General features: G+C 49.3%; 41 protein-coding genes, 1 tRNA gene, 2 CRISPR repeat arrays and 1 riboswitch (2 of these 45 cut by a window edge). Of the genes, 22 read left to right on the top strand and 20 right to left on the bottom strand.

The genetic code is table 11. The features are described 5' to 3' along the window. Positions 1–5122 carry the 5' portion of a beta strand repeat-containing protein gene (locus ACN4EK_RS06475; RefSeq protein ID WP_431656797.1) on the bottom strand. 5096 nt of this gene lie to the left of the window's left edge, so the window shows 5122 of its 10218 coding nt (coding positions 1–5122); its start codon is at positions 5120–5122; the stop codon falls past the left edge of the window. A 161-nt stretch (positions 5123–5283) separates the two neighbouring features. Between ACN4EK_RS06475 and ACN4EK_RS06470 the strand changes: the two genes are divergently transcribed. Further along, entirely contained in the window at positions 5284–5433 is a 150-nt protein-coding gene (locus tag ACN4EK_RS06470; RefSeq protein ID WP_431656795.1) for a hypothetical protein, read from the top strand. Here ACN4EK_RS06470 and sipA read toward each other — a convergent pair. From sipA to ACN4EK_RS06435, 7 genes are all read right to left on the bottom strand, one after another. Further along, positions 5410–5634, bottom strand: a complete 225-nt coding sequence (gene sipA, locus ACN4EK_RS06465) for a regulatory protein SipA (RefSeq protein ID WP_431656793.1) — start codon at positions 5632–5634, stop codon at positions 5410–5412. The genes ACN4EK_RS06470 and sipA overlap by 24 nt on opposite strands. 130 nt (positions 5635–5764) lie before the next feature. Beyond that, positions 5765–6832: a sirohydrochlorin chelatase gene (locus tag ACN4EK_RS06460; protein ID WP_431656791.1), complete on the bottom strand. Its 1068-nt coding sequence runs from the start codon at positions 6830–6832 to the stop codon at positions 5765–5767. A 97-nt stretch (positions 6833–6929) separates the two neighbouring features. Further along, the gene (locus ACN4EK_RS06455) at positions 6930–7763 is read right to left on the bottom strand and encodes an SDR family oxidoreductase (RefSeq protein ID WP_431656789.1); all 834 of its coding nucleotides are present in this window, start codon (positions 7761–7763) and stop codon (positions 6930–6932) included. 5 nt (positions 7764–7768) lie between these two features. After that, a complete protein-coding gene (locus ACN4EK_RS06450) occupies positions 7769–8374 on the bottom strand; it encodes a rhomboid family intramembrane serine protease (protein WP_431656787.1) in 606 nt (201 codons plus the stop codon). 205 nt (positions 8375–8579) lie between these two features. After that, complete coding sequence (locus tag ACN4EK_RS06445; protein WP_431656785.1) at positions 8580–10541, bottom strand: S9 family peptidase; 1962 nt, start codon at positions 10539–10541, stop codon at positions 8580–8582. A 174-nt stretch (positions 10542–10715) separates the two neighbouring features. After that, complete coding sequence (locus ACN4EK_RS06440; protein WP_431656783.1) at positions 10716–10949, bottom strand: Nif11-like leader peptide family natural product precursor; 234 nt, start codon at positions 10947–10949, stop codon at positions 10716–10718. A 290-nt stretch (positions 10950–11239) separates the two neighbouring features. Beyond that, entirely contained in the window at positions 11240–11926 is a 687-nt protein-coding gene (locus tag ACN4EK_RS06435; RefSeq protein WP_431656781.1) for a universal stress protein, read from the bottom strand. Between the two features lie 156 nt (positions 11927–12082). Next, positions 12083–12204, bottom strand: a riboswitch (cyclic di-AMP (ydaO/yuaA leader). A gap of 472 nt (positions 12205–12676) precedes the next feature. Here ACN4EK_RS06435 and ACN4EK_RS06430 point away from each other — a divergent pair. Then, positions 12677–15394 (top strand): DEAD/DEAH box helicase, encoded by a 2718-nt coding sequence (locus ACN4EK_RS06430; protein ID WP_431656779.1) that lies wholly within the window; start codon positions 12677–12679, stop codon positions 15392–15394. Positions 15395–15405: 11 nt separating this feature from the next. Here the strand turns inward: ACN4EK_RS06430 and ACN4EK_RS06425 are convergent, their stop codons facing one another. Next, the gene (locus ACN4EK_RS06425) at positions 15406–15873 is read right to left on the bottom strand and encodes a hypothetical protein (protein ID WP_431656777.1); all 468 of its coding nucleotides are present in this window, start codon (positions 15871–15873) and stop codon (positions 15406–15408) included. A 174-nt stretch (positions 15874–16047) separates the two neighbouring features. Here ACN4EK_RS06425 and ACN4EK_RS06420 point away from each other — a divergent pair, with 174 nt between their 5' ends. After that, entirely contained in the window at positions 16048–16260 is a 213-nt protein-coding gene (locus ACN4EK_RS06420; protein WP_431656775.1) for a hypothetical protein, read from the top strand. Positions 16261–16321: 61 nt separating this feature from the next. On the opposite strand, the gene ACN4EK_RS06415 is transcribed toward ACN4EK_RS06420, so the two are convergent. Then, a complete protein-coding gene (locus ACN4EK_RS06415; RefSeq protein WP_431656773.1) occupies positions 16322–17086 on the bottom strand; it encodes an ABC transporter permease in 765 nt (254 codons plus the stop codon). A 117-nt stretch (positions 17087–17203) separates the two neighbouring features. Here ACN4EK_RS06415 and ACN4EK_RS06410 point away from each other — a divergent pair, with 117 nt between their 5' ends. Beyond that, complete coding sequence (locus ACN4EK_RS06410; protein ID WP_431656771.1) at positions 17204–18340, top strand: DegT/DnrJ/EryC1/StrS family aminotransferase; 1137 nt, start codon at positions 17204–17206, stop codon at positions 18338–18340. 80 nt (positions 18341–18420) lie between these two features. Here the strand turns inward: ACN4EK_RS06410 and ACN4EK_RS06405 are convergent, their stop codons facing one another. Beyond that, positions 18421–18573, bottom strand: coding sequence for a DUF6915 family protein (locus ACN4EK_RS06405; RefSeq protein WP_431656901.1), 153 nt, complete (start codon positions 18571–18573; stop codon positions 18421–18423). Positions 18574–18984: 411 nt separating this feature from the next. Here ACN4EK_RS06405 and ACN4EK_RS06400 point away from each other — a divergent pair, with 411 nt between their 5' ends. Together ACN4EK_RS06400 and ACN4EK_RS06395 are read left to right on the top strand one after the other, a co-directional pair. Next, complete coding sequence (locus ACN4EK_RS06400; protein ID WP_431656769.1) at positions 18985–19509, top strand: PRC-barrel domain-containing protein; 525 nt, start codon at positions 18985–18987, stop codon at positions 19507–19509. A gap of 152 nt (positions 19510–19661) precedes the next feature. Beyond that, on the top strand, positions 19662–20135 hold the full coding sequence (locus ACN4EK_RS06395) for a site-2 protease family protein (RefSeq protein ID WP_431656767.1): 474 nt from the start codon (positions 19662–19664) through the stop codon (positions 20133–20135). Positions 20136–20200: 65 nt separating this feature from the next. Here ACN4EK_RS06395 and ACN4EK_RS06390 read toward each other — a convergent pair whose 3' ends face one another. The 6 genes from ACN4EK_RS06390 to ACN4EK_RS06365 form a co-directional block, all read right to left on the bottom strand. Next, positions 20201–21853: a lipase family protein gene (locus tag ACN4EK_RS06390; protein ID WP_431656765.1), complete on the bottom strand. Its 1653-nt coding sequence runs from the start codon at positions 21851–21853 to the stop codon at positions 20201–20203. A 145-nt stretch (positions 21854–21998) separates the two neighbouring features. Next, on the bottom strand, positions 21999–25076 hold the full coding sequence (locus tag ACN4EK_RS06385) for a CHAT domain-containing protein (protein WP_431656763.1): 3078 nt from the start codon (positions 25074–25076) through the stop codon (positions 21999–22001). Between the two features lie 115 nt (positions 25077–25191). After that, positions 25192–25713, bottom strand: coding sequence for a hypothetical protein (locus ACN4EK_RS06380; protein ID WP_431656761.1), 522 nt, complete (start codon positions 25711–25713; stop codon positions 25192–25194). Between the two features lie 315 nt (positions 25714–26028). Then, positions 26029–28287: a pre-peptidase C-terminal domain-containing protein gene (locus tag ACN4EK_RS06375; protein ID WP_431656759.1), complete on the bottom strand. Its 2259-nt coding sequence runs from the start codon at positions 28285–28287 to the stop codon at positions 26029–26031. A 1168-nt stretch (positions 28288–29455) separates the two neighbouring features. Beyond that, the gene (locus tag ACN4EK_RS06370; RefSeq protein WP_431656757.1) at positions 29456–29950 is read right to left on the bottom strand and encodes a hypothetical protein; all 495 of its coding nucleotides are present in this window, start codon (positions 29948–29950) and stop codon (positions 29456–29458) included. Between the two features lie 12 nt (positions 29951–29962). Further along, the gene (locus ACN4EK_RS06365) at positions 29963–30631 is read right to left on the bottom strand and encodes a hypothetical protein (protein WP_431656755.1); all 669 of its coding nucleotides are present in this window, start codon (positions 30629–30631) and stop codon (positions 29963–29965) included. 232 nt (positions 30632–30863) lie between these two features. On the opposite strand from ACN4EK_RS06365, the gene cas6 reads away from it, so the two are divergent. The 14 genes from cas6 to ACN4EK_RS06295 all read left to right on the top strand — a co-directional run bounded on the left by cas6 (position 30864) and on the right by ACN4EK_RS06295 (position 49749). Further along, positions 30864–32012 (top strand): CRISPR-associated endoribonuclease Cas6, encoded by a 1149-nt coding sequence (gene cas6 / locus ACN4EK_RS06360; RefSeq protein WP_431656751.1) that lies wholly within the window; start codon positions 30864–30866, stop codon positions 32010–32012. A 59-nt stretch (positions 32013–32071) separates the two neighbouring features. Next, positions 32072–36112: direct repeats of the CRISPR family, unit length 37 nt; unit sequence GTTTCAGTCCCCTTGCGGGGATTTAGGAGTTTGCGAC. Between the two features lie 365 nt (positions 36113–36477). Further along, positions 36478–37410, top strand: coding sequence for a CRISPR-associated ring nuclease Crn3/Csx3 (crn3, locus tag ACN4EK_RS06355; RefSeq protein ID WP_431656749.1), 933 nt, complete (start codon positions 36478–36480; stop codon positions 37408–37410). Then, positions 37407–38636 carry a Card1-like endonuclease domain-containing protein gene (locus ACN4EK_RS06350; RefSeq protein ID WP_431656747.1) on the top strand — a complete coding sequence of 410 codons (1230 nt, stop codon included), beginning with the start codon at positions 37407–37409 and terminating at the stop codon, positions 38634–38636. Before crn3 ends, ACN4EK_RS06350 begins: the two co-directional genes overlap by 4 nt. Beyond that, positions 38629–40980 carry a type III-B CRISPR-associated protein Cas10/Cmr2 gene (gene cas10 / locus ACN4EK_RS06345; RefSeq protein WP_431656745.1) on the top strand — a complete coding sequence of 784 codons (2352 nt, stop codon included), beginning with the start codon at positions 38629–38631 and terminating at the stop codon, positions 40978–40980. Before ACN4EK_RS06350 ends, cas10 begins: the two co-directional genes overlap by 8 nt. After that, the gene (locus ACN4EK_RS06340; protein ID WP_431656743.1) at positions 40977–41705 is read left to right on the top strand and encodes an RAMP superfamily CRISPR-associated protein; all 729 of its coding nucleotides are present in this window, start codon (positions 40977–40979) and stop codon (positions 41703–41705) included. The genes cas10 and ACN4EK_RS06340 overlap by 4 nt, the downstream gene beginning before the upstream one ends. Continuing rightward, positions 41702–42934 carry a type III-D CRISPR-associated RAMP protein Csx10 gene (gene csx10 / locus ACN4EK_RS06335; RefSeq protein WP_431656741.1) on the top strand — a complete coding sequence of 411 codons (1233 nt, stop codon included), beginning with the start codon at positions 41702–41704 and terminating at the stop codon, positions 42932–42934. The genes ACN4EK_RS06340 and csx10 overlap by 4 nt, the downstream gene beginning before the upstream one ends. Next, the gene (locus tag ACN4EK_RS06330) at positions 42931–43374 is read left to right on the top strand and encodes a hypothetical protein (RefSeq protein ID WP_431656739.1); all 444 of its coding nucleotides are present in this window, start codon (positions 42931–42933) and stop codon (positions 43372–43374) included. Before csx10 ends, ACN4EK_RS06330 begins: the two co-directional genes overlap by 4 nt. Positions 43375–43392: 18 nt before the next feature. Beyond that, a complete protein-coding gene (locus tag ACN4EK_RS06325; protein ID WP_431656737.1) occupies positions 43393–44514 on the top strand; it encodes a hypothetical protein in 1122 nt (373 codons plus the stop codon). Between the two features lie 14 nt (positions 44515–44528). Further along, positions 44529–45386: a type III CRISPR-associated RAMP protein Csx7 gene (gene csx7 / locus ACN4EK_RS06320; protein WP_431656735.1), complete on the top strand. Its 858-nt coding sequence runs from the start codon at positions 44529–44531 to the stop codon at positions 45384–45386. A 10-nt stretch (positions 45387–45396) separates the two neighbouring features. Then, complete coding sequence (locus tag ACN4EK_RS06315; RefSeq protein ID WP_431656733.1) at positions 45397–46350, top strand: RAMP superfamily CRISPR-associated protein; 954 nt, start codon at positions 45397–45399, stop codon at positions 46348–46350. Next, positions 46347–46781 (top strand): hypothetical protein, encoded by a 435-nt coding sequence (locus ACN4EK_RS06310; protein WP_431656731.1) that lies wholly within the window; start codon positions 46347–46349, stop codon positions 46779–46781. The genes ACN4EK_RS06315 and ACN4EK_RS06310 overlap by 4 nt, the downstream gene beginning before the upstream one ends. Beyond that, entirely contained in the window at positions 46778–47803 is a 1026-nt protein-coding gene (locus tag ACN4EK_RS06305; RefSeq protein ID WP_431656729.1) for an RAMP superfamily CRISPR-associated protein, read from the top strand. Before ACN4EK_RS06310 ends, ACN4EK_RS06305 begins: the two co-directional genes overlap by 4 nt. Then, on the top strand, positions 47803–48426 hold the full coding sequence (locus ACN4EK_RS06300; protein WP_431656727.1) for a hypothetical protein: 624 nt from the start codon (positions 47803–47805) through the stop codon (positions 48424–48426). The genes ACN4EK_RS06305 and ACN4EK_RS06300 overlap by 1 nt, the downstream gene beginning before the upstream one ends. 12 nt (positions 48427–48438) lie before the next feature. Beyond that, positions 48439–49749, top strand: a complete 1311-nt coding sequence (locus ACN4EK_RS06295; protein WP_431656725.1) for a TIGR02710 family CRISPR-associated CARF protein — start codon at positions 48439–48441, stop codon at positions 49747–49749. 92 nt (positions 49750–49841) lie between these two features. Here the strand turns inward: ACN4EK_RS06295 and csx18 are convergent, their stop codons facing one another. Continuing rightward, positions 49842–50159, bottom strand: a complete 318-nt coding sequence (gene csx18 / locus ACN4EK_RS06290) for a CRISPR-associated protein Csx18 (protein ID WP_431656723.1) — start codon at positions 50157–50159, stop codon at positions 49842–49844. 128 nt (positions 50160–50287) lie between these two features. Between csx18 and cas1 the strand changes: the two genes are divergently transcribed. Both cas1 and cas2 read left to right on the top strand, forming a co-directional pair. After that, positions 50288–51295, top strand: coding sequence for a CRISPR-associated endonuclease Cas1 (gene cas1 / locus ACN4EK_RS06285; protein ID WP_431656721.1), 1008 nt, complete (start codon positions 50288–50290; stop codon positions 51293–51295). Continuing rightward, positions 51292–51576, top strand: coding sequence for a CRISPR-associated endonuclease Cas2 (gene cas2 / locus ACN4EK_RS06280; protein ID WP_431656719.1), 285 nt, complete (start codon positions 51292–51294; stop codon positions 51574–51576). The genes cas1 and cas2 overlap by 4 nt, the downstream gene beginning before the upstream one ends. A 331-nt stretch (positions 51577–51907) precedes the next feature. After that, a CRISPR array of direct repeats spans positions 51908–56670; the repeat unit is 37 nt; unit sequence GTGACAGACACCCATTTCCCCGCAAGGGGACGGAAAC. A gap of 319 nt (positions 56671–56989) precedes the next feature. Here the strand turns inward: cas2 and ACN4EK_RS06275 are convergent. Further along, a tRNA-Thr gene (locus ACN4EK_RS06275) sits at positions 56990–57062 on the bottom strand. A 43-nt stretch (positions 57063–57105) separates the two neighbouring features. Next, positions 57106–57671, bottom strand: partial view of a glycerophosphodiester phosphodiesterase family protein gene (locus tag ACN4EK_RS06270; protein WP_431656717.1) — the 3' portion only. Its footprint extends 352 nt past the window's final position; 566 of the gene's 918 nt are visible here — the last part of the coding sequence; the start codon falls outside the window, past its right edge; the stop codon is at positions 57106–57108.

Below are 57671 nucleotides of genomic sequence, written 5' to 3'. Positions count from 1 at the left end.
GACCATCATTGTTGGCAACGGGTGGATCATTCACCGGCGTAATGGTCAGGTTGACCGTCACTGTGTCGGATCTGCCACCACGTCCATCAATGGCGACATAGGTGAAGCGATCAGTGCCATTAAAATTGAGTGTGGGGATGTAAGTGAACGTGCCATTCGGGTTGAGAGTAAAGGTGGTGGCGTTGGCAGGTCCGGCAACTAATTGCGCCGTTAATGGCAGATTGCCATCTGGATCGGAATCGTTATCCAACACATTGCCCGTATCCAATGTGCTATCTTCTGCCAGGGTGAAGTCATCCGGACTGGCGATCGGTAACACGTTATCCGCTTGCGTCACACTAATCGTCACCGTGGCAACATTGGTTGAACTGACTGTGCCATCAAAGGCTCGATAGGTAAAGATATCAATGCCAGAGAACCCCGCATCCGGTGTGTAGGTAAACGAGCCATTAGCATTCAGGATCAAGGAGCCATTGGTGGTTGGATCGAGCAGGATCGCCGATAGCGTATCCCCATCCACATCCGTGTCATTGTTTAAAACCCCAGTGTCCACAAGAACATTGAGTGGGGTATTAGCCGGGGTGGTATAAGGCCCATCGTTGACCGCTACCGGTGGGTCGTTGACGGAGGTAACTGTGATGCTAACAGTGGCAGTATTTGAAGTGGCTCCTAAACTATCACGCGCCACATAGGTGAAGCGATCGACCCCACTGAAATTACTAATCGGCACATAGGTAAATGTGCCATCTACCGGATTAAAGGTAAAACTAATTGCATTCGTCGGTTGGGTAATTATTTGGGCGGTCAACGGCAGGTTATTGTCCGCATCCGTATCGTTCGCCAGTACACTGGTGCCGTTTAATGTGCCGTCTTCTGCCACACTAAAACTGTTGGGATTGGCAACGGGCGGAATATTGGCAACGGCGTTGACATTAATCGTGACAGTAGTGGGGGTAAGGGCATTGATGATGCCGTCGTTAACCAGATAGGTAAAGGTATCAACCCCAGAGAAGCCAGCATTGGGAGTATAGACAAACGACCCATTGGGATTCAGGGTCAGAGTGCCATTAGTCGGGTTGGTGCCCAGTACGGCGGTCAGTGGATTGTTCTCTGGATCAGAGTCATTCGTTAAAACGCCTGCTGTGCTCAGAACCGTCAACACCGTATTGGCATTCACACTATAGGTATCCGGACTACCCACCGGCGGATCATTGACCGGAGTTACCGTAATCGTGACGATCGCCGTATTAGAGACGACTCCCTGGCTATCTCGAACGGTGTAGGCAAAACTATCGGTGCCATTGAAGTTCGCAATGGGGATGTAGGTGAATGTGCCATCGGGGTTGAGCGTAAAACTTGCGGCGTGGGAGGGACTACTGGCTAACTGTGCTGTTAACGGTAGATCGTTATCCGGATCAAAATCATTGTCGAGTACCGATGTGCCATTCAGAGTACCATCCTCTGCCAGGGTGTAACTATCGTTAACCGCGATCGGAGCATCATTCACCGCCGTAACGTTAATCGTCACCGTGGCTGGATTCGACACCCCACCCAGGGCATCTCTCACCGTGTAGACAAACCGATCGCTGCCACTAAAGTTGGCGGTTGGTGTGTAGGTAAACGTGCCATTAAAGTTAAGAACGAAGTTAGCTGCATTCGTCGGACCACTGACTAACTGAGCCGTTAAAGGACCGGTGTTATCAGGATCATTATCATTGGCAAATACAGTTGTTCCATTCAGAATGGCATCTTCAGCCGTATTGTAAACATCATCTACGGCAACAGGCGCAACGTTCACGGCTCCGCCCACATTCACCAACAGCACCCCAGAGGCGGATAGCGGTGAACCAATGCCCGTATTGCCGCGATCGTTGACACTGATGGTAATGCGTTCAAACCCGGTATAGCCAGGAAAACTGCGGTAGACCAAACTACTGAGGGCAGTATTAATCGCGGCGATCGTGCCATTAAAGGTGATGCGGCTATCTTGTGTACCATCCCCTTGCGTCAGGGTAATGCCACTGGACGTTGCAATCGATAGCACTCCATTTGCCGCACTAATCGAAACATCCAGAATGCCACCGCCAGCATCGGGGTCAGCGATCGTAATCCCAGAGATTGCCAGGTTAGTGTTAGGCGTAATTTCAGGTGACGCTGGCAGGGTAATGCTGGGAGGACTGTTAATGCCCAAGACATTAATCGCGATCGTTTCGGTATCCCCTAAGGCAATTCCCGATCCCGTATTACCGTTGTCACTGACAGAAATGGTGAGAGAATCTGCCCCGTTAAAGTCAAGATTGCCACGATAGATCAGGTTGTTTAAGGCATTATTGATGGCAGCCAGAGTGCCGCTAAAGACCATGCTGCTGCTTTGGTTACTGCCCTGTGAAATGGTAATCCCAGTGGTGGAACCCAGGGTTAATCGACCACTCACAACGGATAGACTCACAGTAATGTTGCCAGTGCCCGCATCCACGTCACTCACCTGAATGCCAGTGATCCGTAGATCCGTGTTTTCATTCGCTGATTGGGCACCAGGAACAGTCAATACCGGGGCATCGTTGACTGGATTAATGGTGATTGCCAATACCTTCGTGTCGGATAGGGCGACTCCGTTCCCGGTATTCCCCAAATCACTGACATTAACCGTCAGGGCATCTGTGCCATTAAAGTCCTGATTGCCTCGATAAATTAAACTTTGCAGGGCATTGTTGATCGCTGCCAGCGTACCGGTAAACACCAGATTATTACTGGGAGTTCCAGCCGTACCCGTAGAGAAGATGAGTCCAGCCGTGTTACCTAAGGTCAGCACCCCATTCACAACCGATAAACTAACGGTCATATCGCCAGTTGCCACATCCGGATCGCTAATACTAATTCCCGCAATAGGCAGGTTCAGATCTTCGTTGGCAACCTGAGCCGTGGGTAAACTGATCACAGGTGGATCATTGACCGCCTCGACCCTGAGCGTAATGGTCTTAGTATCCGTTAAGGCTCCACCGCCTGTATTGCCATTGTCATTTACGGTCACTGTAATGACATTTTGCCCCGTGAAGTTAGCCGGGCTGCGATAGACCAGGAATCCTAAAGCCGCATTAATTGCTGCTAAGGTGCCTCGGAAGGTCATCGTATTATCCTCAATCCCGTCACCCTGGTTGAAGGTGAGGTTATTCAGGTTGCCGAGAGACACGACCCCATTACCTACGGTGATTGTCACGGTGATTTCACCATTCCCGGCATCTGGATCGGTGACACTAACTCCGACGATCGCCGAGTTGGCATTCTCTTCAGCACTTTGAACGCCATTGGGTACTGTCAGCACCGGGGCATCATTGACGGGGATAACGGCAATGCTGAAGGTATTTGCGGCGATCGTGCCACCAGAACCATCGGAAATGGTAAAGGTGAAACTATCCGTTGAACTTTCGCTACCGTCGTGGTTGTAGCGCAGGCGAGTCCCATCATTTAAATCTGCCTGGGTGAAAACTGACCCCGTGGATAGCGATACACCATCGAGTAACAAGCTACCGTGACTCGGCAAACTACCCAGGGTGTAGAGAATCTCCTCTACGGGATTGTCATTGTCTGTCGCATTCAGCAGAGTAGTGCTGAGGGTGGCAGTTGTGCCTTCGCTTAAGGTCAGAGTGGCATTCGTGACTAGAACGGGCAGATTATTTACTGCCACTGCCAGTGTATACGTGCCTTGCAGTCCACTATTTGCCGGAAATACCCGAATGTAATAGGTGCCAGCCGTGAGGGTACTGACGATCGACTCGGCGTTCAGGCTCCCTAACGTGGAACTGTTGAGCACAACTCCAGCACTATTCAACAGTTGCAGATCCAGGTTTTCTCCTAGATCGGTAAGCGCTAAATTAACCTGGCTGGTCGCTCCTACATTAAACCGATAGAGATCATTAGCATCTGTACCTCCCACCCGATCGCGATAGGTTCCATTCCCACTGAGATTACTGCCCAGATTAAAGGCATCAGTGACAGTATTGCCAGCAACATCGATCGGGGTAGGGGTTCCGGTCAGGATAAAAGGAGCGAGAGGTCGCCATGCTCCTCCAAGGGAGGGCAAGCTCACCGTGGAACTCAGGCTCATTCCATTCATGAGCCAAATGCCATTGGTTCCGTTCGACGTATTGTGCCACAGGATATCAGTTTTGCCATCACTGTTAAAATCACCTGTGCCGCCAATCACCCAACTGCTACCAAGATTGGGCGTGAGTAGTTGAGCTGTGCTATAGCTTGTGCCATTCATGAACCAAACGGCGGCTAACCCATTCGGCGCATTCCGCCACAAAATATCAGTTTGCCCATCATCATTGAAGTCACCAGTTCCGCTCACAACCCAATTTCCACCCAGTGCTGGCAGGGAAATGGTAGAAACCGAAGTTGTCCCATTCATTAACCAGATTTCGGTTATCCCCTGCGATGCATTGCGCCAAACCAGGTCGGGGTTCCCATCCCGATTGAAGTCTCCTACGCTGCCAATACTCCAGCTACTATCTCGCGGCGTGTTAGATGATAGCAGCAGGGCGGTACTATAGGTCAGACCGTTCATTAGCCAAACGGCTGTAACCCCTTGAGTGGAATTACGCCAGAGCAGGTCGGTATTGCCATCCCCATTAAAATCGCCGAGCCCTTGAACGACCCATGCCGAACCGAGTGTAGGCGTATTCAGGAGCAGAGCTGTACTATATGCAGTGCCGTTTAGTAACCAGACAGCGTTACTAAAATTACTGTAGTTACGCCAGAAAATGTTAGTCGTTAAATTATTACTAATTGCCGCATTGAGGGTATAGTCGGCGCTGGTGACAGATCCACCTGGGCTGACCCGAATGTAGTAGGTGCCAACCTCCAGAATGGTGTTGATCGATTCGGCGAATATCCCGGTATTGGTTGAACTTTGCAGTACAGTGCCCGCACTATTCAGCAGAAATATATCGCTATCTGCACTCAAATCGGTGAGGGAGAGATTCAGACTACTGCGAGCGGTCAGGTTAAATCGGTAGTAGTCATTCGCATTGGAGGCTGTGGTATCTGGGAAGCTCTGAACAGTGGAGGTCAGGTTCAGAAGAGTAGCAGACTCCAAAGAGTTCCCTGCAATGTTCGGCATAGCTAATAACCCTGTACTGGCATTGCTATTCTGCCCTACTTATATTTTGTTGATAACAACGTTACAGTAGATTTACATAAGTTATTGGTAGAGAATTTATAAATGCTTCAGGAGTTGTGTAGAGTTGGCATATATCGAGTAGAATGAGTGGTTTGAAATAAATGGCTGGCAGAAATTTTGGCAGCTTAATCGATCGTAAAACCGCTTCCGTAACCTCTCGGATTACCACGATCGCAGATGATCGCTGGTCTGAGGTAATGGCTGGAGTCGGTCAGCTTGTCACTGGCTTAATCGGCTGTTACAGCGGCTAAATATTGCGGCTCTACCAAATAAGCTCCTTTGGTAAACCGAACACTCCAATAATTCCCTGGTCGGCGATCGAGAATCGTGCCCTCCTCGCCCAACGCTATCAGACTGGATGACCGTAACATGGGCATTGGATCAGCCGTTTTAATGTAGGGTGGTAACGCGACTAATCGCACTCGATCGCCGATCGCAAAATTGTCAGACATGGATTTACCACATTAATAGATAGAGGCTCTGATGGTAGGAGATGGGACAGGAATCAGTTAATAGTATCCCCTGATCTTCTCCATCCCCTCAGGTTTCGTACTGGTAGAGTCAATCCGCGATCGCCGATCGTTAAGGCACTTGCCAGATCTTTTGATGATAACGCTCTGGCTCAGCATAGGGGTCTTCTGCTGGATGGGCATGGCTATGGGAATGACCGTGAGCATGACCATGACTGTGATCAGGATGGTGGTGATCGTGGCTATGACCGTGATCATGATTATGATCATGACTATGATCGTGACCGTTTGCCAGGGCAGCTAACCGGAACTTACACATTTCACAGTTCATCTGCACCTGCCCCAACTGGGTTTCAATTTCCCGCTCTCGCAGCACAGCAAACAGTTGTGGATGTAACCCCATCTCGGGTAAACAGGTCATGGCAATATCGGGATATTGGGTTTGTTGTTGGGCAGTGATATCAAAGATTTTCTTCACCAACAACCCTGTAAATAAAAAGTAAGGCAGAACAATGATCCGCTTGGGTTGATAGAACCGGGCTCGCCGGAAGCCCTCTTCTAGCCGGGGGTGGGTAATGCCAATAAAGCAGGTTTCTACGGTTTGATAGCCGCTCCCTTCCCACAACATCCGTGCCAGCTTATAAACATCTCCATTGGCATCGGGATCACTGGAACCCCGTCCGACGAACAGGAGTACCGTATCTTCTCGCCCGATCGCCTGCGGGTTATGTTCCGGCAGATCGAGTTCCGCCAAGCGAGATCGCCATAGGTCGAGGATGCCGGGAGTGATGCCAAAGTGTCTCCCATAGTGAAACCGTACCTGGGGATGGCGTTGGCGGGCGCGATCGAGTTCGTTAGTAACATCGAACTTATTATGACGGGCAGCAAACAGCAGGATGGGTAGAACCGATAATTCCGTGTAGCCTTGCTCGACACAGTGATCCACGCCTTCCTGAATTGTGGGTGCGGTTAACTCCAGAAAACAGGGCAGGACGGGACGGGAGGGATCGATCGCCTGATACGCTGCCGCAAAGTCTAATAAACTTTGGCGACCGTCATCATCCCGGGTGCCGTGACCGATCAACAACAGCGGTCGCCGCAAGGGCAATGGCGGTAACTGGAGCGATGGCTGACTGGAAGAGGTTGAAGAAACTGATTGAGTTGAGTCTGAGAGCAGCATTCAGCAAAACATCCGCAAGTGCCTCGTTATCTTAGCTCATTGCCGCCGCCAGCAAAATCCGGTGGGAGGGGTTCCAAAGCCGCAGCGCGGTAGATTACTAAGCCTCCAACTCAAAAATTTCTGGATGAAGAAATTGATACCCTGCGCTTCTGAGCTTGTGATTAGAAACTCTGGCGTTATAGGAACGCGGATTGGGGAGGCTGGCATCCCAGGTGACTGGCGGCAGATTGTGAGTCATACAAACCCGATCGATCACCTCTCCGACCGTCAGGGGAACTGTACAAACCAGGTTATAAACGCCCTGTAGGTGCTGCTCATAGGCAAAGGCGATCGCGCCCACAATATCGTCTAAATGTACCCAATTGGCGGCTTCCTGCCCTGTGCCTGGACGGATAGTGCCAGCGACCCGGTGGTAAATCTTAGCTAACTCCCGACCCTCGCCATAAATGCCCCCTAAGCGAAAGATGCAGATGTTGAGCGCGGAATGGGCGGCACTCAGTAAGACCTGTTCCGTCGCTGCCAGAATTTCGCCATTGCGAGTCACAGGCGCAACCGGAGTTGTTTCATCCACCCAGGCTCCCTGGTGATCGCCATAGACGGCATAGCTGCCGGTATAAATCACCTGCTGGACTGTAGGCATCTCTGGCAGCACTTTAGCCAGAGTCGTAGCTGTCCCTAAATACGTTGATTCATAACTATCAGCATTCCGCGCTCCCATACAGACCAACACTGCCGTTTGGTTGGGCAACAGCGATCGCCAACCTGCCTCATCCTCGCCATGTAGTACGATCGCCCGATCGGCAATGGTTTCTAGTTCCGGAATGCGGCTTTCGGTGGTGGTTGTGACGGTGACGGTATGCCCCTGTTGTTGCCAAACCTGAGCTACTGCTCGTCCCACATAGCCACAGCCAATAATTGCTAAATTTGCCAAGCGGTTTAGCCTCCCCGTTTTCGTTCATTGGCAAGCATCCAGGCGGCAACAATTCCCCCAATGAAGCCAAATAAATGCCCCTCCCAGGAAATGCCATACTGGAAGGGTAAAACGCCAAAAACCAAACTACCGTATAGTACGGCGGTGACGATCGCTAGGGAGATCGCCAGCACACTCCGCTCAAAAAATCCTCGCAGTAATAAATAGCCTAAATAACCAAAAATCACGCCACTAGCACCAATATGGATGGTGCCGGGTCTACCAATTAGCCAGGTACCTAAACCGCTCGATAACCCAGCAATAATACTCACGATGAAGAAATCGCTGGTTTCCCGCAGCATCACCAACCAGCCCAACACCACAAATGGGATGGTATTACCAATCAGGTGAGCAAAATTGCCATGCAGGAAGGGCGCGAACAAAATGCCGCGCAGACCAATTAAACTCTGCGGCACAATGCCATAAACATCTAAGGTCGTGCGGGAAACCGATCGCAGGAGAAATTGATCAATGATTTCTAACGTCCAGGCTACGGCGACTAACCCTAACAGAATCGTAAATTGGTTGCGGATTTCTCCGGCGATCGTCCGTTCCCCTTTGGTGCTACGCATAGTTAGTTAACAGTTATGAATCAATCGTGATCAAAAGTATGGGTTGAACAGTGATGGCAGCATCCTATCCTCCCATCTTGTCATCTCCCTGCGCTGCCCTGCCCTAAGGAGATTTCTAGGAAACTTTTGCCTTTGTACGGGCAAACGGCTGTTCGCCCCTACCCAAAATCGCCAATTATCCGGTAATTTCTATTCTGGAAATCTCCTAATTCTCCTGTTTTAACAAAAACTGTTGCACAAATAGGACAGTGGCATAAAACTGAAAGTCGAAATTGGCTTTTTTGGCAAATCCATGACCTTCGTCCTTTGCCATCAGATACCAAACGGGAACCTGGTTATTCCGGACAGTGGCAACAATTTGTTCGGCTTCAGCCAGGGGCACCCGTGGATCATTTTTGCCATGAATCACAAAGAGCGGCTTTTGAATTTGCTCAGCATTGTTGAGCGGAGAGATTTGCAGCAGAAATTCCCGCATCTGGGGATCCCGTTCGTCGCCGTACTCCACCCGGCGCAGATCCCGCCGATAGCTCTCAGTCCGCTCCAAAAAGGTGACGAAGTTAGAAATGCCGACAATATTGATCGCGGCACGAATCCGATCGCTGTAATGCGTGGCGACAGCCAGGGACATATAGCCGCCATAGCTGCCACCCATGACCAACACGCGATCGGCATCCAGATCGGGTTGGGTGGCAATCCAATCCAAAAGAGCGCCGATGTCTTTGACCGAATCTTCCCGGAGTTTGCCGTTGTCCAGTTTCAGAAAGGTTTTGCCATAGCCAGTCGAACCCCGCACGTTCGGTAGCAGCAGGGCAACTCCCAGTTCATTTAAAAAGAAGTTGTCCCGTCCCTGAAAAATGGGTCGCGATTGGCTTTCCGGCCCCCCATGAATGTCAATGATTACCGGACGTTTGCCCGTAAACCGGCTGGGGGGGCGGTAGAGGAAACCAGAAATGGTGCGATCGTCGAAACTTTGCCACCGGACTAATTCCGCTTCGGCAAAGGTGGTGGTATTCAATCCCCCAGTTTCACTTTCGGTCCACCGTTGTACCTGGTTCGTCGTCACATCCAGGGAATAGACATCTGCCGGAAAGCGGGCGGTGATCAGGGTAAATCCCAAGTCCCGATTATTGCGATGCCAACTCAGTCGGAAGATCAGACCGGGGGGAAGTTTGGGTACAGGTCTTTCCTGACGGGTGGTGGTATCGAGCAGATGCAGGACACTACTGCCTTCTTCATTGGTGACAAAAGCCAGCAGTTTGCCATCGTGCGATAAATCAAAATCCTCAACATCCCAGGGAATTTGACTGCTTAGCTCGGTATAGGTTTGGGTTGCCAGATCAAAGTAAGACAGTCGTTGGAATTCTGACCCCCGATCGCTGATCAGGTACAAGCCTTTCCCATCGCGGCTAAACACTGCCCCGCCATAAAACACAGATTCTGTGCCCGTCTTAGGAGTCAGCAGCGTCTTCTGACCCGACTGGCTATCGACTAACCAGAGGTAACTTTCGTTAACCGACACAAACTGCATGACCAACAATTGTCGATCGTCCGGTGCCCAATCGAGCGGCGACCACCCTCCCCCCTCCACCGTGGCTAATAAGCGATCGGTCTGGGGCTTGGTGGGATCAATCACGTACAGATCGGTGTCCTGTCCATTGCGGCGAGTGGAGGTGTATGCCATGCGATCGCCCGCCGTTGACCAGATGCCACGACTATTCTTGGATTTACCGTCCGTGAGCAACGTGACTGCGCCAGTGGCTAAATCGTAGCGGTAATTTTGGTTAAATTCGTTCCCACCGACATCGCGACTGAAGACAAAGTAATCCCCGGTGGTGGGTTGATAGGTGGCTCCCGAGGGGGCTTCTGCAAAAAAGGTTAACTGCTGCCGCATCCCCAACGGCGATCGCACCTGATGCACCTGTGCCGTATTGGCAAACCGCGTCGAGATTAACAGTTCTCGTTGAGTCGGATGCCAACTGGACAAGCCGGCCGATCGAAACTCGGTATAGCGCTGAACCGTATCCACCAGGGAGGTTGGGATCGGTGGAATGCCCTCGACCACTAAATTCTCGTTTGGAGTAACCGTATCAGCCAGGATAGGGGGCATGGTTGTCAGGGTCAGCAGAGCCGGTAGAACGATCGCTACCGTAGTTTGAAGTAAGTTCATGCGTGGGTCGGGCAATCAGTCAAGGTTTTTGGGAATCCCGCATCAACACTAACACGGCTGATTCTTAGTCAGACGGTAGCACTGGTAATGCACCTTTAGCGATCGGAGTCAGTCTCCTGTCCGACCAGAGCGGATTCAACCCGGAACCGGACAGCGAATCACCGTGTGCAGGAATCACACCCAATTAATGCTCCGTAGCCATTTCCAGACTCCGGTATGCCGTCTGACTACTACTCCCTGACTTTGTTCCCGGGCGATCGTCATCAGTTCTTCCGTGGTAAAGCTATAACCAAGTTGCTCAGTAATCTTTAAAAACTCTTCTGGACTAGAAATATGTTCAAACTTATCTCGCAGCGTCTCGTCATAAGCGGCTGCCTCCAGAAATCGATTCGCACTTTCCAGCGACATTCCTGAATCCTCCTTCTGGTATTGCGTATCCCCGACAAGCAAATAATGCCTCTAGGTTATACTGCCCTAAATCTCAGTCACCTATAGCGTTGCTTTATCTAAAAAATTATTCTGATTTTGTAATCGTACATCTACTTTTGATAGAGAAACGCTGATGTCTACTTTACAATACTTGGATTTCAGCCAATACCTCAAATAACACAAAGGGCAGACATTACGGACTGCCCTAGGAAACCTGATTAGCTGATTGTAGCCTCGATCAACGATCATGCCGATCTCAGCCTATATTCCTAGCCATCACACAACGCTGGCGGAATCCCGACAACAGGACAAGGAAACGATCGCCCCAATTGCTGCACTAAGGGATGTTCCGCAGATTCGCAACCGACAATGAGCATCGTGGCAGATTCAGCCTGGACGACACTTTTCAGTTCGGGAATCAAGCTACCAAACCGGAGATGGGTCTTTAGAGAACCCCGCCATTCATCCGCCAGATACCGTGCCCGCCATAAAATGCGATCGGCTTGTTCAAAGGAATCTGCCCAGCAAGAGGAGACATCGGATACCGACGGTTGGCAAGATTCTGACAACTCTGGCGCAATGCTGTTCGATCGCGACTGCACCGCCGCTTGCCCACACGCCACTAGCGGGGCGTTACGCTGCTTCTTGCGGGAAAAGGGTTTGCTTTTCGAGGAAACTGGATGCTTAGCGGATAAGGTAGGGCTGCATGAACTCTGTAAGTCCATGACGTAAATGACTTGTACCGTAACGGCTTTGGATGTGGCTAACCGGGTTTGGTGAGCAATCCAGAGGGTTAAATCCAGGGCAATTTGGCTACGAGGTGAGCCATTGTATGCGACCATCAAGTTCACTGCTTGAGTCGTGTTGGAGCTAGCTGAACTACCTGATGGGGGCACTAACAACATTTGCCGAGTCAGGTCACTACAACCTAGCGCTCCCTCAAGACGCGCAAGCATTGATGTAATGTTCACGGTTGACCTCTCTAAAAAAAGTAGAACACGGACGAGAGGTGGGTCAGGCGACAGAGCAGCAATGACATCGGATGCTGTCAAGGTATTCGACTGAATCTGTCAGGAGACTCCAGACCGCTGCATAAAAGCGTTAGTCTTAGGCACTCCTCCCATTGCCGACGGAGTTAGCTGACGGGCGAAGACTGGAAGGTGTCTCTTTCAGGTATGCTGAAATTAGCCCCAGGAATTTGGTTCCTCCGCTCTTAACCAAGCGTATGATCGAATCCTTCCATCATGGCTTGGTTTCAGATTAGGCTACCCACTTAAATAGACATCATGAGATATAGTTACGAGACAGGTGATCGTTAGCCAGTAATTCAAAAAAATTGCCCTCTAAGACAGAGGCAAAGCTGGTGATTTCAGGGTGTTTATCTATCCTCTAGTTAATATAACCCACTCATTTTGGGTTCCGCATCTGCCTTAAAGTAGTTGTTCATGAAACTTATAACAGTTTTCATAGAAGTAGATTGTCCAAAACCAACAAAATTAGGGAATTGGTACAACTTTCCGGATTTAATCTGAGCCTGAGTGTCAAAAAATTAACATAGTTCAATATAAATTAAGAAGAAAGTTAATTATTGGGCGTGAATCGCGGCGGAAGATCACAGAATAAATATATAGGTAAGGCAGGATGCATGTTTCACTGTGAACGTTCATCACTCCGTCTTCCTTTGCTCTTTACTTTTAAATGTTCGCGTGAGTGCTTCCCTTAAACCGTCAGGGCTTGATCTAAAGCAACTGTTCCCTTTTCAACTGGATGAATTTCAGCTTCAGGCGATCGCAGCGCTGGAAGCCGGTCGATCCGTAGTCGTCTGTGCGCCTACTGGCTCGGGTAAAACCCTGGTGGGTGAGTACGCCATTCATCGTGCTCTGGCTCAGGGACGGCGGGTATTTTACACCACACCCCTGAAAGCCCTATCAAACCAGAAGCTGCGGGACTTTCGGGAATTATTTGGTAGCGACAATGTGGGACTACTTACGGGTGACATTTCCGTCAACCGAGAGGCTCCAATTCTGGTGATGACGACCGAAATCTTCCGGAATATGCTGTACGGCACCCCGATCGGAGAGGTGGGTACATCGCTGGTGGGTGTGCAAGCCGTCGTGTTGGATGAATGCCACTATATGAACGATCGGCAACGCGGCACAGTCTGGGAAGAATCGATTATCTACTGTCCACCGGAGATCCAACTGGTTGCCCTGTCGGCAACGGTTGCCAATAGCGACCAACTGACGGATTGGATTGCCCAGGTACATGGACCTACCGATCGGATTTATTCAGACTTCCGCCCCGTTCCCCTCAGGTTTCATTTCTGCAATCCCAAGGGCTTATTTCCGCTCCTTGATGACAGTGGCAAACGGATGAATCCCCGACTGCGACCTAAAGGTGGCAAAGGCGCAAAACCGGGTGGTAAAGGACGGAGTCCCCGGCAGGAAAGCCCCAACTTAGCCTATGTCCTGACTCAGTTGCAGCAGCGGGATATGCTCCCGGCGATTTATTTCATCTTTAGTCGGCGGGGCTGTGATCAAGCCGTGGCAGAGGTGAGTAATTTGCCGTTGTCTCTAGTCACTGAAGCGGAAGCAGCACAACTGAAACAGCGTGTCGATGAATTTTTAGCGGCAAATCCGGATGCCGGACGGGCTGGTCAAGTCGAACCCTTGTGTCGAGGCATTGCTGCTCACCATGCCGGGATTCTGCCCGCCTGGAAAGGCTTGATTGAAGAACTGTTCCAGATGGGCTTGATCAAAGTCGTGTTTGCCACGGAAACCCTGGCCGCCGGGATTAATATGCCTGCCCGCACCACCATTATTTCCAGCCTCTCGAAGCGCACCGATCTGGGACATCGCTTACTTACCGCCTCCGAGTTCTTGCAAATGGCAGGACGAGCCGGACGGCGGGGGATGGATGTTTTGGGGCATGTGGTGACGGTGCAAACTCCGTTTGAGGGAGCCAGGGAAGCCTCTTATCTCACTACGGTGGGTGCTGATCCCTTAGTCAGCCAATTTACTCCCAGCTATGGTATGGTCTTGAACCTGCTGCAAACCCATAGTCTAGAGGAAGCCAGAAATCTTCTAGAGCGCAGTTTTGGTCAATATCTGGCAACGGATTATCTCCGTCCCCAACAGGAGGCGATCAATACCTTACGGGCGGAACTGGCGCAACTGGAAGCCCAGTTAGATTCAGTGGATTGGAAACTGTTGGCTCAGTATGAAAAGCTGCAAGAGCGCTTGAAGGAAGAACGCCGCCTATTGAAAACCTTGCAGTCCCAGGCGGATGATATGCGGGTGAGCGATCTGGCGATCGCGCTGTCCTTCGCGGTAGCTGGCAGTATGGTCAGCCTGAAAGGTCAATTTGTGCCGGTGCATACACCTCTATCGGCGGTATTAGTCACGAAAACGGCGGGGGCGGGGCAGTTTCCCTATTTAGTCTGTTTAGGGCAGGACAATCGCTGGTATGTGGTGACCGTAGGAGATGTGGTCAGTTTACGGGGGGAAATTCCTCGCTTGGCGGGAGTCGATGATCTGGCTCCCCCCCCAGAAATGCCGTTGAAACCGGGGCAATCTCGCAGTGGCAATGAACAGACCGCCACGATCGCCAGTCAAATTCCGACGCTGTCTTTCCCCGACGATGCCCCAGAAGTCTATGCCCAGATGCAACGGATGCAAGCGGTGGAAGCCCAGATTGCTGCGCATCCCGTTCAACAATGGGGCAACCGCACGACGATCCTAAAACGGCAAAAACGCATTACGGCGATTCAGGAAGAGTTGCGCGATCGTGAGGAAAAACTGGGTCGGAATTTACATCGACGCTGGGATGAATTCCTCAGCCTGATCACTATTCTGCAAAGTTTTGGGTATTTAGATGGCACTGAACCCACCCAGGCTGGTCAAGCGGCTGCCGCCATTCGGGGCGATAACGAACTGTGGTTAGGATTAGCGCTGCTCTCCGGGGAATTGGATACCTTGGAGCCACAGCATTTAGCCGCAACCTGTTTAGCCCTGGTGACGGAGGTATCTCGTCCGGATAGCTGGACGCGGTACAATCTATCGCCTGAAGTTGAGGAGGCGTTAGAAAGCTTGCGGGGAATTCGCCGTCGTCTATTCCAGATCCAACGGCACCAGCAACGTGAGTTGACCCGGACGTACCCCGGACAAACCTTTGAAATGCCTCCCGTTTGGCTGGAATATGAGTTTGTTGGCTTGGCAGAACAATGGGCACTGGGAACCGAGTGGACGGAACTCTGTAGCAATACCAGTTTGGATGAAGGAGATGTTGTGCGAATTCTGCGTCGCACCCTGGACTTTCTATCCCAAATTCCCCATGTCCCTCACCTGCCAGGAAGCCTCAAGCGCCATGCGATCGATGCGATCCGTATGATCGATCGCTTCCCAGTGAGTGGCTTAATTGATTAGTAACAATTACACTAACGACCTGAGCCGCTAGCCGGTCTACCAGGTCCGCTAGAGCTAGCAGGTTGGGCAGGACGAATCGCTCCATTGTAATTAACAACTGTTCTCCAGCCGTTAGGATTGACAGTCACCTGGCTTTCTACCGTTGCCTGAGAAAAACCGGGCGCTAAACAACCGAGAAAAGTAAAGGTGATTGTCCCATCACTGTTCTCGACAAAGGGAGCATTGATCGCTTGACCATGCATGGAGTTTTCAGCTCGATATTTGCCAATGCCACCATTCGCGGCTTCAGCAGCCTGACGAGCATAGTTCTTTGCCCGACTCAAGTTAGGGATAGGGGTTTTGACCGCAGTGGCTCGATTTAACGGTCGCAAGGAGGGGCAAGTTCCCTGAGCGATCGCGGATTGGCTACTCAAGATCACGGGGAGGCTACCGGAAACGAGAGTAACCAGGATGAAGCCATTTAACAGAATTTTGTGCATACAACAACAGTATGGAATGGCTAAGTGTACTAACCTGCATTGTAGGCGGATGTCTAAAAACCATAAAGAGTCGATAAAAATTGTATAAATTGTTACTGTTTTATAACATGCCTGCCTATACTGGAAGGCATGGCGCGGATGATAAACATTAGTCCATCATTGAGTCAAAATCTGATGCTAGAACTCTCTCAGACAACCCCCGTCCTCAAGACTCTGCAAGAAGTCGATCAAGCCGTTCAAACCTATTTGGCAACCGATCTGCAAGAACCAGAATTATTCAACCAATGGCAAGCCATTCGTGAGGCATCGTTGGAGTTGGGAGACACGTTGCCTAACCCCGGTGTGGTGTCTGAGGGCGATCGGGTTGCTGGGGAAGATAGCTACTAAATCCCCTTGCCATTCGTTGGCTGATCGGTTGGGCAGTGCTCTCCCCTCTGCCCCGTCTAAATTACCAGGTGGTTAATTGGGCTGCCTGGTTGAAGTATTGTCGATAAATCCCCCAGGTGACCAGTAATGCGGTAACCAGGGTGGCAAATGCCAACATGAACATAATCAAGATTTGGTAAGCTGTGGCAGTCAAGGGATCAACCCCGCTCAAGAGTTGCCCCGTCATAATGCCTGGTAGCGTTACCAGACCTACCACCATCATGGTGTTAATAGTCGGAATCAGTCCGGCTCGGATTGCGTCGCGGCGATACTGGACGATCGCCTGTTGAGGCGTTGCCCCTAAACTGAGATGGGTTTCAATTTCTAACTGACTAGAATTGAGCGTACTGACGAACCGTTCTCCAGTAATGGCAGCACCATTCATGGCATTGCCTAACACGATTCCGGCGAGGGGGATGATGTAGCGTGGCTCATACCAGGGACTGGGTTGTAGCACGAAAATACTGGTGTAGAGCAGGGTTAATGCCGTACTGATCAGCATGGAACTTCCCACCAATGGCAGCAGATAAGGCACTTTCTTACTAATGCGGTTGCGAGCCACGATCGTCGCGATCGTCAGCATCACACCTAAGATTGCCAGCACCAACCAGGGGTTATTAAAGGCAAAGACGACCGCCAGGACATAGCCCACCACCAACAGTTGCATCACGGTGCGTCCGGTGGCAAGTGCCAGTGTCCATGTCAAGCCCAAGCGCTGCCAAGCCGACAGGGCGATCGCGATCGCCATAAAGCCCAATGCCCAAACCAATTGCAGCAAAGAGTTCATGAATCTGAAACAATTAATATATCGCCCTAGTCTACCGACTTAAGCTCCCCCGATCGATTCCATTTGGGAACAAAATTTGATTTTATTAATGGTTGATCCCGCATGTGGTGTAAGTGAGTGAATAAGATTCCCCCGTTTGACCTGTCTGAACAATTCAAGGTAATTGGTGACGAACTGAATGCTGCCGTACTACAGGTGCTTGCCTCTGGTCACTATATTGGTGGTGCGGTCGTCGAAGGCTTAGAACGCCAACTCGCTGATTACATTGGCACAACCCAGTGTATTGCCTGTAATTCAGGGACAGATGCCCTGTATTTGGCGCTACGAGCTTTAAAGATTGGCGCGGGTGATGAGGTGATCACCACGCCATTTACATTTGTGGCAACGGCTGAGGTGATCAGTGCGGTGGGAGCTACCCCCGTTTTCGTTGATATTGAACCGCAAAGTTTCAATCTCGATCTGGCACAGGTAGAAGCGGCAGTTACCGATCGCACCCGAGCCATTATTCCCGTCCATTTATTTGGTCGTCCTGTCGATATGACCCGGTTGACGACGATCGCCCAAGCCCATCATTTAGCGATCGTGGAGGACTGCGCTCAGGCAACGGGTGCCAGTTGGGCAGGGCAGAAGGTGGGCAGCATTGGTCAGATCGGCTGTTTTAGTTTCTACCCGACCAAAAACCTGGGTGCCTGTGGAGATGGCGGAGCGATTACCACCAATGATCCTGCGATCGCAGACACCATTCGCCGCTTACGCGATCATGGGCGACGGGGAACCTACTACTACGAAGACCTGGGCATGAATAGCCGTCTGGATGCCATGCAAGCCGCGATTCTTCAGGTAAAGCTGCGGTATTTAGATACCTGGAATGCTCAACGCCAAGCGATCGCCGAGCGCTATCAGCACCTCCTCAGCCCGATCGCGGGGATGGCTTTGCCTCAAGAAATTGCAGGTGGACAAAGTGTGTGGAACCAATACACCATTCGGATTCTCAGTGAAGGTTTACCGGCTAACTCGGATACAGAACGCCGCGATCGCATTCGTAGCCAACTTCAGGCAACCGGCGTGAGTTCAATGGTGTACTATCCGCTGCCGCTGCATCTCCAACCTGTCTATGCCCACCTGGGTTATCAACCGGGTCAGCTTCCTGTGGCTGAACAAACGGCTCGGGAAGTGCTTTCCTTACCAATGTTCCCGGAATTGACTCGGGAGCAGCAGGAACAAGTGGTCTACAGCTTGAAAGATTGCCTTTAGGATCGCAGATTAAATAAGATCGACTATTTTGTCCTCTGAAGGGGCGAACGGCCGTATAGCCTTACGCCCCCGTCCGCAAATTAACTGGCGAATTGCTGACTGAAATACTCAATTCCAAAGGTAGAGTGAAAAACGCAGCGGTGTTGAGCTTTCCCATAAGCGATTTTTGTAGAATCTATCTTTTCATGGATTGCGAGATAATCTTCATGTCTTCCACCAACTTGATAACGGATTGTTTGGCATCCGGAACGACATATTGAATGACTTCAGCAGTATATTCAATCATGTAAAAATAATGTAAGCGGTTATTTCAAACAGCGTCAGCAATTGCCAATACACTTGGTGAACAACGTTTAATTTTTTCCTCTGATATAAACTTATAAGGTATTACACTTTACATCCAAGCTTGTTCAGCCTATCTGTTACTTGAAAGATGTATTAGCAAGCTTCTGGCTTCAAAGTAGAGGTGTCATCTGCTAAGGATTGTGGTTCACTAAATCTGCAAACTGTACGGGTGGGTTTAGTAGACCAATCTGCACTCCGCAATAGATTTGGCAGCAAACCCTGCCCCTACCCAATCTCGAACTGATTTGGTTCCCATTCCTCAGCATTGAGTAAAAAATTAGTTGACGGAGAAATCAATCATGGCACTGATGAAGCTAACTGACTACTATCCTAATCACATTAAGGATCTGTTTGATGGACATAAGATCACTAACTTTTCAGTCTATGCAAACGATGCCGATGACAATGAGCAGGATAAAGTGGGTTCAGTAAAAGATATGCTGGTCGATGAACATGATGGACGCTTCCGTTATTTCATCATCGACACTGGTTTTTGGGTATTTGGCAAACAGGTTTTGCTTCCCATTGGCATGGCACGTTTGGACTACGGTAAAGAGCGGCTTTACATCTCTGGCTTGACTAAAGACCAGGTGGAGAATTTACCTGAGTTCACTGACGATTTGAAGATCGACAGTGATTATGAGGAGCGTGTGCGATCGTCGTATCGCCCAATGATTCCACAAGTCAACCAGACACGGCCTGCTGCTGGCTCAGTCTATGACTATCGGCAAGAGCCTTATTTCTACGATCTCAACGATCCAATGTTCCACTCCTATGAACAACGGATGCGCGATCGTAGATCCACACCCACATCCCGTCCATAACATAATCTTGTTTGGTCAACGCTTGTTGTTGCGGGGCAAATAGTCTTTGCCCCCTAATTGCCTGTATTAGCAAGCTTTTGATTCATTTACGTTGGGATGGCTATATTGCCCAATGGATGGTTACAGCACTTGAGAAAAAGCAAAAAAGAATTATGACAGGCTTTCGTTTAGGTTCCATCTTTGGATTTGAAATTCGCCTTGATCTATCGTGGCTGTTAATCTTCTTCCTGATTTTATGGACGTTGACGGCACAGTTATTTCCCTTGAACTATCCAGGGCTTGCGGGCAGCACTTACATTGGGATGGGAGTAGCAGGAACACTGCTGTTTTTTGCCTCCCTGCTGTTGCACGAACTATCGCATTCGTTTGTTGCTAAAGCCAAAGGTATTCCGGTTGAAGGAATTACCTTATTTGCATTTGGTGGCGTTTCGCAGACTCGCATGGAAGCTGAAACTCCCGGTGATGAGTTCCAGATTGCTGGCATCGGACCATTGACGAGCCTGGGACTCGCTGGGTTGTTTGGACTGCTTGCCTCGGTCAGTCAAGGCGCAGCGACAGATGTTGCTAACTGGTTGCAACGGCAGCATGACTTTGGCGATGGGTTGCGCTCCTCCGAGGGCGGCTGAATACTCCCTGAGAGGGTACTATCCGGTCAAGAGAGGATAGAAACGGTAAAACAAGCTTGATCATATTACGTTTGCCGCTTCATTAAGCTTTCCTGCTCAGCATTGATCGCCTTTTTGTAGACGCTAATAAAATGACCTAGAATCAAGTCGCCGGAGTAGTCTACAAATGCCCAGAGTTGTCCGGCATGGGCGAACACTAACTTACCCGTGATAGTCGGAGGAGCCGTGGGAATCCCATCTGCTAGATTGACAATGCGGTAGTGATTAGGAACCAGGTGACTATGAGCCTCAGCAAACTTGACATCTCCTACTCGGGGTCCCGCATAGGTATATAGCCGTAATTGATGCTTAAGTTTTGGCATCCGTATAGCTAAATCCATTGCCGCTAGAGTGGCTAGTGATGCTCCCAAACTATGCCCAGTGATATAAATGGGGCGGGAGTGATCTAGTTCTTCTGCGGCTACCAAAACCTGTTGAGCGATCGTGCCGTAGATAGCGGAAAATCCACGGTGAATATTACCCACAAATTCAAAGGGCGATAAAGCGGTATGGTTAACCTGCTGCACCAATATATTATCAATCCATTCATTAGTACGTTGTGTGCCTCGAAAGGCAATAATGCTATGGTCTGGGGACTGTAAAATGAAGCCCCAATACACAGGATTGAGCCATTTTAAGGTGATAGCTTCTCCACCAATGGCTTTTACCCGATCTTCAACCTGATTCAAATCCTCCCGCAGGCGATCGCGGGGCAAGAGGGCAGTAGCCGTTTCATCGGCAGAAAGTTCCAACTTCCGTGTTGTTGTGGCTTCTTCCGGCCCAATTAAGGTTGCCACCTGGGTGTACTTTGCCATATTAGCTGCAAAGCTGGGTAATGTCGTGATCGAACCGTCATAGTTAGGGACGATCGTGCCTGTGAGATATTGCTCTGTTCCTAAACGAGTGCAACGAATTAATAGTTTCGATATCGTGCGATCGTAGGGAAGCGTTGGTGACACCAATTTTGTGGAGTTTTTGATTGCCTGAATCTGTTGAGCGCTGACTGTATCTCCCATAAACGCTTGTTGGAGATACTGTTCCACATAAGCATGAGATTCACGCGCCAGTTGGGAGAGTTGAGCTTGCGCCAGAGTCAATTCCCGTTGTTTGAGATAGCTGGAAAGTCCAGTCATTGTTGTGCCGATCGCCAACGTTCCCAGCAAAACTCTCCGTCGTTTTAAGCTGCCACCGCCACCGCCAATTTCATTAGCAATGCCAACTGATCTAGAAACTAAGTGTTCATCTTTGATTTCGCTGGCTTTTCCGGTAGCGTAATATTGATTGGTCGCTTGTCCAACAATCCAGGTAAAAGTAGCATAGGCGACAGTGAGTGATAAAATCTTGAGGATAGGGAAGTAAATCGTGATAACAATTATGAAGCTCCAGGTGAGACACGCCATAATTAACGCGCCCAATCCACCGAATAAATTCCCTGCGATCGCTAAAATGTCCTGTCCCTTGGGATAGCCCCATTTGCTACCAATATCGCGCATCATTTTGAAACTAAGGCATCCCAGCAGAATTAGCGATAGGCTGAACAAATTAGGTAAGGGGTTGAGTCCTAAAATAGCCGCAATCAAGGCATATTCAAAGATTACCGTCCGAATTTGACGGTTCGATGATCGCAGCCAAAAGCTGGGCTGATCCGAATCAACTGGGGCAGATATGTTGTCATCCATTGACCGAAGGTGATAAAGGGTGGACTATCTGACGGTGGGTATTGTCGTTCCTAAAATACCCTGTACCCCTCAGGAAACGAATTCCCTTAACCAAAATCTCAACCTTGATTGGAGAGCGACCTTGCTTGTTGCTGAATTTATAGGACTACAGACTATTACCAATCAAAATGAAGGGTGCCCAGTAGTAAGGATGGCTCAGGTCACTGGTGGAACTTTTGGAACTTTGGTTGGGGGTGGAATTAGAGGCTGTGGGCTGAGTGGTGAGTCTACCCTGTAATAGGCTAAGTTGGGCTTGCCGGAGGGCAGCGGCTTTCGTTTGCTTGCCGGTTGCCAACTGCTGATAAAACTGTTGCATTAACAAACTGGTGCTGGTGTCGTTCACACTCCAAAGAGAAGCGATCACCGCCTTAGCCCGATCGCGATCGCCCATGAAAAACGAACTCATTCCACTCACTTCCAGTCCCAGTCTGTCTGTGCCACCTAATCCAGTTTGGCAAGCGGAAAGAACAACTAACTGTACCTCTCTCAAGTCACGTAATGTTTGCACGTCGGGAATGGGATAGGGTGTGCCTGTGCCCAGCAAGAAATAGGAGCTACGGGGATTTTCAGGTTTGAATTCGCCGTGTGTAGCGATGTGAATAATTTTGTGTCCGCGAATGTTATCTTCAAAGGCGGCTTTAGTGAATTGCTGATTCAGAAGAATGTCTCCGGGATAGATGCCTGCGTTGTGAGGTTGTTTGACAATAGCATTCAGTTCAGCTTCGACATTGGGCAGAGGGCTATAGTCTCCGGTTGCTTCCGAAAAACCCAGTGCCAGCACAGGAGTAGACGAAGGGGATAGCTGGGAACTGCTGGTATCGGTGAGGCTGGCAGACAAAATGTTGGAGACCGCGAAGCGCTGAATCAGGTATTGCTTGCCATCAAACAAAGCTGCGATCGGAATATAGTTGGTGGCTCGATCGGGGACAAAGATTAAATGCTGGATGTGGTTGGCAGTGAGTTCTGCTTCCAGTGGTTTGATCAAACAATCGTAAAGGTCTTTGCCGATCGCCTGGAGTTGGGTTTCGTCGTCACGGGTGCTGAGTAGGGCTTGGAATTGGGAAACTTTACTGTAGAGGGCGGTTTCACCGAACGGGCAGACGGCTGTTTTACTCAGAACTCCACCCCTGGCCGCCCAGAGGATTCGAGTTTTGTCGGCTAAGACCAGAGGATAGATCAAGATGGCATTAGAATTGGCAGTTACAACGCGATCGGCACTGCTTTGAAAGTCCTGAGTTGATTGATCAACGTGAGTTAGGCGAGCATCCCGTAGTTGTTGTTTAATTTGCTCAACAAAGGTTTGAAACTCTTTGGATAACGTTTGGTATTGGGTTTTGAGTTCACCGTATTGGGCACAACGTTGTTGTTCGCAGTCGTAGAACTTGCTACCGAAGGCAATCAGGCTGCTGTACTGACCTTTAATCTGGGTTTCCAACGCGGTCAAGCCGACTTCAGCAATCGCGGTAGGGGTACGGGTTCCTTTGGTAAAGTCGTTAAGTTCCTGAATTTTTAAGCGCTCTAAAACCTGCTGGGCTTCGCCGATACGTCCCTGTTCAATCAGTAGATTGGCAAGAATGCGATAACTACCAGCGATCGATTGGGTATAAGATTCCTGTAACTCGCGCGGTAGTTGGCGAATATCAGATCGAATGGTTTCATGCACGTTGACCGATTGTTTGTAGAAAATGATGGCAAGTTCGGGTTGATTTTGGTATACAAATAGATTGCCAATATGACTGAATAGACTACTTTCTCCCTCTCGATCGCCAATCTTTTGCAAAATAGTCAGGGATTGTTGGTAGAAATCAAGTGATTGCTGATAGTGCTGCTGCCGCATATAGGCAGAACCTAAGCCTTGTAGGGTATAGGCTTCCCCGTACACTTCATGAATACGTCTGAAAATTGGCAGGGCTTGTTGATAAAAGTCGATCGCTGTATCTACTTGCTGGAGCGTTAGATAAACATTACCTAACGATTTGAGGGTTTGAGCTTCGCTATAACGATGTTTACCCTGCCGAAATAGGGCTAGAGCTTCCTGGTACAACGCGATCGCTGTTTCAGGTTGTTCATGAGCATAGTAAGTAGCAATGTTATTGAGCGCACTGGCTTGATTCCGGCGATCGCCAAGCTGTTTGAATAAACTCAATGCCTGTTGATGGAACTCCAGAGCTTGTTGGGGTTGTCCCAGGAAACTATACGCATTGCCGAGACCAAATAGGGCGCTAGCTTCGCCGGGTTGGTTGCCTAGTTGTCTAAATCGGTTTAATGCTTGTTGATGTAATGTCACCGCCAAGTTGTATTGACCCAGATAATGGAAGGCATTCCCCAAATAATTGAGGGCAATAGCTTGTCCAGTGGGATTATTCGTTGCTTTAAACAGGGTAAGTGCTTGCTGAAACAGCGCGATCGCGGTCGTCTGTTCGCTGATCCAGTAGTAAGCATACCCAAGACCCATCAAGGCTTTGGCTTGCCCTGCGCGATCGTCAAGTTGCTGGAAAATATCGAGGGCTTGTTGATGCGCCTGAATCGCTGCTTGATATTGGTCAACCGTTGTATAGGCTCTACCTAACGCATTGAACATGAACGCTTGCCCCGCGCGATCGCCTGCCGTTTGCAATGTGACCAATGTCTCTTGGTAGAGGGCAATTTCCTGGCTACTCTCTCCTTGCTCCTGATACGCTTGCCCCAGATTATTCACCACAATGGGCAAAAGTAAAAGATTCTGCGTTGTCTTGGCGAGAGTCAACGCATGTTGATAAAACTCGATCGCGGTTGATGTCTTTCCCAATGCTTGATAAACATTTCCCAGGTTATTCAGTGAGCGTCCTTCTAAGTCACGATCTGCAATCTTTTTCGCGATCGTTAAGGCTTGTTGATACGCCGCGATCGCTTCAGGATACTGCTTCAGTTGAAACAGCACATTGCCCAACTCTTTCCAGGCTTGCCCCTCACCTGCCAGGACATGAATTTCCTGATAAATTTGCAATGCCTGTTGTAGCAATGGTAATCCTGCTTCAGGCGCGAGTTGCTTCCCCTGTTCTAATAGTCGATCGGCTTCTCCCTGACGGTCTGAGGAGGTTTGAGCGGAGGTGGGAAGGTCAAAAATAGGGAGGGTTATCAGGGGAACAGTTGCCGCTAACAAAACGGCTATGGCAACGTTAGCGAGCTTGAGAGCGGGGCGCATACCCTATTCCCTTAGGAAAGAAATATCTACCTATGACTATATCTCTCCTGTCTAGAGATCAACGATAAATCCGCAAAACTGTAACAGACTACAGCATTAGCTGGCAGGCATTCCGTCAGTAACGCTGCACTGGTGTTGGCTCAGACATCACCGTTTGAGACTGTTCGCCGCTCCGATAGGTGACAACTGCTTGTACTCGATCGGCGGTAGGATAACCAACTTGATTGGTCAGGTGAACCATCACTTCAGCATGAGCTAGTGGTGTTAACTGGATAACTGCCGGAAGCGGATGAATGGTATCAGTGGCAAGCTGAAAGGTTTGCCGAATATTTTGGGTGGTTGTCCGAATCTCAATGGATTGGATGACAACAGCTACATCTTGCTTGGTTGGGTTATTGATTTCCAAGCAGACCGTGGCAAAGCCGATCGGACGGTGTGGATTTGGAGCGACTCCATCCAGAGAATGTTTTTCCTCTCGGGCTAACAGGTTGACTCGTTGAATGGCGATCGCAGGAGAATTGGCGGTCATGGTTTCTTTTGCCGCAAGCAGCGGCACAATGGTAGCGGGTGCAACAACGGACGAAAAGTAATAACTCAAGCTAACTGTAATCAGTAATAGCATCATGATTTTGAGCATACAGTGACTCCTGTGCGAAAAGCGGAACACGGGCAGGGAGTGGATCAGCATAGTCTAAAAGGAGGAGGGTAGGGATGATCTTTCCTACCCTTTGATCCTCCGATTGTTTAGTTGCAGCGAAGTTGAGTGGTGATCTTAGAGCAGTTTTCGCCCCCCTATCCCCCCAATTCTGGGGGAAACAGGAGCCAAAGTCTCCCAGAATATAGCCTGACGGCATCCTGGAAAGGGGGCTGACCGACGAATTGACAAGTGTGGTGCATTCATTTGAGAACGGCTGTAAACAGGTCTACCTCTCACTCCGGGCTGGATGACTGTTCAGGATAATGAGTATCCCCAACCACCGACGAAGGTGTTGACCATTTCACTCCAGGTATATTGCCGTGTGTCGCTGGAACCCCACGGGTTGTAGACCGTGAATTGTTGAGTCATTGCATCGTAGTCAGTGATCGTCAGGGCATGACCGCCTGTGCTGAGGTAAATAATTCGACCGTTGTAGAACATATCCACCACGGTGTCTAATCCATCGGCACTGAGCGATCGATACCCACTCGTATTCCGTCCGGTAATGTGGCTAATGGCAGACATTGAGCCACCCTCGATCGCAGGGTAGGAGCTAGTATTGCTGCCCCGTCCTAACCAACCAATTTCATTCAGTTGGGCATAGGCTTTTTCTGCCAACAGTACCCACAACTCATTGTCTGGACTCGAGTACGACAATCCACTATCGCGTCCAGCATAGAGTAAATGACCTGTGACCACATCGACAGGTAGGTAGCGATCGACCGTGATGTAATCCACTTCCGACCCGTTGTAGAAGCGAACGGTGTAGGTGTCATCTCCATTGTCAATGAACATATTTTGAATCACTTCTGGTGATTGACATGCCGTTCCGGCAAGCGATGCCAGGAAGTAACAATCCCCCAAACCACCCTGGTCAATATCGTTATAGCTGATGCCAGTTTGGAAGAGCGCACCGCTGAGATAACGGTATCCCCGGGCATTACCATTGGGATTGGGAGGAACATCGGGGCGATCGTTGCCCAGGAACCACTTACCAATCAACTGTTCCATCTGACTGGATGCCGCCCCACCCGCCAGGTTGCCAATGCCTGACCGAATGTTAGCGTCTGTGGGATTAATCACCCGATTGGACAAAATCCTGACATAATCCGGCATCTGGCTGCTGAAGCCATTAAAGAACATCCGCAGATCCGTGACCTCATCGGTACTGATGCTGCCCTCATCCTCAGTTTCGCGGAACAGTGCCATCATCTCATTGCGACTGAGGTAATTATCTGCCAGATAATCCCGCGCCAGCCCAATTACGCCAAAGTCAGTCAAATGTTGGCTATACCAGTCTCCGATCGATAGGCTGAGGCTGTAATTGGTTTCGCCACTAAATTGATAGATCTGGACAAAATACGTCCCGGCATTCAACGTCTGGCGCAACCCTTCGGAGTGGATCCCGCCCCAGGTGGACGAGTTCAGGATCTCGGTTGGGTCGAGAATGCCGTTGCTGTTGGCATCTTGGATTAGCCGCACATCTGCATCTGCACTCAATCCTGTCATCGTCAGGTCAAAGTTGGTGAGGGCAGCAAGATTGAATTGATAAACGTCGGCGGTGTTGCTGTTGCCAACGGAGCCGGAGAAGCGTCGAGTGCCATTCAGAGCGCCCACCTGGATTTCGGCAGGTAACAAATTGGAGCTACCCGTTGATAGGCGGAGGCTATAGGCAGTGTCTCCACTATGCTGGTAGACCTGGACAAAGTAATTGCCCGCATCTAGTTGTGCCAGGTTGATCGCTTCATCAGCAGAACTGCTGCGGGTGGAGCTAGCAAGTACCTCATCTAGATCGATCCGTCCATTACTATTGATGTCCCGAATCAGGCGCACATCGGTATCGGCACTTAACCCACTAATGCCGAGATTGAAACTACTGGCGGTTGTCAGGCTGAAACGATAGATATCGGCGGTGTTCGTGCTACTAATCACCCCACTATGGGTTTGGGGGGTACTCAGGTTGCCCAGGTCTACCTCTCTGGGGAGCAGATTGCTGATGCCATTGGTAGAGAGGGTGAGGCGATAGGGCGTGTTACCACTGAACCGATACACCCGGACGTAGTAGGTTCCAGCCGCTAGACCTTCTCGGTTAATTGATTCGTCTCCATTCGAGCCACGATAGGAACCAGCAATGATGGCACCAGATGAACTCAGCAGTTCTACGTCTGCGTCTGCTGCCATGCCGGTTAGTGCCAGATTGAAATCAGAGCTGCCGGATAGGGTAAATCGATAATAGTCGTTCGGATCGGTGCTGCTGACCCGATCGCCTACTACCTGGGTGCCACTGAGAACGCCCAAATTATGAGCACTGCCCGGTGTATTTCCAGGATCAGCCGCTAATCCCTCACCTGCGAGTAATGTTGAAGCTTGGGCAGAACTCGCCCGGATGAATTGGCTGTAGTTGTCGTGACGATCGAAAATGCTTGCGAAATCGGTCAGTGGTTGTGATCTTATTGTCAGAGTTTGCTCTTTAGGGCTGGTTAAGGCAGTTCGGACATAGTCACTGAAAGCCATACAATCTCCTTTGCCCACGGGGCATTGAGCCGTGAAACAACAGCTTTGTATCGCTACTGTTGTTTGCACTGGAGTGAGTTGTGGAATCGTCAAAAATCGATCGCTGGGTTGAAGCGTGGGGAAGGGAATAGGCTAGTTCAGCCTGATTGAGATCGCTGTAGCCGCGTTAATATAGCGATCCTATCTAGACTGTGAAACGGGATTCTGTACAAACCCTGCTTCATACGGCTCTGTGATTTCAAGGATCATTGAGGACGGCTATAGAATAAATAATGGCTGGAACTGAGCTAAGGCAAATGTTCAACCAGCTTGATCAGCAGGGAAATGATTGGAGAGATGTAGCGGATTTAGACGAATTCTTGGCAAAAACAGATCGAGAGAATGCCGTTGACTGAAGCTGCGAGAAGCCGTTAATGTTCTGCGCGGTTTTCAGCAATTTTAGCTACCTACTTCATCTGTTCTTTAAAGAATATTCTTCTACTATGCGAAATTTCACCGAGACTGATTGTGATCTAGATTGGCAAACTCAATGATCTTCATCATCTTTTACAGTGACTGAAGCTCGACTAATGTGTGATCCTGCTTAGTTAATTGGTTGATCCAGCTCACAATAGATATCCCTTAGGGGGATGAAGTCTAATGTATGGATGCGTTTGATCTTGTTCTGTATGCCTGTTACTACCTTGCAGCTGGAACCTTTGTATAGGGTTCAACAAGCACCCAAAAACTATAAAGTCCCTGAAATCAAGCGTTTCAGAGACTCCTAACTTACAAGCTGGTGACAAGACTCGAACTTGCGACCGGCTGATTACAAATCAGCTGTAAATGCTTGATTTACCAGAGCTTTAGGCTTTTTAAGGAATTTTTACACCCAATTTACACCCAAAATCATTCTCTTCATCTCAGCTTCATAATCAAGCTATTCCTGCTCATCTGGTTCGTAGATACGGTTTGCAGGAGTAATTCAAAGAAATTTACTGATCCCGATCCCCTGATCCACAAGCGCTCCTGATTCACTTAAGGAGAGATGGATCAACTATGTCGGATCAAGATCTTAGTGAATCGTTCACCGAATCAGATAATCATCCTGTGCCTAATGTCTTACGAGTGTTAGCGATCGGGAGCCCTCAAACGGTTCGATTATTCGTGATGACGTTGTTCCGCTATGCTATGAAAGTTTTTTCAGAACCTGGCTCAAAAGATTGAGGATCTGATTGGTATCACCTCGTAGGGCTTGAACTTCCTGTTCGATCGCCTCAAGGCGCTCAATCACAGGAGCTTGAGATTCTGAGGAGTATGTCTGCGAGTTTGGTCGTTGCTCGTTCAACTTGGCAACCAAGGCGGCCCAACTAGATACCTTGACGCTAAAATGAGCCTTTGCATCCTTAAGGGTTTTGAACTGCTGCTGAAGGTTTTCAACCGTATAAGGTTCTAACGGATGGGCCTGTGCTTGCTGGTTCAAGTCTTCCTCAACCATCTCGATTACCTCGTCAATGAGGTGATCATGATTTTGGGCAATTTGGGCCGCCGCTCCTAGAATACGAGAAGTCGCTTTAATCTGAACCTCGCTCTCTTGTCTCAGTTGATTAGCAATGTCACGGATGCGATCGCTAAAAGTCGGTTTTCGAGAGGTGTGAAGGGTAGGAACTGAATCGTTACTCATCGGTATAGTTCTCTATTCTGTAAGGATGTCTTTGATTGCCTGCCAGATCCGAGAGATCTTTTGGAGGAAGTTAACTGGGTTATTGGTGGGTTCTCCTTCAACTGAGTCAACTAGGGATTGAATGCGATCCATCCGCTCTGCCAACAGTTCGAGATTATTAATTGCCTCATCCTTCCGGGTAAGGGAGTCACGCAAGAGAACGGTCATTTCCCCAATTTCCTGCTTCAGCCGTTCATTCTCTCGCTTGCGCCGAGTTTCCCACCCTTTAATCCCAGCTTTTGACCGCCGCTCTAACTTCAATTGGGTTTGGGTGTCCTGATATAGCGTCAAATAATGCTGAGTTTCGGCTTGAGCCTGCTCATATTTAATTTGTAATTCGCTGTTTTTATGCTTCTCTTCGGTATAGAGGGTAAGGTATGACTGGGTCTGTACTTGAGCTTCCTGATAGAGAACGAGCGTTGATTGGTACTTCTGTTGTTCTTCCAGGTAAAGCTGGTGAGTCTGTTCTACTTGCTGTTCTGTGTCCTGAACCCGCTGCTGCAATTCGGTTTTCTGTGCCCGTAACGTCATCACGCTGGATCTTAGCTCATGATAAGAAGCTGGCTCAGACTGCTGCGATCGAAGGTTGCGAATCGAGTTATCAAAAGAATCGTCACGCCGATCCGCTCTTCTCATTGGCATCTTACCCCCTCAGGACTTACCTGCTCTACTCTTCAAGGCTAGATTGGTTCAATCTGGCAAGGTGTGACCTGGATCTCGGTTTTGGTGAAGTTTCCAAAAAGTCTTTTAGGTTAGGAAAAATCAATCCGTAGAGAGCGGTCTATGATTCTCCCCGATCCTTCTACTTTTTAGCGGAGGATTGTCCCCGTAGGGGGATGGAGTAAAATGTAGAGCAACGTTTTCCTTTAGTTACATGGCTCCACGAACTCAGGGGGTAGCACGTCGATCGCGCACAAAAGCTCCGGTTCAGTCACTTCCAGTTCCGCAATGGTCAGATCAGGCAGAACTGGTTGGCTTGGTGTTTGAGTTGGTCGCGTTAACAGCAGGGTCGTTACCAGCACAGTATACTGTGGGTCTTCATGCCTGGTTTCTGGATCAAATTCGCCAAATTGATCCGGAGTTATCGGCGTATCTTCATGATGGGGAGTCGGAAAAACCGTTCACGCTATCTGGATTAGAAGGGCCCTTAATTTCGAGTGGGCGAGAAGTGCAGTTACAAGTGGGGCAGACTTACCGTTGGGTGATTACGGCGCTGGAGCGATCGCTGGCTCAGGGATTGCAGCAGTGGTTGAAGGTGTTGCTGCCAGAAGTTGGGTTGAATCGTGCCCCGCTACAAGTTCGGCAGGTAGGGATTCTGTATCCAGCCATGACGTATGAGCAAATCTGGGCAATGGCGGCTAAACAAACGGGATCGATCTGTTTAAGTTTTCTGACTCCCACTAGTTTTCGGCGTAAGGGACATCATTTTCCGTTGCCTTATCCTCGCAATGTGTTCCACAGTTACCTACGGCGCTGGAATGATTTTTCGGGGCAACCGATTGATCAGGATGAGTTTCTTGATTGGGTGGATGATCATGTCATTATCCATCAAGTGCAATTAAACTCTACGAAGGTTGCTGCCGGAAAACGGGGTTCGGTGACGGGGTTTACAGGGGCGATCGAGTTGGGGTTGAACCGGACGGCAAATCAGGAGCCGGAGTTTGTGCAGTTGTTCTATGCGTTGACGCAGTTGGCTCCTTACTGTGGGACGGGGCATAAAACACCGTTTGGCTTGGGGCAAACGCAATTAGGATGGGAGACGACGATCGCACCTCCGGTTACTTCTCCGTTACAAACGGCGTTGGCAGAACGGATTGCGGAGTTGACGGAAATCTTTTTTGCCCAACGTCAGCGATCGGGGGGGGAGCGGGCACAGAAGACGGCGGAAACCTGGGCGACGGTGTTGGCGCGGCGGGAGTTGGGGGAATCGTTGACGACGATCGCGGCGGATTTGGGGATTGGGTATGAGACGGCAAAAACCTATGTGAAGCTGGCGCGACGATCGTTGAAGGATGAGCCATAACTAGGAGCTTATCTGGTGATCGTGATCCCATGCTCTCGGATTGGTTAACTGGCAGTTCAGTTTCCGTCCCCTTGCGGGGATTTAGGAGTTTGCGACAGAGATGATGACGGAAACTATCAGCGCTTATCTCACTTGTTTCAGTCCCCTTGCGGGGATTTAGGAGTTTGCGACGATTGGAGGTAAGACGATTGGAGGTAAGACGATTGGAGGTAAGACGATTGAATCCGCAACTCCATAGTTTCAGTCCCCTTGCGGGGATTTAGGAGTTTGCGACCACATGCAGCAGAAGCCCCCAACCTTGAATTCCTAGTGTTTCAGTCCCCTTGCGGGGATTTAGGAGTTTGCGACCTTGAAAGCTGACCCTGATCATCCTCTTTATTCTGGTTTCAGTCCCCTTGCGGGGATTTAGGAGTTTGCGACAACTAAGAGGAGCAGAAAATCATGACTACTACTACTGTTTCAGTCCCCTTGCGGGGATTTAGGAGTTTGCGACAAATATTGGGTAGTGGGTAATGCCGTCCCAGTATTCGTTTCAGTCCCCTTGCGGGGATTTAGGAGTTTGCGACCCAGCAGTGCGGCAAGTTGTTTGCCGACTATCTTCGGTGTTTCAGTCCCCTTGCGGGGATTTAGGAGTTTGCGACCATAAACGTGAGAACGATAACGGACGTGATTTAGTGTTTCAGTCCCCTTGCGGGGATTTAGGAGTTTGCGACCCCCAAAGGCTTTGCTGTAGAGAACTCATCCCCCGGCTTGTTTCAGTCCCCTTGCGGGGATTTAGGAGTTTGCGACCCCCCCATCAAAACCGTTAATCCTTTTAATCCGCATGGTTTCAGTCCCCTTGCGGGGATTTAGGAGTTTGCGACTGAAGAAATTGAGCCGAGGTTAGACCAATAATGCGTGTTTCAGTCCCCTTGCGGGGATTTAGGAGTTTGCGACATTCCCCGCTCTAAAGAGACGGGGATTGTCAAAAGGTTTCAGTCCCCTTGCGGGGATTTAGGAGTTTGCGACATTCCGTGACCTGGATGCCATGTGTCAGGGCTTAGTTTCAGTCCCCTTGCGGGGATTTAGGAGTTTGCGACCCTGGGGCGGGAGTTCTATCACTACAGGTGCGGCGGTGTTTCAGTCCCCTTGCGGGGATTTAGGAGTTTGCGACTTGCACGCCTGATGAGCGACCATCACTTCCGGGTGGATGTTTCAGTCCCCTTGCGGGGATTTAGGAGTTTGCGACTCAAGACGATTCAGTATTTCTATTGGGGTCAGACAGAGTTTCAGTCCCCTTGCGGGGATTTAGGAGTTTGCGACTGAGGATGGTCAGACTGTTCTGACCGCCTATGTCAGAGTTTCAGTCCCCTTGCGGGGATTTAGGAGTTTGCGACCATTCCGCCGGAACGCAAACAAGCTGACCAAGCACGTTTCAGTCCCCTTGCGGGGATTTAGGAGTTTGCGACTAAAGGCATCCTGCATAGTTATCCATTCTTTAGCCTGTTTCAGTCCCCTTGCGGGGATTTAGGAGTTTGCGACCCCCAGAGAAGTAGGGGAGCCGCTCTGGTTGAGCAAGCAGTTTCAGTCCCCTTGCGGGGATTTAGGAGTTTGCGACGAACAAACCATCATCTTGTCCTCAATCATTGATTTGTTTCAGTCCCCTTGCGGGGATTTAGGAGTTTGCGACTCTGCAAACCAGACTCACTCAGCAATTTATGCTAGGGTTTCAGTCCCCTTGCGGGGATTTAGGAGTTTGCGACTCAGTTGGGATTCGTTCATCGCATCAGAACGCCTAGGTTTCAGTCCCCTTGCGGGGATTTAGGAGTTTGCGACCCTCAGAGGGCGGAGAGACACCCTGCGAGAAGATGTTTCAGTCCCCTTGCGGGGATTTAGGAGTTTGCGACTCGATGTGGCATGAGGAACAATCACTAGATGACAAGTTTCAGTCCCCTTGCGGGGATTTAGGAGTTTGCGACTCAAATGCCTTTGTAGCCAGGTCATTAACCTTGAATGGTTTCAGTCCCCTTGCGGGGATTTAGGAGTTTGCGACACTAAATTCTTGAATCCTGCCGTCCATTTCAGTTGTTTCAGTCCCCTTGCGGGGATTTAGGAGTTTGCGACTGTTCCCTTGGGCTTGCGTAATGCACAGTCAAGGTAAGTTTCAGTCCCCTTGCGGGGATTTAGGAGTTTGCGACGCCTGTATCGTCTCCAGATGGGCGTGAGGTCATCCGTTTCAGTCCCCTTGCGGGGATTTAGGAGTTTGCGACTGTGGAGCTGGCTGACAGCCTCTTGAACTTTTTCAGAGTAAAATCGTTTCAGTCCCCTTGCGGGGATTTAGGAGTTTGCGACTATAGTTAGGACTGACCCACCTCCGGGACTCCCTACGGTTTCAGTCCCCTTGCGGGGATTTAGGAGTTTGCGACCGCACTAATGCTCTGCGGTTAGAGCCAGCGAGTGTGTTTCAGTCCCCTTGCGGGGATTTAGGAGTTTGCGACGGATGGAATCTATTTAGAAGAAACAGACATTTTCGATGTTTCAGTCCCCTTGCGGGGATTTAGGAGTTTGCGACTCGAAATTTGGCAAGGGCGATCGCCAGAATGCCCGGAGTTTCAGTCCCCTTGCGGGGATTTAGGAGTTTGCGACCCTTAGCCGCGCTGATTGTCGAATATAGAGAGCAGGGGTTTCAGTCCCCTTGCGGGGATTTAGGAGTTTGCGACTCAAAATTCAAATTCAACCTAAAACCATCATGAGCAAGTTTCAGTCCCCTTGCGGGGATTTAGGAGTTTGCGACTTTCAAAATCAATCCTGCAACCCTTTCTGGAACTATTGGTTTCAGTCCCCTTGCGGGGATTTAGGAGTTTGCGACCCCACAGGTAACGGATCAGAATGACGGGTTTACTCACACTGTTTCAGTCCCCTTGCGGGGATTTAGGAGTTTGCGACCTACGAGTATCGGAACCGAAAGACTGATGGAGTGGTTTCAGTCCCCTTGCGGGGATTTAGGAGTTTGCGACACTCTCCTAGAAGACGGTAGAGTCCGGATCAGCCGTGTTTCAGTCCCCTTGCGGGGATTTAGGAGTTTGCGACACCCAGAACTTAAAGAGCTAATTCAGCTCATTGAAGGTTTCAGTCCCCTTGCGGGGATTTAGGAGTTTGCGACTTTCTAAAGAGGAGGTAGTCGCTTCCTTTAGGGGACGGTTTCAGTCCCCTTGCGGGGATTTAGGAGTTTGCGACGCAGTATGGCAACCCGTTAAAGCAGAGTTGAGCAGTGGTTTCAGTCCCCTTGCGGGGATTTAGGAGTTTGCGACTGCCCAGGATCGACTCGCGATCGCAGCTGCCGATGAGTTTCAGTCCCCTTGCGGGGATTTAGGAGTTTGCGACAAGGCTGGCTGGGAAATAAATGGGCAGGCTTATCGTCAGTTGTTTCAGTCCCCTTGCGGGGATTTAGGAGTTTGCGACCCAACTTTCCGATAAACTTGAGCCATTTCGAGCAGGTTTCAGTCCCCTTGCGGGGATTTAGGAGTTTGCGACCTTCTCTGGAATGTTCCACTTGATATGTTTCCAGATGTTTCAGTCCCCTTGCGGGGATTTAGGAGTTTGCGACGTATCTTTGTTGAAATTAATAGAAGCCATTTGGTTTGTTTCAGTCCCCTTGCGGGGATTTAGGAGTTTGCGACTCCAGATTCCTGAAAGTCTAGGGACACCTCAGCATGTTTCAGTCCCCTTGCGGGGATTTAGGAGTTTGCGACAGCCCAGCATTTGTGGATTTGGGATGAACTGGCAGGGTTTCAGTCCCCTTGCGGGGATTTAGGAGTTTGCGACCTGTTGTTGTGGATGAAGTGGCATGAAAAAAGACACTGGTTTCAGTCCCCTTGCGGGGATTTAGGAGTTTGCGACCTAAAACTGTATCAAACCACAGTTGAAACCAGTGATAAGTTTCAGTCCCCTTGCGGGGATTTAGGAGTTTGCGACATGCCCTAGTCCTGGGACAAAGAAGCTCAGTCGAATGTTTCAGTCCCCTTGCGGGGATTTAGGAGTTTGCGACACAGACAGAAAGTTGGGTAAGGCAATATCCAGGCAAGTTTCAGTCCCCTTGCGGGGATTTAGGAGTTTGCGACTCCGGCTTGGGAATCGCTCATACTGTAAGGCTTTCAGAACCGATTTTGGCAAACCTGACTAAAAAGTCCATTACAGCCTGAACCTAGTTGAGAAATTTTACTCAAGTTCAGTTACTGAAACTGATGAAACTATTGAGTTGTCAAGGTTCTGGGCATTTTGGCAAACCCCCTAGGGTTTTCGCCCCCACTTCGATTTGCCAGAAATTGCTGGACTAGCTTAATCATAAACAGAGAATTAGCGATTGTCGAGAGAGCCATTTCCACTTTTGGAATACCCCTCTTCAACCCATAGGGCATACTGGGAACAATTGAAGCCAGAGAAAACCCAGCTTCTCACCTGTTCTTCTTCATTTATTACTGCTTCCATGTCTCTCCGTCTGCACCTCAGTCATCACCAAACCCGCCAAGGTTTGCTCTATCAACAGATCAAGATCAAACTAACGCAACCCGATCGCATCATTGATCCGCAAGATTTAGTCAATCTGGAACTGCCTCCTGGTATCGACACAACTAAAGGAGTCATTATTTCCGGTCGTGCCCCCATTTGGCTGTATAGCTATTTGGTGCATGAATGCCATCCAACCGCCTGGGTTGCCTGCTTTGACCCCCGCCTAGGAGCGATCGTCGTGTCCACCCATTCCCGCCAAACCACAATTGGTCAGGTGATTCCGATCGCTGATTTGTGGGAAGCCGCCCCCGCGATCGCTCGGCGTTCAGATGCCGCCCTGTGTCCAGCCTTAATGGTCGTCGGTCCTCCCGACAGTGGCAAAAGTGTGTTCTCCTATGCTGTCTTTCAAGCATTACTGCCTGAGTCACCCGACGTTTATCTTCAACGCGCCAATTGGGATGGTGAAGGCAATTATGTTTTGGAACTGCCTGACCATGACGATCCAGAGGAATTCAAAGCCACAAATAAAGGTCAACTGACCGATCGCTTCTTCCCCTACCATGCCCAGTCAATCCTCAACCTGCGGCGGCAAAAGTCTTTAGTCATCGTCGATGTTGGTGGCAAAGTCCAACCCGAAAAATTACCCCTATTAGAAGCCTGTAGTCACTACCTGATTATTAGCTCCCAGCCAGAAACCATCACCTCCTGGCATGAGTTTTGCCATGCCCGAGGTAACTTAACCCCCATCTCGGTGATTCACAGTGTCTTGCATGAGTGTGAAATCTTTCATCAAGGGGAACCCTATCTAGAGATGACCTGTGGAGCCTGGAACCGCGAACACCCGCGATCGCTCCCCCGCCCGGTGCTGGAACGTGTTCGGGCGCTACTACTGCAACGGGAGCCTGCATGAGCCGACCCGCTTACCAAGTTAACCACCTCTTCTTACTCATGGGCGAGAATCCCTTACCCAACGCTGTCGCTGCTATGACTCTACTGCAACCAGGTGGAACGCCTTACCTGGTTCATACCACTCATACTCGACTTCAAGCCGAGCGATTAGCCTCTGTCCTCCGAACCGTACCTACCCTCCAAACTCCTCGCTATGTAAATTTAGGCGAGCACCAGGCAGAAGCCTCAGTAATCCGCCAACAGATTCAAACGATCGCGGCAACGCTGTCCGGCACAGTCGGCATGAACTATACAGGTGGGACAAAAGTGATGTCTGTCCACGCTTACCGAGCTTTGGCACACAGCCATCCCAATGCCATCTTCAGTTACCTGGACTCCAATACCCTAGAAATGGTTCTAGACAACGACGATGGAGCCAGCAGTCACTTCAAAGTTACCTTACCTCTTACTCTCAAGCAATTGTTTCAGCTTCATGGGCTAGCCTGGAACAGTCACCAACCCCCGATCGTTCATCCTATTCAAACGGCTGTAGCTATTCAATTTGCTCATCTCCATCGCTTTGCTGATTGGGCAAAAGTATGGCGTAGTTGGTGCAATAGTGAATTGCGGCGGCTGGCAAAAACTCCCTTCTTCCATTGGAAACCAGAAGCAGAATTAGCTCAACTTCCAGCCCTCAGCTTACAAGGATTAATTGATCCATTTAAACAAGTTCTGCAACAACATCTGGGAGCCGAAAGCAATACATTGTCCCTTGCTACTGCCCAAAAACATGGTTTCCAACGCTTGAGCCAAATCTGTGAATGGCTAGATGGAGTATGGCTGGAACATTACGTTCTACACCAAATTCAGCAGATTGCTGCCGCTGCCGAAATTCACGAAGTTCGCCTCGGCTTCCGAATGCATGATGCCAGAGCAGCTACACCTCCTTGGGACAAATTTGAATTTGATGTGGCATTTATGCGGCACTATCAATTGTTTGCCCTCTCCTGCACCACTACTGATCGCCGATCTCTCTGTAAGCAGAAACTCATCGAGGCTAACCTCCGAGCCCGACAGCTCGGTGGTGCAGAAGCCCGGGTTGGGTTGGTTTGTTGTCACGATCGCCCAGATTCTCTCCGCTCTGAGTTAGAAGTCGCCACTCGCAATCGCAAAATTGCCGTTTTCGGTCGGCAAGACTTACAACACTTAGGTCAAAAAATTGTCAATTGGGTTCAGCAGAATGGTTAATCAACAAGATAACACCTTGAAGTTAACAGATATTTCGATCGGAATTGCCTGGTGTCTTGCCTGGGGCAACGATCGCCAACCACAATTTCCCCTGTCTACCCTGCAACAGATGCGTCAGGCATTACAGGCTGGCAAGTTAGATGAAGTGCCCAAAGAGGTGCGATCGCTGGTTGAGCAAGTCCGGCAACTGGATCAGTTAGATTTTCCCGATCAATTAGAGGCTTTGAAAGATAAGTTCTCTGAACTCTGGAACCAAACAACCGAGATTGGCTTGGTTTACGGTGGTGCTACCAAGATCAAAGGATATGTGTTTGAAGCCGCAAAACTACCGGATATTAGAGGTGCTTCGGCGTTACTCGATCGTATTAACTTAATTGACTTACCTGCTTACTTCGGTAAAGCACCTGAGTCAGAGACATTCAACGATCATTATCAAACTGTACAACAATGGCTCACTCAACACTTCCCTGGTGAAGATGATATTGCCAACCTCACACATGCCTTGATTCCCGAACTAATTATTTATTCGACGGGGGGGAACATCCTCACATTCTGCCCTACCGCTTATGTAGATGATTTAGCCAATGCGATCGAGAAACGCTATACCTGGGAAACTTTAACGGCTAACTCCTGTGCGGTGGGCGATCGCTTTCGCTTGCTAGAACTCCGACTAGGACTGCTTAAGGATTCGATTGAGCATACTAAATGGCTGGATTGGTATAGTCAAAACGCAAATCATGATCTGGTTAAAGCCTATTTTGGCAACCCAGATGATCAGCCAAAGTTAAGTGCTAAAGAACGATTTAAACAGCGTAAGAATTTTAATGAATTAGTCACAAAACTTGCAGGGCAATTTAACCAGCGTCGGAGTGGAAATGATCTACCTAATCGTCCCAGTCGGCGTTACCCAGTCATGTTTGAAACCCATCCCTATTTACGGCGGGATAGCAGCGATCGCCGCAGTGCCATTGGTCAGGCTACTCGGCTTCCGGGTGAACCCTGGTTTTCTGAACCGGTAGCCCGTAAACGCATTGCTGGACAGAGAGCCAAACGCGAACGAGAACAACGGTGGTACGAGGAGTTCAGGCAAGCTCAAGAGATTGAGTGGATGCCTGGGGAGTTTGAAAGCTGGGTCAGAAAATTCGAGAAGTTTTTGGAGAAGGAGAACCTAACAGCCACATACAATCCTGATAACCGACCCTTAGAGGAATCACATAAGGAAGCGCGATCGCTGAGAGAAATTGGGGATGTGAGTACACCGAAAGGGTTTGTTGCCTATATCTATGCCGATGGCAACAATATGGGGGGGTATATCCAGAAGCAGATCAAGACGGCTGAGGAGTACCAACGATTTAGTGAACACGTTACTCAAGCAACTGAGCAGGCTGTTTACTATGCTTTATTTGAACATCTTCGTCCCCGACAAATTCGACAGCTGAATGATCCGGAGAGTCAAGATCGGAATGATAAGTGGATCTATCCATTTGAGATTATTACGGTGGGGGGAGATGATGTGTTGTTAGTCGTTCCTGCGGACAAGGCATTGCAGGTCGCAAAGACGATCGGGGAAAATTTTGAAGATATTCTCCTTAACTTTGATGATAACTACTGCGTTCAAGATTCTTCTAAGTTACACCAGTCATGTAAATGCCACCGTTATCGAGTTGAACCAATTCATCCATCACAATGTCAATTAAGTATGTCTACAGGTGTATTAATCACCGCAGAGGATACTCCAATCTACTATGCCCAGCGACTTGCAGAACAACTCCTAAAATCAGCAAAAAAATACGCCAAACAATTGAAACAGGACGATCACTATCATTACGCCGGTGGAACGGTTGATTTTCTGGTCATGAAATCAGTCACGATGCTTTCATCCAGTATTGAGACGTTTCGGACTCAGGGATTGACCAAATCTCATCCAGGAAAACCAACCCTGAAACTGTACGCTGCCCCTTATACACTGCATGACTTAGGCGGTTTACTGAACACCGTACAGGTGCTTAAAGATGTGGACTTTCCGCGATCGCAACTGTACCAGCTTCGTAGCCTGTTAGAGCAAGGGAAACATACCGCCATGCTCAATTACCGTTACTTTCGGGTCAGGCTGACACGTGGGCAGCAAGATTTACGAACCTACTTTGAGGAAGCCTGGTGTAAACCGAAAGATTCAGCCAACACAGGCAACTTGGCTCCCTGGATGACGGTGGAATCTGAAAATGCTGAACAATCAGTAACTTACGAAACCCTGTGGCGGGAGTTGGTAGACTTATATCCCTTTGTCGAAAAAGCAGCTACTCCAAAAGCCACATCGTCAACTAATCAGGAGGTGGAAGTATGATTCGGTTGCAAGACCTACCACTCAACCCGATTACTTCCTATCAGTTAACTGCCGTAATTAACTCGGCTCTCTGTGTGGGAGCGGGTGGCTCCTCCGGTTCTTTGGCAGATAAACCAATTATTCGGACAGCGAAGAATGAACTTGTCATCCCTGCCTCTCAGTTAAAAGGTCGGCTCCGCCATGAGTGTGAAAAGTTGGCTAGGGGGTTAGGGTGGTCAATCTGCAATTCCCCCAACCCACAAACTATGTGTCCCCAACGGACAGGATTGTCTGAACAGGAGAAACATCGGTTTCATCGAAATGCCTATTGGATCACGGCAAACCAACAGCACCATTGTTTGATTTGCCAGATTTTTGGTAATCCGGTTTTGCCGTCTAAAGTGCTATTTGATGATTTAATTTGCACTCAAGATCCAGACAGTGTAGCAGAAGTGCTGCGCCCTGGAGTGACACTGAACCGGATGCGACGGACAGCCGAAAACCAAAAATTGTTTTTTCTAGAAACGTCACCCGCGAATGCTCAGTTACCTTTTGTCGGACATATCCATGTGCCAACTGATTTTCCTGAATGGGCTAAGGCATTGATGCTAGCAGGTCTGAAGCATATTCATGCCCTGGGCGGAAGTAAATCGGCGGGTTTAGGTTGGTTGCACTGGGACGATTGTTCGGATTGGCAGATTGATCCGTCTGCCTGGGAATTCCTGGCACAAGGGGCAGCACAATGAAGCAAATTCAATTGACAATTACGGCGGAGTCACCTCTAGCGATTGGACGACGCAAACCGGACGGATCGGTGAGTGAAGCGGAAGGCTACATTCCAGGGACGGTAATTCGAGGCGCGATCGCGGCTCAGATTCTGCAACAAGCAAATCCTGAAGCTAATGATCTAACTGAAAATGGGGGTGATTTTCAGGCATTGTTTCTGAGTGAAGCAGCGGCTATTTTTCGGAATGCCTACCCTTGTCTGACAACAATTAACGATAAACCGACGATTCAATCGGATGTCAGGGTTTTACCCACAACAGCAGTTAGCTCCAAAACCGATCCGGGGTTTAAACCAAAAGGGAATGGTGTGTTTGATACCCTCCTCGATCGCTTTTGTGCCAGTGCTTGTGGTCATCTTTACGATCCGAACTGTCCCAAAGATGCTGGGCGGGTTGAACCCTATTCTGGCTTCTACAGCCAGTCAGGCAATACCTATTTCAGCCACTCAGTCGATCGCAAGCTTTTAACCAGAGTGGGAATTAACCGCAGACGGGCAACGGCTGAAGAACAGGTATTGTATAGCATTGAAGTCCTCACTGAAGCTCAAGGTAAGGATAAGCATCCAGCCACTTATCACAGTGCAATCCTGATTCAGAACGATGCTTTAGCTAAACTGCTGGAGCAATATATTAACCAGCATTCGTTTCGTCTGGGTGGTTCCGCTTCTAGAGGTCTGGGAAAAGTCAAAATTCAGGCGAGAACTGAAGATGCGAAGCACTCAGTCAAAGAGCGGGTGAGCGCATTCAATAGTGCCCTCAAAGATCGATGGCAAAAGTGGAGCGTCTTTGGTGATTCTCAAAATCATGACGTTCGCGATCGCACTTTTTTTACCTTGAATCTCCAATCAGATGCAATCCTCAGCGAGAACTGGCAGCGAACTACCGTGCTTTCCCCAGAGATGTTATGTGAGTTGTGCGAAGTCGATGATCCAAACCTTCAACTCGAAGTTGCCTACACCAGTTATGACTATCGTTCTGGTTGGAATGCCGCCTGGGGGCTGATGAAAGATACAGAGTTAGTCACTAATTCCGGTGGGTTATACCTGTTCAGTACACAGGATCAAGCTCTCTGGCTACCTGCATTACAAGCTTTAGAGCTACGAGGTATTGGCGATCGTACCACCGAAGGATTTGGACAAATCCGAGTTTGTGATGAGTTTCATTTAGTTTTCCGGGAGCAAGCAGTATGACTCAAGAATTCAACTCAGAAATTGAACTTAAGATTCAAAAGGGTATCCGTCAAGCCGAAGATTCCCTAGTTATTTTGATTCAAGATGCTTTGGATACAAAAACCTCCTACGGTGATTTGCAAGAATCTCAATTCCGTAATTTAGTTCGAGTTTCCGATACAACTGAAAGCCCGGAGGTAGTCAAAAATTTTCTTCGCTATCAAGTAGGTCGTGATAAAAAATGGGGAAGAGGCAGAAACTCGCTTGCGGAAAAAATTATTTTACACATTGGTCAGAAAAGTAAAGAGCCAGAGCAAAAGGGCAAGATTTTACCTTTAGCAGAAAAGATAGCTGAAGATGCAGGCACAAAAGATGTAGATCGAATTTGGATTGAACTTATTCGCCGTTATTTAGGGTACGGCGCTCGTTATCTCAAATATCTCAACGATGGGCAGAATTAAGGTTTGAGGAATTCAAAAATGCAAAAAATTGTACTCTCAACTGTTGGAACGAGCCTCCTCACACAACAAATCGATCGTGGTAATCCAGACGAAAAAGATTGGTATCCTAAGCTCCGAGACTCTGCCAATCTTAGGCTAGAGGAAACTCCTGAGGAGATTAGAGATATTATTGCTACTCTTCAAGCAAGAGCTATTCATAAATTAGAGAAAGGCTCCATCAAGCAAATTCGGGCAGCCAGTGCAGAACTTAATGGCATTTATGGAATCTATGATGAACGGTTAGAGCAAGGTAAGACAGATATGCATTGGCTAATTTCAACAGATACTGCTCAAGGCATAGCAACTGCATCAATTGTCCAAGAGTTTCTAACAAACCACCGGATCACCACCCAAACTTTTACGCCATCAGGACTTTCAACATCCAGCACTCAAGCATTTACAGAAGGAATAGATGAGTTATTATCTTGGCTTGACTCAGCTATTAAAGGCTATGACCATACATGTTTCAACTTGGTTGGCGGTTTTAAAGCCTTACAAGGGTATTTAAACACAATTGGCATGTTTTACGCAAATGAACTTGTCTATATATTTGAAGGTGCTAATTCAGAAGTCATCAAAATTCCACGCCTGCCTATAGTAATCAATAGCAATATATTTCAAGACTATGTGGCTTCATTTGCTCTCATGGCGGCTGGTGCATGGTTGCCTATATCAGAAGATCTCAAAAAACTTCCTGAATCACTATTTCTTTTTGCCGAAAATGAGTGTGCCTTGTCTAACTGGGGACGCTTGACATGGAATCAGGTTAAGACAGGTTTTCTCTCAAATGATCTCTTGCCCTTACCAAGGCTTCAATATCAGAAATCTTTTCACAAGGACTATGAAAATATTAGCGATATCAGTCAACGAGTGAAGCTTCAAGAAGTTCTGGCAAAAGTATCCTATCTTTTTAGCAAATCGAACGGTGATACAGGAGCCTTAAAAGATGATGCAGGAGTTCTGTATGAGGTGTATACCAACAAAAATGGCATTGCTCATTTTCGAGTTACGCAAGGTATCAGAGTGAGTTGTGTAGCTGAAGATGGGCAGTTAGTTTTAAGGCGCTACGGAACTGAACCTGAAGTCAATAGAAATCCCTAGACCAGGAGCAATTTATGTTTGATATTTTTAGAAGTCGATTAGAACTCAAAGGTACATTAACTACCGTAACAGCATTACGAATTTCTCAAGGACGATCGACAGAGCCGATCGGGTCAGATTTACCTGTTGTGAAAGATGCTCTGGGCAGACCCCTGATTCCTGGTTCCAGTTTCAAGGGAGCATTGCGATCGCGACTAGAAAGTTTTCTCCGTGGCATTGATCCGTCGTTTGCAGACGATCCCAGTAGCCTCACTAGTCCTGATTCTATGAATGCAATTAAAGCTTTGAAAGAACGGTATGAGGATGATGCGGTTCTAACACAGGAGATATTGAAGCAGACCGATTTTGCGTCTCGCCTCTTTGGTTCTCCCTGGGTTGCCAGCAAGTTCCAGGTGCGGGATTTGACAGTGCAACCAGAAGCTTGGTTTGGTCAATATCAAGAACGGGATGGCGTTTCCATCGATCGTGACACTGAAACCGCATCTGATGGTAAGCTCTATGATTTTCAAGTGGTGCCCGCTGGAACACCTTTTGAGTTTCAGGCAGTCGTTGAAAACGCTGAAGATTGGGAATTAGGACTGTTGATGATTGGCTTACACCAGTTCGAGACAGAACAAATTCCTTTGGGTGGCGGACGATCGCGCGGTTTGGGTGTGGTGCGATTAGAGATTGACCAAATGGGGTGGTTTGACTACCCGGAAGACCAACCAAATCAGCTTTTGGAGTATTTGCAACGGTTGCTTAACAACCAGAAAGACCATTACTTATGTTCTCCAGAACGAATGACGGCTCTCAAACAAGATTGGACAGAAGCTCTGATTACCCACCTTCGGACTCCAACGACTGACACCACCACTTCAGCCACACTGTAAGAGGATCGCTATGCACAAACGCTTTGTCAATCACTGTACGATCGATCTCGCGCTAGAACCCTGTGGACCAATTTTGATCAAATCAGGCAAGGAAGGAGCTGATCCTACCAAGCCAGATATGGAATTTGTGGAAACCTACCACCAGGGAGGACGCTCTATCTACCTACCTGGAAGTTCTCTCAAAGGAGCGATTCGTGCCCATGCGGAGCGGATTGTGAGAACTGTAGGTAGTGACCAATTTAACTCAAAGCAACCCAATCTACCTTGGGCAACTGATCCGCTCGATCGCAAAAGCTATGAGAAGCTAGAGAAGGTTGAAGACCCAAAAGCAATTTATCGTCAGTCCTCCTTCACCGATCAAATGTTTGGCAGTATCCATATTGCCAGCCGCATTCGGATTGAAGATGCTTACCCCAGCGATCGCGCTGCACTTAAAATCGAGGAGCGGAATGGGGTTGCGATCGATCGGGTATTTGGATCCGTCGCTGTTGGGCCCTTCAATTATCAGGTTTGTACGGCGGGTGAATTCAGAACCAGAATTCACTTGAAAAACTTTTCCCTGGCGCAACTGGGATTAATTGGCTTGGTGTTGCGTGACCTGGATGATGGGTGGTTTGGACTGGGGTTTGCCAAGTCTCGCGGAATGGGTCTGGTGACTGTAAAACTCAATGCGGCTGTCGTGCAATATCCAGGCTGTGTGTTAGCTGAACCCAATAAAATCTCCGCGTTAGGGAGTTCTAAACAGTGGGATGACACAACTTTATTGGGAGCCGGAGAATTTTTGGAACCAGAGGAACGGCAACGGTACGGTTTTCCTGATCACGATCGACAGCAGACACCTGTTAAGGCTCAGTTAATGGCTCTGGGATTTGGAGTCCAACTGGAATGGCAAGCAGGAACAGTGAACGACCTGTTTGAGCGATCGGTCAAAGCTTGGAGCCAGCTTTTGGGGGTAGCCGCATGACCGTATTCGTTGGCTATCGACAACAATTGTCCTCCGAAGAACTGAGTAAGGTATTAGAGGACTACAAAAATCACAATAGTCGCTACTTTTTACGGTGGGTTCATCAGGTGAGTGGTATTGTCTCAGAATTGCCAGAACCCCTGAGTCCCGAAGGTCAAATGTTTGACGACAAGCGAGAACTACGCTGGAAAAAACACAGTAAAGGATTTGAGCTTCTGTTACTGAGTACCACTGGTGCCGACGATCGCTTTACGTCGATTGGAACAGCATGGGAATGTCAGAACCGGGATGCCCAGATTTATCCACCGACTGAAACCCGCTTCCCTACAGGCATTGACCATCGTGGTGTCAATGTTGGTCAACGCTACTTTTTAGATGCACACACCGCAACGGTTCATTTTGTTGCTCTTACAGTTCAGGCACAGCAATGACATCCAACAGACCGATTCGACGCAACCCTTCACCCAATCAGCTATCTCCCGAAAAACCCTATAAGCTGATCCCCTTTCCGACTCAACCACCAACCTTGAAGCATCCAGTCGGGCACGATCGCTACCGTTCTAACTGTTTACATGGTTCGATCGAACTTACCCTTAACGTGAGAACCGCCCTGCATGTATCGACTGGCATTGTCGCAATGGGTAGCGATGTGAGTAGCCGTGTCCCTCTAGTGAAAACAATGGCAAAAGGAACTTCGCAACAACTGACTATTCCAGGGAGTTCCTTGAAAGGTGTGGTTCGCTCAATTTACGAAGCGATTACAAATAGCACTTTGCCAGTTGTAACTAACTCCTATAAAAAGAATATGCCACCAGAACGATTGCTTCGCAATAAAAAGGAATTATGCCCAGCTAGCCTTGTTTTTGGCGCATTGGATTGGCAGGGTTTAATCCATTTTACCGATGCCAAATGTGAGAGAACTGAGTCGGTAGTTGGCTTCATGCCCTCTCTCTACCGTCCTCGTCCAGATCAACGTAGAGATTACTTTCAACATGGCAAGGCGGCTGGCAGAAAGTTTTATTACCATGCCGTTAAAGCAGTAGATGGGGGCGATCGTGGGATTCCTGTCCAGCAGGCAGGCACAGAATATTGCTTTACCACCCATCTGCAATTTATGAATTTAAGTCAGGCAGAATTGGGTACATTGCTCATTGCACTTGGGCAGGATAGTCAGTATCCCTTTGCCTTAAAGGTTGGCGGTGGTAAGCCGGTTGGCATGGGCACAATGACGGTTGAAGTCACCGCGATCGAGCAGGCTCAAAACCTCCGCGATCGCTATACCCGCTACACCCCACCAGATTCCAATCAATTAACAGGAGAGAAACTACAGCAATTTATGCAGCAAGCCATACAAGCTGCCCATAAAAACTTGATCCTGGAACCACAGCTACAGCAATTGGCAGAAGTCTTGAAATTTCCGACCGATCGCACTGCACCGGAGGGTATGTACTAATGCAAGCAACGGCAGCATTAACCGAAGTTCAGTGGCAGGTTGCAGATGCGATCGCTCAATCCTTGGTGCGGGATGGTACAGATGTAAATGAATTCAAGAAAATCATTAGTTATTTACGTGCCTATCGAGAACGAGACAATGCAGGGACTAAGTTTTTTGACTACCTTAAAACCCTGGCGAAAAACGGCGGACGCATTGGGCATAGTAATAAAACGTCAGCTTATTTGAATAACATCGAAAGAACTTGTGTCAAATACCTGCAACCTTATCAGAATGATGCGGTGACAATGTTGCAAATTTTGGGTTGGGCAGCCCGGTTAGTGCAGTATTACGACAAAGCAGGACCGATTGGCGAAATTCCGGAGATCGTCGTTCCCACCGAGCGAGAAGCAGTCATTCAAGCCGTCACGCAAGCGAATCAATTTGAGATTGGGCAACGGTTAGAAGCCACGATCGCGGCGATTAAAGGAAACAAAGTTACTTATGAGATTCTGGGTACTATTCGCCTGACTGAGAAAGAACCGCGAAAAGCCAGTACGTTATCTGAATCGCAACCTGTAACGATCGAAATTCTGGACTTGAAAGAAGACGGCAGTATCAGAAAAGTAAAGTGCATTGACTAAAGGTTATCTCCTATGCCCAGTATTCTCTTTGTCACCGTTGGTGGTTCCCATCAGCCAATTGTCACAGCAATCAACAGTTTAAACCCCGATCGTGTCATTTTTATCTGCTCGGTGGGGGCGAAAGGGAGTGAAAGCCAGGTGACGGGTGAGGGTAGTCCCTGCGAAGTCCGACGTGGCAGTGAAGTGGTAGAAAAGTTACCCAATATTCCAACACAAGCCAGTTTGGGTGAGCGCTTTCAAGCCGATCGAGATATGGTACGGTTGCACAACCCGGATGATCTATCCGAATGTTATCAAATGGTTACGGAGAAAATCCGCCAGATTCGTCAGGAATCGCCAGATGCTACTCTACTGGCAGACTATACAGGCGGAACGAAAACGATGTCACTGGCATTAGGGTTGGCTGCGATCGATTATCAACTTCAGTTATTTTTAACGACTGCCGCAACGCGCGAAAACCTGATTCGGGTGGAACGTGGAGAATCAACTGAACTGGCTCCAGTTTCCCTTGTCACCGTTGAACGCAAAATTGAGCAAACCTTACCTACACTGTTGCAGCAATATAATTACCCTGCCGCGATCGCAGAACTCCGGCAACTTTTACAGTCGTTAGAACTACCATCAGAACAGAAACGCTATATTCGAGAACTGCGGGATTGTTGTGCTGGATTAGATGCCTGGGATCGGTTTGATCATGTGGAGGCATGGAATTTGCTGCAACCCCAGATGAGACGGATTCAGCCATTGGGATTATTTTTGAAGCGGGTGATGAGCAGTCGAGCCGCGATCGATGATGCGTTTAACCCAGTTGATAGCATCCCAGGGCATGGTTATGAAATTGTTGAAGACCTATTGCTCAATGCAGAACGTCGTGTCATGCAACAACGCTATGACGATGCGGTTGGGCGGATTTATCGTGCCCTGGAACTGCTAGCTCAAATTCGCCTCTATCAAGCGTATGGTATTCGTACAGGGGACATCGATTTAGCCAAGCTCCCAGAGTTATTGCAAGACCAATATACCAGTCAACGATCGCCCGTTAATGGCAAGATCCAACTCGCGTTACAAAAGAGTTATGAGTTACTTAGCCAACTATCGGCTGATCCATTGGGTGATTTGTATGAACAGAGGAAGAATGCTATTTCTGACACATTGCAAATCCGCAATCATTCTTTATTCGCTCATGGCTTTCAACCCATTACCAGTAATGACTATCAAAAGGTGAAGATGGTCATTGTTGATTTCATTCAGCAAGGAGTTAAGGCTGTGACCTCTCCGAATCCTAAATTTCAACCTATTCAATTTCCACTACGGCTGTTCTAAGTTATATGCTTAGGAATTGGAATTGAATCGGTTCGAGGTTTGGTAGGAGTGGGTTTTGCTGCTAAGTGGATGAGAGAGGACAGATATCCTAGTTAACGATCGGGGAGATTTTGTCTTTTAGGGTCGGGAATGGTCGATCGCCGTTCTTGATCAGGTTCTCGATGCAGATATTCTGCGTTAACAGTTGGTGGCATTGATGCGCGATCGTGACTCTGTAAGAGTGAGAGGAGGGCGCGATCGCTGAGCCAACCTGTGAGGAGGCTACCCAGGAAGACCAGAGCGGTGCAAGTGATCACGGCAAATAACCCTAAAGGCGCGATAATCAGCACAATCCAGGTGATTCCGGCATTGACAATGGCGATCAACCAGGTGCGGTAACGAACCAGTTGTTGAGTTAGCGATGAGGACATGAGAGGTTTCCTGTAACTTCTGCCTGATTATGTCACCCGTTTGGAAGAGGGGTCTTCAACAGCTAAGCCAAGATAAAAGGAGCCGTCTGGGATAGGTTGGCTGTTGCTCAATTCAAACATCTCTCGCCATGACGACCCTGTATCTGACGGAACCCGGCATAACTGTCCGGTATCAAAATGAAGCTTTGGTGATTCAAAAGCAGCCAGAATCACGGATTTGTCGATTGGCAGAGTTACGGCTGGTGGTGATTTTGCCAGGAGTGCAACTTTCGAGTGTGGTGATTGCTGAGTTGCTCGATCGGGGGATTGAAACGATCTTCCTGCGGCAAAGTGGACAATTTCGGGGTCGGCTCCAGGGTCACTTTCCCAGTAATCCGGCGATTCGGTTGGCTCAGTATCGCCTGGTGGAAACAGAATTTGGTTTAGCTCTGGCACGACGACTGGTGATTGGCAAAATTCGTAACCAGCGCACGTTACTGCAACGCCGGAATCGAGCCACACAGGGGCGGATTTCAGAACTGACTGAAGCGATCGATGTGATTGCGGCATACTTGACTCGGCTCCAGGCGGCGACGGCATCCTTCAGCCGCAATGAGTTGATGGGCATGGAGGGGATCTGTGCCCGTACCTATTATCAGGCGTTGCGATATTGGTTTCCCGATCACTGGAATTTTCGAGGGCGCAATCGGCAACCCCCGCTCGACCCGATTAATGCATTATTGAGTTGGGGCTATGGGGTGCTATTGGCGCGGGTATTTTCTGCCTGTGTCCAGGCGGGGCTTGATCCCTATTTAGGCGTTTTCCATGCGACAGAACCCTACCGTCCCAATCTGGTACTGGATTTGATGGAGGAGTTTCGTCCGGTGGTGGTGGATCAGGCTGTGATTGCGATGATTCAGGCAGATCTACTGTCGCCAGAGGATTTTGAACCGTCGCCCGATGGCGGGATTTGGGTGGGGACGTTGGGCAAGAAATTATTCCTGGCAGAATTGGAGCGGCAGTTTGGCAAAGCTCTGTTGTATCCGGCTCAAAATCGGCAGTTACGGGTTAGCCAAATCTTAGTAGAGCAGGCTCGGTGGGTAGGTCGGTGTTTGGTGAATCAGAGTTTGGACTATGAGGCATTTGCACTAAAATGAGCAGTTTTTGGGTGGTTTGTTATGACGTGCGTGATGATAAACGCCGCCAAAAACTGGCGAAGCGGATCGAGCAACGGTGCCAGCGAGTGCAGTATTCGGTGTTTGAGTGTCCGGTGACGGAAGCGGAGTTAATGGAGTTGCTCCAGCAGCGTTGGCTACCGTTGCTGAAATTGGCAGAGGATAGTTTACGGGTGTATCCGTTGGACGGTAAGGCAAAGCAGCAGGCAAGGGTATATGGTAGTCCTCCGCTCTATGAGCCACCGGATTATTTAATTTTGTAAACAGTCCGGTGGTATGGGTAGCGACCTGGAGTTGCCTGAAAGCTGTGTGGGGACAGGCATGGATTGATGTAACAAAATATGAAGATCGATCGTTGATCTGTCGCGTGGAGGATACGTGAGTATAGTGAAGCTTGAATCAGAGATTCGCAGCAAATATAGAATTTGTGGATTGGATCGTTGAAGAAATTCGGCTATAATCATGGAAAGCCGCAGAAACAATCGCTTTTTACATTCATCTGATTTCAGTTTAAGAATTGTAAACGAGCTTCTCCGTACTCCGGCGGAACTGCACCATGAAAACCAAATATGGTAAGGTTTCCAAATAGGTAGGGTGACAGACACCCATTTCCCCGCAAGGGGACGGAAACAATTACCTCTGACCTCTGAAGATGAGGTCGGTGCTCCGGAGTGACAGACACCCATTTCCCCGCAAGGGGACGGAAACGAAGCTCGATGTCCTCCGTAAGCAGCAGATCTAAGGACTCTTGGTGACAGACACCCATTTCCCCGCAAGGGGACGGAAACTATGGAACTATCTGTTGTTGCACGTCTTTCTAGCATGGAGGTTGTGACAGACACCCATTTCCCCGCAAGGGGACGGAAACAATCGTATTACAAGCTTGCTGAGTGATATTACAGAGGGTTCAGCAGGTGACAGACACCCATTTCCCCGCAAGGGGACGGAAACCCCCGTAGCTCTCACTAAACATCACCCCCGCGTTAGAGGGGGTGACAGACACCCATTTCCCCGCAAGGGGACGGAAACACGGACAGCATGGCTTGGTGAATGACACCTTCAGTCAAGCCGGTGACAGACACCCATTTCCCCGCAAGGGGACGGAAACAAAGAGGGTGTATTCGAGACGAAGCGCAATCGCCGCTTCAACAACGTGACAGACACCCATTTCCCCGCAAGGGGACGGAAACGCCACGCGGCTATTTCATTGATGGCCGTCGTGCTTGCATTCAAGGTGACAGACACCCATTTCCCCGCAAGGGGACGGAAACAGCACTGATTTTCTTGTGGGATAGCACTTTGTAGTGTGGACAGACACCCATTTCCCCGCAAGGGGACGGAAACCAGATCGTCTTCATCCATGAGGCTGAAGTCGTGGAGGTTTTCAGTGTGACAGACACCCATTTCCCCGCAAGGGGACGGAAACACACAGAGCGCCAGCCTACCTACCTGGGCCGCCATTGATCGAGCAGCTGTGACAGACACCCATTTCCCCGCAAGGGGACGGAAACACTATCCTGGTTCCTGAAATGAATGCTCCCACGGTGTGACAGACACCCATTTCCCCGCAAGGGGACGGAAACGACGATAAACTCCAGCCGATCGGTGAACCATTGCCACTGGAACTGCTGGTGACAGACACCCATTTCCCCGCAAGGGGACGGAAACGAAAGTGGCATATCAGAACCCGATTTTGGACTCGATCGTGACAGACACCCATTTCCCCGCAAGGGGACGGAAACAAATAATTCCCGCCCACACCTTTGAACACTGCCATCTGAACCGTGACAGACACCCATTTCCCCGCAAGGGGACGGAAACGCTACGCCCTGGGCACGTAGGGTAGCCGCATCCTGTGTGACAGACACCCATTTCCCCGCAAGGGGACGGAAACTTTCTTCTGACCAGCTTTTGCCGGTCATCACCAGGCGTGACAGACACCCATTTCCCCGCAAGGGGACGGAAACGCTGCAATGGGTTGAGAAATACGACCCACAGCTAACGCTGGGTGACAGACACCCATTTCCCCGCAAGGGGACGGAAACCCCGCCGTTTGCCTGTTACAGCACAGAGCAAACCTAGTGACAGACACCCATTTCCCCGCAAGGGGACGGAAACCTTCGTGGATGACTTGAACGAATCCAGAATTTTCAACAATCCCGTGACAGACACCCATTTCCCCGCAAGGGGACGGAAACATTTCTTTGGAGTCACAATGAATCCAATCAACGCACTTCGTGACAGACACCCATTTCCCCGCAAGGGGACGGAAACTCGAAAGGCTTTGATTTTTTGTTCAACGCTATCAGTACTCTGTGACAGACACCCATTTCCCCGCAAGGGGACGGAAACCTATATCTGCTGTGGTGTCGCTCTAGGATCTGCGTTAAGTGACAGACACCCATTTCCCCGCAAGGGGACGGAAACAACTCGATTCTCCTTCACAATCACACAACCCACTTTCGTGACAGACACCCATTTCCCCGCAAGGGGACGGAAACCATGATCTCTAGTGTAGGAATCTTGATTCTCCTCAATCGTGTGACAGACACCCATTTCCCCGCAAGGGGACGGAAACGACTTCATTCACGGATAAAGAAGTGATTAGTACTTGGATGTGACAGACACCCATTTCCCCGCAAGGGGACGGAAACCGATCGCTACTGAGTCTGCTTGCTTGATGATTTGAGAAAGAGTGGTGACAGACACCCATTTCCCCGCAAGGGGACGGAAACGTAATAGGGCTAAAGCCCTTGAATGAAAGGTATAGATTCGTGACAGACACCCATTTCCCCGCAAGGGGACGGAAACGTATTTCATCAGAAGGATAAACCAAAGAACACGCTTGTGACAGACACCCATTTCCCCGCAAGGGGACGGAAACGAACGCATCGACATGCTGGGCGAGACGGCCGACGAACGCGGCGTGACAGACACCCATTTCCCCGCAAGGGGACGGAAACACGCAATACGAAGCTCACCGCAGAGTCCACCCCAAAGGTGACAGACACCCATTTCCCCGCAAGGGGACGGAAACGTCAATGGTAGCAGACACACTGGCATCCGGATTAACCTTCGCTGTGACAGACACCCATTTCCCCGCAAGGGGACGGAAACCCTTGACCTAACTCAATCCCGAGCAGTGATTTACCATTCAGTGACAGACACCCATTTCCCCGCAAGGGGACGGAAACTGGTGGGTAATTGTCGAGGAACTTTACAAGGCAGAGTGACAGACACCCATTTCCCCGCAAGGGGACGGAAACCGCGGCGGTGATGGGGCTAAACGCCATGATGGAGGGTTCTGAAGTGACAGACACCCATTTCCCCGCAAGGGGACGGAAACTTCCAATGACTCGCGTTACACCCTGCCGAATCCACCAGTAGGGTGACAGACACCCATTTCCCCGCAAGGGGACGGAAACAAACCACTGACAAGAATTGCCGTCCAGTGAATGCCAAAGGTGACAGACACCCATTTCCCCGCAAGGGGACGGAAACTGTGCCAGGGATTTTAACTACAGACCCCCGCCTGGTTCCCGTGACAGACACCCATTTCCCCGCAAGGGGACGGAAACTTTCGCTATAAACTGCGATGCTGGTATATGTAGAAGTTGTGACAGACACCCATTTCCCCGCAAGGGGACGGAAACACCAGTCGTCAGAGTTTATTCACGCGACAGTAACGTGACAGACACCCATTTCCCCGCAAGGGGACGGAAACCTTTCAATTAAATAGGCACGTTCCCACACACCTTCAGACAGTGACAGACACCCATTTCCCCGCAAGGGGACGGAAACCCATTGCCGGAGACTCCGAAAGGTCAGTTAGGTTTACCCCGTGACAGACACCCATTTCCCCGCAAGGGGACGGAAACTCGCTGGATGGAGCAGTTGCCATTGAACATTGACGACGATAAGTGACAGACACCCATTTCCCCGCAAGGGGACGGAAACTTCATTTCTGGCGTAGGTTGCCAGGATAATTTCCGTAATTGTGACAGACACCCATTTCCCCGCAAGGGGACGGAAACATACTCATCACCAGGGCGAGTGTAAAGGGTCACTTGATTGGAAGTGTGACAGACACCCATTTCCCCGCAAGGGGACGGAAACCTTTGAGCGTTGTGCGCCTGTGTTGCGATCTTTCCAGCGTGACAGACACCCATTTCCCCGCAAGGGGACGGAAACCCCGGAATTTGAATTGGTTTAGTTCCAGCTACAATGCAACCGTGACAGACACCCATTTCCCCGCAAGGGGACGGAAACCCAAAATACTCGGAAATTTCGGCTGCACTAACATCTGCATGTGACAGACACCCATTTCCCCGCAAGGGGACGGAAACCCGATACAGACAAGCACACCGTTCAGCAGGCCGGTTTCAGTGTGACAGACACCCATTTCCCCGCAAGGGGACGGAAACATTGAATAGTCTGTATAGTTCAGTCAACATCTTTCTCTCCTGAAGTGACAGACACCCATTTCCCCGCAAGGGGACGGAAACGTCTAAATTAAGGTGTTTGAGTACCTTGGCTTTTTCGGTGGTAGGTGACAGACACCCATTTCCCCGCAAGGGGACGGAAACGTCTTATCGTGTGATTCCATGCTAAAGAATTCAGAGCGTAGTGACAGACACCCATTTCCCCGCAAGGGGACGGAAACCAATAGTCTTGGATTGCTTCACTAGAGCAGCAAAATGTGGTGACAGACACCCATTTCCCCGCAAGGGGACGGAAACTCTACGTTGATTGATTTCGTGCTTATTCTTTCTGTAGTAAGGTGACAGACACCCATTTCCCCGCAAGGGGACGGAAACTAGCCGTCCATTTCAATGGTGTCGAGTTGCAGTCTACGTGACAGACACCCATTTCCCCGCAAGGGGACGGAAACCGAACCGTGTCAGGACGGATTTTATGGCAGGGTAGTGACAGACACCCATTTCCCCGCAAGGGGACGGAAACCACTCGCTAAACATCACCTCAGAGTTGCAGGAGTCAACGGCATGTGACAGACACCCATTTCCCCGCAAGGGGACGGAAACCGAAGAAAGAGAACAGCAACCAAGTCTCACCCTTAATAGTGACAGACACCCATTTCCCCGCAAGGGGACGGAAACTCTAGCCTTAATCTAATTCAACAAAGCAGAGTCTACACGCCAGCCCGTGACAGACACCCATTTCCCCGCAAGGGGACGGAAACTTTCACACCATCCTTCTCTACCACTACCCGTCCTCTATATTTGTGACAGACACCCATTTCCCCGCAAGGGGACGGAAACTTGTGAAATTTGTCGCACAACGACACCGCTTTGATCGAGTCGTGACAGACACCCATTTCCCCGCAAGGGGACAGAAACATGTAGTTAATGCATTAGTACCCGAGTGTTGCAATCGTAGAAATGTAGTGACGTTTGCCAGCAAACCGAACCCGTAGTTGCAAGCGATCATGAGAGGTAATGATTTGAATGGATCCCTTAGAAGCTTTACCAGTTGCGGTCTTTGAGTACATAAGATTATTACCTTCAGTACGCTTGTCCTTACACCCAAATTACACCCAAGAATGCCTAAATGTACCCAATCTTTACCTTGAATGTAGAGCACTTATATAGCTCTCATCCGATATCTGAAAACGAGAAAGCCCCTGAAGCGCTTAACTTCAGAGGCTTTTAACTGAGAAGCTGGTGACAAGACTCGAACTTGCGACCGGCTGATTACAAATCAGCTGCTCTACCAACTGAGCTACACCAGCATGACTTACCGATTTATTACTATAGCAAACCTCGCGATCGATTTCAAAGATCTTTTTCGGTCAGGAGTTGCAGTAGCCGATCGGGGAAATCGGTGATCAGTCCATCTACGCCTAAATGGATCAGGTGTTGCATCAGGTGGGGGTGGTTGACCGTCCAGGGAATCACGGGGAAGCCAGCCGCGTGAAAGTCCTGAAGGGGTTGAATGAAATCGGGTGATTCGGGTAGTAGGGTTTCAAAGTTAGGGGAATAGACATCAACAAAACCCGTTGCCTGAAGTAAAGCCACCAGATCGCCCTGGAAGTCCTTAAAGTCAAACTCGGCTAGAAAGGGAGATGCGCCGCCGGTGGGCGATCGCAGGGTACTATGTCCTCGCACTCGATGGCTAATCAGAGCAACGGTTGAAATCGTGGGATTGAGTTGTTTGACCCGGTGCAGAACTCGCCAGTCAAAGGATTGAATCATGGCTCGATCGGTAAGTTGATTCTGTTCGATCAGGGCAACCAGTTTTTCGGCAAATTCCTTGGCGCTATAGGTTTGCTGGGGATGCAGGGGGTTAACCTTGCTTTCGATGTTGTAACGAATTTGCGGATTGCGGGATTCGGCTAAAT

The sequence above is a fragment of the Pantanalinema rosaneae CENA516 genome (assembly GCF_050753385.1).
GTDB lineage: Bacteria > Cyanobacteriota > Cyanobacteriia > Leptolyngbyales > Leptolyngbyaceae > Pantanalinema > Pantanalinema rosaneae.
This window is presented reverse-complemented; position numbering and strand designations above follow the sequence as displayed.

Excerpts from the sequence above, each read along its gene's own strand:
- ACN4EK_RS06300 (WP_431656727.1), top strand. The coding sequence starts at position 47,803 with ATGCAAGCAACGGCAGCATTAACCGAAGTTCAGTGGCAGGTTGCAGAT.
- ACN4EK_RS06390 (WP_431656765.1), bottom strand. The coding sequence starts at position 21,853 with ATGGATGACAACATATCTGCCCCAGTTGATTCGGATCAGCCCAGCTTT.
- ACN4EK_RS06400 (WP_431656769.1), top strand. The coding sequence starts at position 18,985 with ATGGCACTGATGAAGCTAACTGACTACTATCCTAATCACATTAAGGAT.
- ACN4EK_RS06415 (WP_431656773.1), bottom strand. The coding sequence starts at position 17,086 with ATGAACTCTTTGCTGCAATTGGTTTGGGCATTGGGCTTTATGGCGATC.
- ACN4EK_RS06385 (WP_431656763.1), bottom strand. The coding sequence starts at position 25,076 with ATGCGCCCCGCTCTCAAGCTCGCTAACGTTGCCATAGCCGTTTTGTTA.
- cas1 (WP_431656721.1), top strand. The coding sequence starts at position 50,288 with ATGACGACCCTGTATCTGACGGAACCCGGCATAACTGTCCGGTATCAA.
- ACN4EK_RS06325 (WP_431656737.1), top strand. The coding sequence starts at position 43,393 with ATGCAAAAAATTGTACTCTCAACTGTTGGAACGAGCCTCCTCACACAA.
- ACN4EK_RS06450 (WP_431656787.1), bottom strand. The coding sequence starts at position 8,374 with ATGCGTAGCACCAAAGGGGAACGGACGATCGCCGGAGAAATCCGCAAC.
- ACN4EK_RS06295 (WP_431656725.1), top strand. The coding sequence starts at position 48,439 with ATGCCCAGTATTCTCTTTGTCACCGTTGGTGGTTCCCATCAGCCAATT.
- cas10 (WP_431656745.1), top strand. The coding sequence starts at position 38,629 with ATGGTTAATCAACAAGATAACACCTTGAAGTTAACAGATATTTCGATC.
- ACN4EK_RS06380 (WP_431656761.1), bottom strand. The coding sequence starts at position 25,713 with ATGCTCAAAATCATGATGCTATTACTGATTACAGTTAGCTTGAGTTAT.
- cas2 (WP_431656719.1), top strand. The coding sequence starts at position 51,292 with ATGAGCAGTTTTTGGGTGGTTTGTTATGACGTGCGTGATGATAAACGC.
- ACN4EK_RS06370 (WP_431656757.1), bottom strand. The coding sequence starts at position 29,950 with ATGAGTAACGATTCAGTTCCTACCCTTCACACCTCTCGAAAACCGACT.
- cas6 (WP_431656751.1), top strand. The coding sequence starts at position 30,864 with ATGGCTCCACGAACTCAGGGGGTAGCACGTCGATCGCGCACAAAAGCT.
- ACN4EK_RS06445 (WP_431656785.1), bottom strand. The coding sequence starts at position 10,541 with ATGAACTTACTTCAAACTACGGTAGCGATCGTTCTACCGGCTCTGCTG.
- crn3 (WP_431656749.1), top strand. The coding sequence starts at position 36,478 with ATGTCTCTCCGTCTGCACCTCAGTCATCACCAAACCCGCCAAGGTTTG.
- csx18 (WP_431656723.1), bottom strand. The coding sequence starts at position 50,159 with ATGTCCTCATCGCTAACTCAACAACTGGTTCGTTACCGCACCTGGTTG.
- ACN4EK_RS06470 (WP_431656795.1), top strand. The coding sequence starts at position 5,284 with ATGGCTGGCAGAAATTTTGGCAGCTTAATCGATCGTAAAACCGCTTCC.
- ACN4EK_RS06440 (WP_431656783.1), bottom strand. The coding sequence starts at position 10,949 with ATGTCGCTGGAAAGTGCGAATCGATTTCTGGAGGCAGCCGCTTATGAC.
- ACN4EK_RS06340 (WP_431656743.1), top strand. The coding sequence starts at position 40,977 with ATGATTCGGTTGCAAGACCTACCACTCAACCCGATTACTTCCTATCAG.
- ACN4EK_RS06425 (WP_431656777.1), bottom strand. The coding sequence starts at position 15,873 with ATGCACAAAATTCTGTTAAATGGCTTCATCCTGGTTACTCTCGTTTCC.
- ACN4EK_RS06460 (WP_431656791.1), bottom strand. The coding sequence starts at position 6,832 with ATGCTGCTCTCAGACTCAACTCAATCAGTTTCTTCAACCTCTTCCAGT.
- ACN4EK_RS06375 (WP_431656759.1), bottom strand. The coding sequence starts at position 28,287 with ATGGCTTTCAGTGACTATGTCCGAACTGCCTTAACCAGCCCTAAAGAG.
- csx10 (WP_431656741.1), top strand. The coding sequence starts at position 41,702 with ATGAAGCAAATTCAATTGACAATTACGGCGGAGTCACCTCTAGCGATT.
- sipA (WP_431656793.1), bottom strand. The coding sequence starts at position 5,634 with ATGTCTGACAATTTTGCGATCGGCGATCGAGTGCGATTAGTCGCGTTA.
- ACN4EK_RS06365 (WP_431656755.1), bottom strand. The coding sequence starts at position 30,631 with ATGCCAATGAGAAGAGCGGATCGGCGTGACGATTCTTTTGATAACTCG.
- ACN4EK_RS06395 (WP_431656767.1), top strand. The coding sequence starts at position 19,662 with ATGACAGGCTTTCGTTTAGGTTCCATCTTTGGATTTGAAATTCGCCTT.
- ACN4EK_RS06310 (WP_431656731.1), top strand. The coding sequence starts at position 46,347 with ATGACCGTATTCGTTGGCTATCGACAACAATTGTCCTCCGAAGAACTG.
- ACN4EK_RS06330 (WP_431656739.1), top strand. The coding sequence starts at position 42,931 with ATGACTCAAGAATTCAACTCAGAAATTGAACTTAAGATTCAAAAGGGT.
- ACN4EK_RS06305 (WP_431656729.1), top strand. The coding sequence starts at position 46,778 with ATGACATCCAACAGACCGATTCGACGCAACCCTTCACCCAATCAGCTA.
- ACN4EK_RS06435 (WP_431656781.1), bottom strand. The coding sequence starts at position 11,926 with ATGCTTGCGCGTCTTGAGGGAGCGCTAGGTTGTAGTGACCTGACTCGG.
- ACN4EK_RS06350 (WP_431656747.1), top strand. The coding sequence starts at position 37,407 with ATGAGCCGACCCGCTTACCAAGTTAACCACCTCTTCTTACTCATGGGC.
- csx7 (WP_431656735.1), top strand. The coding sequence starts at position 44,529 with ATGTTTGATATTTTTAGAAGTCGATTAGAACTCAAAGGTACATTAACT.
- ACN4EK_RS06420 (WP_431656775.1), top strand. The coding sequence starts at position 16,048 with ATGCTAGAACTCTCTCAGACAACCCCCGTCCTCAAGACTCTGCAAGAA.
- ACN4EK_RS06315 (WP_431656733.1), top strand. The coding sequence starts at position 45,397 with ATGCACAAACGCTTTGTCAATCACTGTACGATCGATCTCGCGCTAGAA.